The organism is Nocardia sp. NPDC046473 (genome assembly GCF_040645995.1).
Classification (GTDB): Bacteria; Actinomycetota; Actinomycetes; order Mycobacteriales; family Mycobacteriaceae; genus Nocardia.
The window spans coordinates 458139-515809 of record NZ_JBEYZJ010000002.1 but is presented as its reverse complement, the minus strand read 5'-3'; the positions used below and the strand labels follow the sequence as shown (position 1 = coordinate 515809).

53 protein-coding genes, 2 tRNA genes, 1 other RNA gene and 2 pseudogenes (2 of these 58 cut by a window edge) are annotated in these 57671 nt (G+C 65.8%); 34 read left to right on the top strand and 24 right to left on the bottom strand.

What is annotated here, in order from left to right; genetic code table 11:
- From ABZ942_RS07890 to dcm, 3 genes are all read right to left on the bottom strand, one after another.
- On the bottom strand, positions 1-14 hold the 5' end (the start) of the coding sequence (locus ABZ942_RS07890) for a DUF998 domain-containing protein (RefSeq protein ID WP_357379951.1). The gene continues 688 nt to the left of window position 1, outside the view; 14 of the gene's 702 nt are visible here — the first part of the coding sequence; it begins with the start codon at positions 12-14; the stop codon falls past the left edge of the window.
- A gap of 277 nt (positions 15-291) precedes the next feature.
- On the bottom strand, positions 292-789 hold the full coding sequence (locus tag ABZ942_RS07885; protein WP_357379950.1) for a very short patch repair endonuclease: 498 nt from the start codon (positions 787-789) through the stop codon (positions 292-294).
- Complete coding sequence (dcm, locus tag ABZ942_RS07880) at positions 786-1919, bottom strand: DNA (cytosine-5-)-methyltransferase (protein ID WP_357380363.1); 1134 nt, start codon at positions 1917-1919, stop codon at positions 786-788. The genes ABZ942_RS07885 and dcm overlap by 4 nt, the downstream gene beginning before the upstream one ends.
- Positions 1920-2312: 393 nt before the next feature.
- Between dcm and ABZ942_RS07875 the strand changes: the two genes are divergently transcribed.
- The 5 genes from ABZ942_RS07875 (at position 2313) to ABZ942_RS07855 (ending at position 10264) form a co-directional block, all read left to right on the top strand.
- Positions 2313-3560, top strand: a complete 1248-nt coding sequence (locus tag ABZ942_RS07875; protein ID WP_357379949.1) for a KasA/KasB family beta-ketoacyl-ACP synthase — start codon at positions 2313-2315, stop codon at positions 3558-3560.
- A 109-nt stretch (positions 3561-3669) separates the two neighbouring features.
- Entirely contained in the window at positions 3670-5595 is a 1926-nt protein-coding gene (gene fadD32, locus ABZ942_RS07870; protein ID WP_357380362.1) for a long-chain-fatty-acid--AMP ligase FadD32, read from the top strand.
- Between the two features lie 311 nt (positions 5596-5906).
- Entirely contained in the window at positions 5907-7724 is a 1818-nt protein-coding gene (locus ABZ942_RS07865; RefSeq protein WP_357379948.1) for an ABC transporter ATP-binding protein, read from the top strand.
- Positions 7725-7753: 29 nt separating this feature from the next.
- The gene (locus tag ABZ942_RS07860; protein WP_357380361.1) at positions 7754-9595 is read left to right on the top strand and encodes an ABC transporter ATP-binding protein; all 1842 of its coding nucleotides are present in this window, start codon (positions 7754-7756) and stop codon (positions 9593-9595) included.
- 51 nt (positions 9596-9646) lie between these two features.
- Complete coding sequence (locus tag ABZ942_RS07855; protein WP_357379947.1) at positions 9647-10264, top strand: putative glycolipid-binding domain-containing protein; 618 nt, start codon at positions 9647-9649, stop codon at positions 10262-10264.
- 18 nt (positions 10265-10282) lie between these two features.
- Here ABZ942_RS07855 and ABZ942_RS07850 read toward each other — a convergent pair whose 3' ends face one another.
- Positions 10283-11293 (bottom strand): prephenate dehydrogenase, encoded by a 1011-nt coding sequence (locus ABZ942_RS07850; protein WP_357379946.1) that lies wholly within the window; start codon positions 11291-11293, stop codon positions 10283-10285.
- Here ABZ942_RS07850 and ABZ942_RS07845 point away from each other — a divergent pair.
- The 3 genes from ABZ942_RS07845 (at position 11292) to ABZ942_RS07835 (ending at position 12519) form a co-directional block, all read left to right on the top strand.
- On the top strand, positions 11292-11831 hold the full coding sequence (locus ABZ942_RS07845; protein ID WP_357379945.1) for a tRNA adenosine deaminase-associated protein: 540 nt from the start codon (positions 11292-11294) through the stop codon (positions 11829-11831). The two genes, ABZ942_RS07850 and ABZ942_RS07845, sit on opposite strands and share 2 nt — an antisense overlap.
- A gap of 25 nt (positions 11832-11856) precedes the next feature.
- On the top strand, positions 11857-12300 hold the full coding sequence (locus ABZ942_RS07840; protein ID WP_357380360.1) for a nucleoside deaminase: 444 nt from the start codon (positions 11857-11859) through the stop codon (positions 12298-12300).
- A 128-nt stretch (positions 12301-12428) separates the two neighbouring features.
- Positions 12429-12519 (top strand) — tRNA-Ser (locus tag ABZ942_RS07835).
- A gap of 280 nt (positions 12520-12799) precedes the next feature.
- On the opposite strand, the gene ABZ942_RS07830 is transcribed toward ABZ942_RS07835, so the two are convergent.
- The gene (locus ABZ942_RS07830; RefSeq protein ID WP_357379944.1) at positions 12800-13333 is read right to left on the bottom strand and encodes a hypothetical protein; all 534 of its coding nucleotides are present in this window, start codon (positions 13331-13333) and stop codon (positions 12800-12802) included.
- A 171-nt stretch (positions 13334-13504) separates the two neighbouring features.
- On the opposite strand from ABZ942_RS07830, the gene ABZ942_RS07825 reads away from it, so the two are divergent.
- The 3 genes from ABZ942_RS07825 to ABZ942_RS07815 all read left to right on the top strand — a co-directional run bounded on the left by ABZ942_RS07825 (position 13505) and on the right by ABZ942_RS07815 (position 15457).
- Positions 13505-14266, top strand: a complete 762-nt coding sequence (locus ABZ942_RS07825; protein WP_357379943.1) for an XRE family transcriptional regulator — start codon at positions 13505-13507, stop codon at positions 14264-14266.
- Positions 14250-14723 (top strand): NUDIX domain-containing protein, encoded by a 474-nt coding sequence (locus ABZ942_RS07820; RefSeq protein WP_357379942.1) that lies wholly within the window; start codon positions 14250-14252, stop codon positions 14721-14723. Before ABZ942_RS07825 ends, ABZ942_RS07820 begins: the two co-directional genes overlap by 17 nt.
- Positions 14724-15070: 347 nt before the next feature.
- Positions 15071-15457: an NUDIX domain-containing protein gene (locus ABZ942_RS07815; RefSeq protein WP_357380359.1), complete on the top strand. Its 387-nt coding sequence runs from the start codon at positions 15071-15073 to the stop codon at positions 15455-15457.
- Between the two features lie 107 nt (positions 15458-15564).
- On the opposite strand, the gene ABZ942_RS07810 is transcribed toward ABZ942_RS07815, so the two are convergent.
- On the bottom strand, positions 15565-16002 hold the full coding sequence (locus ABZ942_RS07810) for a hypothetical protein (protein ID WP_357379941.1): 438 nt from the start codon (positions 16000-16002) through the stop codon (positions 15565-15567).
- Positions 16003-16005: 3 nt separating this feature from the next.
- A complete protein-coding gene (locus ABZ942_RS07805; protein WP_357379940.1) occupies positions 16006-16389 on the bottom strand; it encodes a helix-turn-helix domain-containing protein in 384 nt (127 codons plus the stop codon).
- 62 nt (positions 16390-16451) lie between these two features.
- On the opposite strand from ABZ942_RS07805, the gene ABZ942_RS07800 reads away from it, so the two are divergent.
- The gene (locus ABZ942_RS07800; RefSeq protein WP_357379939.1) at positions 16452-17306 is read left to right on the top strand and encodes an NAD(P)H-binding protein; all 855 of its coding nucleotides are present in this window, start codon (positions 16452-16454) and stop codon (positions 17304-17306) included.
- A 3-nt stretch (positions 17307-17309) separates the two neighbouring features.
- On the opposite strand, the gene ABZ942_RS07795 is transcribed toward ABZ942_RS07800, so the two are convergent.
- From ABZ942_RS07795 to ABZ942_RS07785, 3 genes are all read right to left on the bottom strand, one after another.
- The gene (locus ABZ942_RS07795; RefSeq protein WP_357379938.1) at positions 17310-17747 is read right to left on the bottom strand and encodes a hypothetical protein; all 438 of its coding nucleotides are present in this window, start codon (positions 17745-17747) and stop codon (positions 17310-17312) included.
- A 109-nt stretch (positions 17748-17856) separates the two neighbouring features.
- Complete coding sequence (locus ABZ942_RS07790; protein ID WP_357379937.1) at positions 17857-18153, bottom strand: DUF6191 domain-containing protein; 297 nt, start codon at positions 18151-18153, stop codon at positions 17857-17859.
- 47 nt (positions 18154-18200) lie between these two features.
- Positions 18201-19466: an acyltransferase family protein gene (locus ABZ942_RS07785; RefSeq protein ID WP_357379936.1), complete on the bottom strand. Its 1266-nt coding sequence runs from the start codon at positions 19464-19466 to the stop codon at positions 18201-18203.
- A gap of 199 nt (positions 19467-19665) precedes the next feature.
- Here ABZ942_RS07785 and ABZ942_RS07780 point away from each other — a divergent pair, with 199 nt between their 5' ends.
- The 3 genes from ABZ942_RS07780 (at position 19666) to ABZ942_RS07770 (ending at position 20564) form a co-directional block, all read left to right on the top strand.
- Positions 19666-19866: a hypothetical protein gene (locus ABZ942_RS07780; RefSeq protein WP_357379935.1), complete on the top strand. Its 201-nt coding sequence runs from the start codon at positions 19666-19668 to the stop codon at positions 19864-19866.
- A 175-nt stretch (positions 19867-20041) separates the two neighbouring features.
- Positions 20042-20242 carry a hypothetical protein gene (locus tag ABZ942_RS07775; protein ID WP_357379934.1) on the top strand — a complete coding sequence of 67 codons (201 nt, stop codon included), beginning with the start codon at positions 20042-20044 and terminating at the stop codon, positions 20240-20242.
- Positions 20243-20303: 61 nt separating this feature from the next.
- Complete coding sequence (locus tag ABZ942_RS07770) at positions 20304-20564, top strand: hypothetical protein (protein WP_357379933.1); 261 nt, start codon at positions 20304-20306, stop codon at positions 20562-20564.
- A gap of 47 nt (positions 20565-20611) precedes the next feature.
- On the opposite strand, the gene ABZ942_RS07765 is transcribed toward ABZ942_RS07770, so the two are convergent.
- Together ABZ942_RS07765 and ABZ942_RS07760 are read right to left on the bottom strand one after the other, a co-directional pair.
- Complete coding sequence (locus ABZ942_RS07765; protein ID WP_357379932.1) at positions 20612-22912, bottom strand: MMPL family transporter; 2301 nt, start codon at positions 22910-22912, stop codon at positions 20612-20614.
- Between the two features lie 205 nt (positions 22913-23117).
- Positions 23118-25412 carry an MMPL family transporter gene (locus tag ABZ942_RS07760; protein WP_357379931.1) on the bottom strand — a complete coding sequence of 765 codons (2295 nt, stop codon included), beginning with the start codon at positions 25410-25412 and terminating at the stop codon, positions 23118-23120.
- A 200-nt stretch (positions 25413-25612) separates the two neighbouring features.
- On the opposite strand from ABZ942_RS07760, the gene ABZ942_RS07755 reads away from it, so the two are divergent.
- The 5 genes from ABZ942_RS07755 (at position 25613) to tgt (ending at position 31920) form a co-directional block, all read left to right on the top strand.
- Complete coding sequence (locus tag ABZ942_RS07755) at positions 25613-26206, top strand: helix-turn-helix domain-containing protein (RefSeq protein ID WP_357379930.1); 594 nt, start codon at positions 25613-25615, stop codon at positions 26204-26206.
- Positions 26207-26252: 46 nt separating this feature from the next.
- Positions 26253-26762: an Rrf2 family transcriptional regulator gene (locus ABZ942_RS07750; protein ID WP_357379929.1), complete on the top strand. Its 510-nt coding sequence runs from the start codon at positions 26253-26255 to the stop codon at positions 26760-26762.
- 154 nt (positions 26763-26916) lie between these two features.
- Entirely contained in the window at positions 26917-28650 is a 1734-nt protein-coding gene (locus ABZ942_RS07745) for an ABC transporter ATP-binding protein (RefSeq protein WP_357379928.1), read from the top strand.
- Positions 28647-30569 (top strand): ABC transporter ATP-binding protein, encoded by a 1923-nt coding sequence (locus ABZ942_RS07740; protein ID WP_357379927.1) that lies wholly within the window; start codon positions 28647-28649, stop codon positions 30567-30569. The genes ABZ942_RS07745 and ABZ942_RS07740 overlap by 4 nt, the downstream gene beginning before the upstream one ends.
- Before the next feature lie 106 nt (positions 30570-30675).
- Positions 30676-31920, top strand: coding sequence for a tRNA guanosine(34) transglycosylase Tgt (tgt, locus tag ABZ942_RS07735; protein WP_357379926.1), 1245 nt, complete (start codon positions 30676-30678; stop codon positions 31918-31920).
- A 51-nt stretch (positions 31921-31971) separates the two neighbouring features.
- On the opposite strand, the gene ABZ942_RS07730 is transcribed toward tgt, so the two are convergent.
- On the bottom strand, positions 31972-32748 hold the full coding sequence (locus ABZ942_RS07730; protein WP_357380358.1) for a queuosine precursor transporter: 777 nt from the start codon (positions 32746-32748) through the stop codon (positions 31972-31974).
- 32 nt (positions 32749-32780) lie between these two features.
- On the opposite strand from ABZ942_RS07730, the gene ABZ942_RS07725 reads away from it, so the two are divergent.
- Positions 32781-33341, top strand: coding sequence for a DUF4190 domain-containing protein (locus tag ABZ942_RS07725; RefSeq protein WP_357379925.1), 561 nt, complete (start codon positions 32781-32783; stop codon positions 33339-33341).
- A gap of 75 nt (positions 33342-33416) precedes the next feature.
- Here ABZ942_RS07725 and ABZ942_RS07720 read toward each other — a convergent pair whose 3' ends face one another.
- From ABZ942_RS07720 to ABZ942_RS07710, 3 genes are read right to left on the bottom strand one after another with little or no spacing between them, the layout of a single operon-like run.
- Entirely contained in the window at positions 33417-34124 is a 708-nt protein-coding gene (locus ABZ942_RS07720) for an RDD family protein (protein ID WP_357379924.1), read from the bottom strand.
- Positions 34125-34168: 44 nt separating this feature from the next.
- Positions 34169-35086, bottom strand: a complete 918-nt coding sequence (gene gluQRS, locus ABZ942_RS07715; RefSeq protein WP_357379923.1) for a tRNA glutamyl-Q(34) synthetase GluQRS — start codon at positions 35084-35086, stop codon at positions 34169-34171.
- Between the two features lie 48 nt (positions 35087-35134).
- Complete coding sequence (locus ABZ942_RS07710; RefSeq protein WP_357379922.1) at positions 35135-35620, bottom strand: DUF309 domain-containing protein; 486 nt, start codon at positions 35618-35620, stop codon at positions 35135-35137.
- A gap of 416 nt (positions 35621-36036) precedes the next feature.
- Here ABZ942_RS07710 and ABZ942_RS07705 point away from each other — a divergent pair, with 416 nt between their 5' ends.
- The gene (locus ABZ942_RS07705; protein WP_357379921.1) at positions 36037-36246 is read left to right on the top strand and encodes a DUF397 domain-containing protein; all 210 of its coding nucleotides are present in this window, start codon (positions 36037-36039) and stop codon (positions 36244-36246) included.
- 142 nt (positions 36247-36388) lie between these two features.
- Here ABZ942_RS07705 and ABZ942_RS07700 read toward each other — a convergent pair whose 3' ends face one another.
- On the bottom strand, positions 36389-38044 hold the full coding sequence (locus ABZ942_RS07700) for a cytochrome bc complex cytochrome b subunit (RefSeq protein ID WP_357379920.1): 1656 nt from the start codon (positions 38042-38044) through the stop codon (positions 36389-36391).
- A 199-nt stretch (positions 38045-38243) separates the two neighbouring features.
- Between ABZ942_RS07700 and ABZ942_RS07695 the strand changes: the two genes are divergently transcribed.
- Positions 38244-39743 carry a wax ester/triacylglycerol synthase domain-containing protein gene (locus ABZ942_RS07695; RefSeq protein ID WP_357380357.1) on the top strand — a complete coding sequence of 500 codons (1500 nt, stop codon included), beginning with the start codon at positions 38244-38246 and terminating at the stop codon, positions 39741-39743.
- A 372-nt stretch (positions 39744-40115) separates the two neighbouring features.
- Here ABZ942_RS07695 and ABZ942_RS07690 read toward each other — a convergent pair.
- Both ABZ942_RS07690 and ABZ942_RS07685 read right to left on the bottom strand, forming a co-directional pair.
- Positions 40116-40418 (bottom strand): annotated as a pseudogene (locus ABZ942_RS07690) (class I SAM-dependent methyltransferase); the annotation flags it as partial.
- Between the two features lie 39 nt (positions 40419-40457).
- Positions 40458-40943, bottom strand: coding sequence for a GNAT family N-acetyltransferase (locus tag ABZ942_RS07685; protein WP_357379919.1), 486 nt, complete (start codon positions 40941-40943; stop codon positions 40458-40460).
- A gap of 348 nt (positions 40944-41291) precedes the next feature.
- Here ABZ942_RS07685 and ABZ942_RS07680 point away from each other — a divergent pair.
- The 6 genes and pseudogenes from ABZ942_RS07680 to ABZ942_RS07655 all read left to right on the top strand — a co-directional run.
- Positions 41292-41387: pseudogene (locus ABZ942_RS07680) on the top strand (hypothetical protein); the annotation flags it as partial.
- 545 nt (positions 41388-41932) lie between these two features.
- Entirely contained in the window at positions 41933-43108 is a 1176-nt protein-coding gene (locus ABZ942_RS07675) for a cytochrome P450 (protein ID WP_357379918.1), read from the top strand.
- A 10-nt stretch (positions 43109-43118) separates the two neighbouring features.
- Positions 43119-44339 carry a cytochrome P450 gene (locus ABZ942_RS07670; protein ID WP_357379917.1) on the top strand — a complete coding sequence of 407 codons (1221 nt, stop codon included), beginning with the start codon at positions 43119-43121 and terminating at the stop codon, positions 44337-44339.
- A 561-nt stretch (positions 44340-44900) separates the two neighbouring features.
- Positions 44901-47060 carry a bifunctional serine/threonine-protein kinase/ABC transporter substrate-binding protein gene (locus tag ABZ942_RS07665; RefSeq protein ID WP_357379916.1) on the top strand — a complete coding sequence of 720 codons (2160 nt, stop codon included), beginning with the start codon at positions 44901-44903 and terminating at the stop codon, positions 47058-47060.
- Positions 47061-47074: 14 nt separating this feature from the next.
- Positions 47075-48058 (top strand): adenosine deaminase, encoded by a 984-nt coding sequence (locus tag ABZ942_RS07660; protein ID WP_357379915.1) that lies wholly within the window; start codon positions 47075-47077, stop codon positions 48056-48058.
- Positions 48059-48277: 219 nt separating this feature from the next.
- Complete coding sequence (locus ABZ942_RS07655; protein ID WP_357379914.1) at positions 48278-48748, top strand: hypothetical protein; 471 nt, start codon at positions 48278-48280, stop codon at positions 48746-48748.
- 93 nt (positions 48749-48841) lie between these two features.
- On the opposite strand, the gene ABZ942_RS07650 is transcribed toward ABZ942_RS07655, so the two are convergent.
- Positions 48842-49867 (bottom strand): hypothetical protein, encoded by a 1026-nt coding sequence (locus ABZ942_RS07650; RefSeq protein ID WP_357379913.1) that lies wholly within the window; start codon positions 49865-49867, stop codon positions 48842-48844.
- 388 nt (positions 49868-50255) lie between these two features.
- Between ABZ942_RS07650 and ABZ942_RS07645 the strand changes: the two genes are divergently transcribed.
- The 3 genes from ABZ942_RS07645 to ABZ942_RS07635 all read left to right on the top strand — a co-directional run bounded on the left by ABZ942_RS07645 (position 50256) and on the right by ABZ942_RS07635 (position 52671).
- Positions 50256-50630 (top strand): hypothetical protein, encoded by a 375-nt coding sequence (locus tag ABZ942_RS07645; RefSeq protein ID WP_357379912.1) that lies wholly within the window; start codon positions 50256-50258, stop codon positions 50628-50630.
- 316 nt (positions 50631-50946) lie between these two features.
- Positions 50947-51987, top strand: a complete 1041-nt coding sequence (locus tag ABZ942_RS07640; RefSeq protein WP_357380356.1) for an MBL fold metallo-hydrolase — start codon at positions 50947-50949, stop codon at positions 51985-51987.
- Between the two features lie 36 nt (positions 51988-52023).
- Entirely contained in the window at positions 52024-52671 is a 648-nt protein-coding gene (locus ABZ942_RS07635; protein ID WP_357379911.1) for a glycoside hydrolase family 25 protein, read from the top strand.
- Between the two features lie 152 nt (positions 52672-52823).
- Here the strand turns inward: ABZ942_RS07635 and ABZ942_RS07630 are convergent, their stop codons facing one another.
- Positions 52824-54197, bottom strand: coding sequence for a hypothetical protein (locus tag ABZ942_RS07630; protein WP_357379910.1), 1374 nt, complete (start codon positions 54195-54197; stop codon positions 52824-52826).
- Between the two features lie 496 nt (positions 54198-54693).
- Positions 54694-54781 (bottom strand) — tRNA-Ser (locus ABZ942_RS07625).
- 139 nt (positions 54782-54920) lie between these two features.
- Between ABZ942_RS07625 and ffs the strand changes: the two genes are divergently transcribed.
- Positions 54921-55015, top strand: an RNA gene (gene ffs, locus ABZ942_RS07620) — signal recognition particle sRNA small type.
- Between the two features lie 185 nt (positions 55016-55200).
- Positions 55201-56490, top strand: a complete 1290-nt coding sequence (locus ABZ942_RS07615) for an aminotransferase class I/II-fold pyridoxal phosphate-dependent enzyme (RefSeq protein ID WP_357379909.1) — start codon at positions 55201-55203, stop codon at positions 56488-56490.
- A 52-nt stretch (positions 56491-56542) separates the two neighbouring features.
- Here the strand turns inward: ABZ942_RS07615 and ABZ942_RS07610 are convergent, their stop codons facing one another.
- Positions 56543-57349 carry a methyltransferase domain-containing protein gene (locus tag ABZ942_RS07610; RefSeq protein ID WP_357379908.1) on the bottom strand — a complete coding sequence of 269 codons (807 nt, stop codon included), beginning with the start codon at positions 57347-57349 and terminating at the stop codon, positions 56543-56545.
- Between the two features lie 142 nt (positions 57350-57491).
- Positions 57492-57671: the 3' portion of a hypothetical protein gene (locus ABZ942_RS07605; RefSeq protein ID WP_357379907.1), read on the bottom strand. The gene runs 147 nt beyond the window's last position; 180 of the gene's 327 nt are visible here — the last part of the coding sequence; the start codon falls outside the window, past its right edge; the stop codon is at positions 57492-57494.

Below are 57671 nucleotides of genomic sequence, written 5' to 3'. Positions count from 1 at the left end.
TGGCTATCTGTCACGGACCCCATTCTCCTACCTGCCACTGGACCGATGATCAAACCGTAGGTCAGCGGGCGCGTGGAGTCATGGGATCACCGACCGGATGGGATCAAACACACGTCATTGCCAACCGACGCACAGGCTCCTGTCAGGTTCGACGGACAGGCTGTCAGAGAAGCGTTCCCAAGGAGGTCCTCATGATCGGCTATGCCACAGCCGCCGCCGGAGTAGCCGTGATGACGGTGATGGTGATGTCGAGCTATCTCGCCACCCACGCACCGCGCACGTTGGTCCGGGTCAAGTCCCGCTAGCTCGAATACCCAGCGCGACCTGCACCCGATCGGCCGCGGCCACGGCGTCTTCGTGCTCCCACACGCGAATCACCTGCCAGCCCGCGTCGATCAGTGCCGCATCGGTCGCGCGGTCGCGCGCCACATTTCCGGCGAGCTTGGCCGCCCACCATTCCGCGTTGTTGCGCGGGTCGGTCGCGTGCTGCGGGCAGCGATGCCAGAAGCAGCCGTCGACGTAGACCGCGATGCGTAGCCGCGGAAACACCAGATCGGCGCGCCGCCGCTGCCCGCGGATCGGCGCGCGATCGACGAAATACCGCAGCCCGCGCCGATGCAGTTCCTTGCGTAGCGCCAGCTCCGGCTTGGTCCCGCTGCGCCGCTGTCGCGACATGCGCGCACTCGTTGCCGCATCGGTGGTGGGCCGTCGAATATCGCGCGGAAATCGTGGTGCGTCGTCGGGCGCGTCGCCGGATGTTCCCGGCCCGGCACCCGCCTGCCGACTCATGCCGCCCAGCCACCCATCCGATGGAGATGACTCTCCACATCGTCAAGAAACCCCGGCGGAAACCGCAGGCTCCCCATGCCGGTCCGCCGCAAGAATCCCGCGGTCGCCCGCGCCGACAGTAGCCGCGAATCGGTCAGGAAGTTCCGCAGATCCTCGTACTGCTCGTGCACCGGCCAGGTCGATACCGGCACCCGGTAGGCCGTCCCGGCATGTCCCCACGCCGCCACCGGCCACGGCGTTCCCGGCGGTAGCGGCTGGTCACCGAGGATCGGAGCCAGCGGCGCGGCCAGCCGGGACCCGACCCAGTCGGCCATCCGCACACTGACCGCATTGCCGACCAGCTTCCACCGATGCCCCTGCCGGATGCCGGGCACCTCACCCGCGGGCGCGGTCCAATCCGCATCGAAGCCCTGCAGCCGTTCCACGTCGACAAGACCGGGCGTGACGATCTCCCCGGACGGCAGCCGCACCGCGGGCGGACTGGCGATACCGAGTGCGGACCCGCCCTTCACCGTCGGCACCGCATTCACCGCCCAGCCGAGCCCGCGCACGCCCTCGGTCCAGTAGAACCCGCACGGGTCGCGTTCGGCATCGCCGACGATCCGTGGCCCGGCGTCGTCACCGAACAGCACCCCGCGTGGGTCCTCGGTCCTGGAAGCCAGCATCAGCACCCGCTGACGGCGCTGTGGCAGGCCGAAAGCCCGCGCATCCACCACCCGATAAGCCCAGGTGTAGCCGAGCTCCTCCAGGGCCGTGGTGATGTGCCGCATCGCGGCACCGCGACCGAGCTGCAGCATGAACGGCACGTTCTCGATCAGCAGCCAGCGCGGCCCGCGCTTGCGCCGCACCAGCCGGAACACCTCGTCGACCAGACCGGACCGCTTTCCGGTGATGCCTGCGGTGCGCCCGGCCTGGGAGAGGTCCTGGCAGGGAAATCCGGCCGCTACCAACTCGGTGCCCGCCGGTAGCGCGCGCAGGCTGGTGATGTCGGAATGCAGTGGTACATCGGGAAAGCGGGCGCCGAGCACCCCCTGTGCGCCCGCATCGATTTCGCACAGCAACTCGGTCTGCCAGCCGTTATGGCCGAGACCGAGTTCGAGCCCGCCGATCCCGGCGAACAGCCCGACCATCCGCGCGCCCGTCACCGACTGTCCCTTCCTCGCGTCTTCGGTCGAGACGCCGCCGACGTCGCCCCGTGCCCGGGGAGAGGTTACTCGAGTTGCCGGGCGTCGTCCGCGAACAACGCCATGACGGCGCGACGCAGCGATCGCAACAGCGGCCTGGTACCGTCCGCGTGTCAGCAACATGATCGGTCTGCTGCTGCCCGATAATGCTCATCGGCCGATCAAGTTTGCGGCCCTGATGACAGGCTCGGCAGGCTGATCTGCCTGCGCTCCAGCGCTATACGCGCGGATGCCGCCCCACGTGTCAGTCGGCGCGTCCGCATGCGAAATGCAAATGCTCCACAAAGGTTTTGAGCTCGACAAATTTCTTAGTCGTCACGCTAGGGAAAGTGAGCGAACATGCAGATACCTTCGAAAAACAGGAGCTTTCCCAACGTCGTCGTGACCAGCCTGGCGGCGACGACCTCGATCGCGGGCGACATCGACTCGACCTGGAAGGGCCTGCTCAACGGCGAGAGCGGCATCGACGTCCTGGAGGACAGCTTCATCGAGCAGTTCGAGCTGCCGGTCCGCATCGGCGGGCACCTGAAGGTCTCGCCCGCCGAGAGCCTGACCCGGGTCGAGGCGCGCACCCTGTCCTACGTGGAGCAGATGGCCACCGTGCTGAGCCGTGAGGTGTGGCGCAACGCGGGCAGCCCGGAGGTCGACAAGGCCCGGCTCGGCGTCGCCATCGGCACCGGTCTAGGCGGCGGCGAGTACATCATCGACGCGCGGGACCGCATCAAAAACGGTGGCTACCGCAAGATTTCGCCGCTCACCGTGCAGCGGATCATGCCGAACGGTTCAGCCGCCTGCGTCGGCATCGAACTCGGCGCGGGCGCGGGTGTGGTCACGCCGGTGTCGGCCTGTTCATCGGGCTCGGAGGCGATCGCGAACGCCTGGCAGATGATCGTGATGGGCGACGCCGACATGGTCGTCACCGGCGGCGTCGAGGGGTCCATCCAGGCGGTGCCGATCGCGGCGTTCACCATGATGCGCGCGATGAGCACCCGCAATCACGATCCGAAGAGCGCGTCGCGCCCGTTCGACAAGGACCGGGACGGCTTCGTGTTCGGCGAGGCGGGCGCGATGATGATCATCGAGACCGAGGAGCACGCCAAGGCGCGCGGCGCGACGATCCACGCGCGCATCATGGGTGCGGGCATCACCTCCGACGCCTTCCACCTGGTCGCGCCCGACCTGGAGGGCAAGGGTGCGGCGCGCGCGATGACCAGGGCGATCGAGAAGGCCGGGTTGACGAAGCAGGATGTCACCCACGTGAACGCGCACGCCACCGCCACGCCGATCGGGGATACCGCTGAGGCGCAAGCTATTTCGTCGGCGATCGGGAGTCACACCTCGGTCTACGCGCCGAAGTCGGCACTCGGTCATTCGATCGGCGCGGTCGGCGCGCTGGAGTCGGTGATCACGGTGCTCTCCATTCGCGACGGCATCGTGCCGCCGACCCTGAATTTGGACAATCAGGACCCGCAAATCGACCTCGACGTCGTCAAGGGCCAGAGCAGGCAGGGTCGGATCGATTACGCCGTGAACAACTCGTTCGGTTTCGGCGGGCACAACGTAGCGATCGCCTTCGGGCGGTACTGAGCGTCGGAAGGCTGCGCACCTGCTAGCCTTCCCGACGCTTCGTTATCGACCTGTGTTCGGTGTAACTGCACGGCCTGTGTGCGTGCTTTGGCAAAAGGATAAGGCGATGATCGACGAGACCTTCGACGACTATTTGGACGACCAGGGCAATATCAAAATCCGCGGTGACAAGACCCTGATCGACTTCGTCGACAAGCACAGCGCGGAGAACGGCGACGACCTCGCCTACCGCTATATCGACTATTCGCGGGAACGCGACGGCGAGTACCACGAGCTGACCTGGCGACAGTTCGGCGTCCGGCTGCGAGCCGTTGCCGCACGACTGCAGCAGGTGACCAAGCCCGGCGACCGCGTCGCGATTCTGGCACCGCAGGGGCTCGACTATGTCGTCTCCATTTTCGCGGCCGTCTACGCGGGCAATATCGCGGTCCCGCTGTTCGACCCGGAGGAGCAGGGGCACACCGACCGGCTCACCGCGGTGCTCAGCGACTGCACGCCCGCGGCGATCCTCACGGTCGGCTCCGCAGCGGGCGGTGTGCGGAACTTCTTCCGGCATCTGCCCGCGGCGCAACGGCCGCGGATTATTGCGGTGGAAGCGATTCCGGACAGCGTCGGCGCGATGTGGGTGCGGCCCGATATCAATATCGACAGCGTGGCTTACCTGCAATACACCTCCGGCTCCACCAGAACACCTGCGGGCGTGGAGATCACGCACCGCGCCGTCGGCACGAATCTGCTGCAGATGATCGATGCCATTGGCGTCAAAGAGAATTCGCGCGGCGTCACCTGGCTGCCGCTGTTCCACGACATGGGTCTGCTCTGCGTGATTCTGCCGACCGTCGGCGGCGGATTCATCACCATCATGTCGCCGAGTGCGTTCGTTCGCCGCCCGTATCGCTGGATCAAAGAACTGGCCGCCGCCTCCGACGGTGCCGGAACTTATGCCGCGGCGCCGAATTTCGCCTTCGAACATGCCGCGGCGCGGGGTAAGCCGAAACCGGGCGAGGAACTCGACCTGTCGAATGTGATCGGCCTGATCAACGGCAGCGAGCCGGTGTCGGTGTCGTCGATGAAGAAGTTCAACGACGCGTTCGCGCCGTACGGGCTGCCGAAGACGACGATCAAGCCCTGCTACGGCATGGCGGAGGCGACGCTGTTCGTCTCGGCGACCAAGGCCGAGGACGAGGCGAGGGTCGTGTATGTCGATCGCGCCCAACTGAATTCGGGCCGGATGGTCGAGGTCGAACAGGGTGCCGACAATTCGATCGCCCAGGTTTCCTGCGGATACGTGGCGTTGTCGCAGTGGGCGACCATCGTCGATCCGGATACCGGCGTCGAGCGCGCGGACGGCGAGGTCGGCGAGATCTGGTTGCACGGCGAGAACATGGGTATCGGTTACTGGGGCAAGCCCGACGAGACCGCGGCCACGTTCCGGGCCAAACTGGCCGCCCGGCAGCCGGAGGGCAGTCACGCGCAGGGCACGCCCGAGGACGCCAACTGGATGCGCACCGGCGATTACGGCGCCTACCTCGACGGCGAGCTCTACATCACCGGCCGGGTGAAGGATCTGGTGATCGTCGACGGCCGCAATCACTACCCGCAGGACCTGGAGTTCTCGGCGCAGGAATCGAGCACGGCGCTGCGCCCCGGCTTCGTCGCGGCATTCTCGGTGCCCGCCAACGAACTTCCGGCGCTGGTGTTCGCCAAGGACAGTCACTCCGGACTGCGGTTCGACGCCGACGACAGTTCCGAGCAGCTGGTGATCGTCGCCGAGCGCAACACCGGTGCCGGCAAGCTCGAAACCGAGCCGATCGCGGATACCGTGCGGGCGGCGGTTTCGCAGCGGCACGGTGTCACCGTGCGCGATGTGCTGCTCGTGCCCGCGGGCTCGATTCCGCGGACCTCCAGCGGCAAGATCGCCCGCCGGGCCTGCCGCACCGCGTATCTCGACGGCACGCTGCGCGGCGGATACCAGCAGCAGGCTTTTCCGGACGCACCCGTCGAGCGGGAGTCCGAGAGCGCGGGCATCCGCTAGAGCCGGACCTGGTCCGAATATTCGAATTCACTGACCTCGGCGCCCACGATGTGGGCGCCGAGGTCGTTTGCTGTCCGCGCCCTTGACCTCGAGGTTGCTCGAGGTTGTTGGCTGTAGTCATGAAGGCGGACGCGACCTGCGAACGAACGGTGATGTCCAGCACGAATACCGGCGACGGGGAATCGGCGAGCCCGGAAAACCGGTTGGCTGAATCGGGTAATACTGCCACCCTGAAGTGTCGGACCTCGGTGCGAACATCATCGAGTGTCCCGGTTCTCGACACCGCCAACCACACACCTGTAGGGGGAGCCATGTCAGTTGCACTGGACGTCGCAACGGCCGATCCGGAGGCCGACAGACCGGAGCGGCCCGCCGCGTCCGCGCCGGGCCGCCTGCACTCGCTGCGCCGCTTCTGGCCGTACGTGCGCCCGTACCGGCGCGCGCTGCTCGCCGCGACCACGCTCGCGGTCCTCTCGTCGCTGACCGCGATCGTCATACCGTTGATCATCGCCAAGATCATCGACGGGCCGATCGCGCGGCGCGATTTCGCGGGAGTGTTCGCGCCGGTCGCGCTGGTGCTGGTGCTCGGCCTGCTGGAAGCCGTCGGTGTGTGGGGGCGCCGCTGGCTGGTGTCCAAGCCGGCGACGCTGGTCGAGATCACCATGCGCGCCAAGATCTTCCGCAAGTTGCAGTCGCTGGCGATCGGGCGGCACGACTCCTGGGAATCGGGCCAGCTGCTGTCTCGTGCGGTCGACGACATGGCCACCCTGCGCCGCTTCGTCGCGTTCGCCGGGCCGTTCCTGATCATCCATCTCGTGCTGATCCCGGTCGGCCTGCTGGTGCTGCTCGCTTTGAACTGGCAGATCGGGCTGATCTTCGTGATCATCGCGATTCCGTTGACCTACATCTGCATTCGGTTCGAGCGCGCGTACTCGGTCGCGTCGCGCCGGTCCCAGGACCAGTCCGGCGACCTGGCCACCACCGCCGAGGAGTCGGCGCAGGGCGTGCGTGTGCTGAAGGCGTTCGGCCGCGGTGTGTTCTTCGGCGGCCGGTTCCTCGCCCAGTCGCGCGAACTGCAGCAGACCGAGATGCTCAAGGTGCGCCTGGACGCGCGGCTGTGGTCGGCCATGACCGGCATGCCGCAGCTGGCCATCGCGTTCGCGCTCGGTTACGGCGGCTACGCCGTGGCGCAGGGCTCGATGACGCTCGGCACCCTGGTCGCGGCGATCACCCTCGCCAACTTCCTGCAGTGGCCGATCATCTGGACCGGCTTCCTGCTCGCCGAACTGAACGACGCGCGCACGGCGGGCGATCGGTACTGGGAGATCATCGACACCCCGGTCGACATCGCCGATCCGGCCGATCCGGTGGAGTTGCCGGAGACGGTCGTCGGCGAATTGCGCTTGGACGGCGTGAAGTTCGCCTTCCCGGACGCGAAAGGGGAGGTGCTGCACGATGTTTCGCTCAAGATTCGACCCGGCGAGACGGTGGCCCTGGTCGGCGCGACCGGTAGCGGAAAGACCGCGCTGCTCAACCTGATTCCGCGGCTCTACGATCTGTCCGGCGGTGTGATCACCATCGACGGCATCGACATCGCGACCATGCGACTGGCCGATCTGCGCTCGCTGGTGTCGGTCGCGTTCGAGGAGCCGGTGCTGTTCTCGGCGAGCGTGCGGGAGAACGTCGCGCTCGGCGACCCGTCCGCCACCGACGCCGATGTGCGGCGCGCGCTGGACGTCGCGCAGGCCACCGAGTTCGTGGACAACCTGCCGTGGGGACTGGACACCAGGATCGGCGAGCAGGGCCTCAGCCTGTCCGGCGGTCAGCGCCAGCGGCTCGCGCTGGCCCGCGCCGTGTTGAGTGGCGCGGGCGCGGGGAGCCGGATCATGGTGCTCGACGACCCGTTGTCCGCGCTCGACGTGGAAACCGAAGAGCGGGTGCAGGAACGACTGCGCACCGTGCTGGCCGGCGCGACGACGCTGCTCGTCGCACACCGGCCCTCGACCGCGGCGTTGGCCGACCGGGTCGCGGTGCTGGCCGATGGCCGGATCGTCGCCGAGGGCACGCACGATCAACTGCTGCGCAGCAGCAGCCGATATCGAGAACTGATGGGAGGTGAGCAGCTGTGAGTACGGAAACGGTGACGTCGAAAGACGCGGTGACGAACGAGGATTCGTCCGGTCGGCGCGACGAGGCCGCCGACTGGCGTGGCATCGCCAGCGAGGACAAGGAGGTCACCCAGGCCGGAAACCTGGTGCTGGCCGGGCGATCCCGGCGACTGCTGCTCGACCTGGTCCGTCCGTACCGCAAGCTGGCGGCGCTCGCGCTGGTGCTCATCGTGGTGGACAACGCCGCCATGGTGTCCGCGCCGCTGTTCATCGCGCACGGGCTCGACAACGGCATCGGCGAAGGGCGCAAAGGGAATTGGGCACCGCTCACCTGGGCGGTCGGCGGGTACTTCACGGCGGTGCTGCTCGGCGGGCTGACCACGTTCCTGTTCCTGCGGGTGTCCGGCAAGCTCAGCCAGAGCGTGCTGTTCGACCTGCGGGTGCGCTCGTTCACGCACATGCAGCGGCTCAGCGTCGCCTTCCACGAGAAGTACACCTCGGGCAAGGTCGTCGCGCGCCTCACCGGCGACATCGAGACGTTGCAGGAGCTGCTGGAGGGCGCGCTGAATCAGGCGCTCAGCGCGATCCTTTCGGTGCTGACCATCGCGGTGCTGCTGATCTACCTGGATCTGACGCTGGCCGCGATCGTGCTGATCGGCTTCGTGCCGCTGGTGTTCGTCACCCGCTGGGCGCAGCGCAGGCAGCGGGCGAGTTACCGGCACACCCGCGGTGCGATCGCGAAGGTGGTCGTGCAGTTCGTCGAGTCGATGGGCGGCATGCGCGCGGTGCAGACCTTCCGCCGCGAGCAGCGCAACGAGTCGGTGCTCGCACACGAGGACAGCGACTACCAGCAGGCGACCACCAAGGCCATGCGCGGCATGGGCGACTACGCGGGACTGAGCAGGCTGCTCGGCAACCTGACCACGGTGGTCATCATCGTGGTCGGCGCGTGGCAGGTGATCGAGGGGCACATCGCGGTCGGCGTGCTCGCGGCATACCTGTTGTACCTCAACGAGTTCTACGGTCCGCTCGACGAACTCGCGCAGGTGTTCAACTCGTATCAGTCCGCGGCCGCGGCGCTGGAGAAGATCTCCGGCGTGCTCGAGGAGGAGCCCTCGGTGGCCGAGCCGACCGACCCGACGCCGGTGGCGAAGGCGAGCGGCGCGGTGCTGATGGATCGGGTGTCGTTCGGTTACGGCGCCGAGCGTCAGGTGCTGCCGGAGTTCACGCTGGACATCCCGGCCGGACAGGTCGTCGCGCTGGTGGGTGCCACCGGCGCGGGCAAGTCGACGCTGGCCAAGCTGCTGACCCGGTTCTACGACCCGTCCGAGGGCGCGGTCACGCTGGACGGGGTCGATCTGCGCCGGATCGCCGACGCCGATCTGCGCCGCAATGTCGTGATGGTCACCCAGGAGTCCTACCTGTTCTCCGGCTCGGTGGCCGACAACATCCGGCTCGGCAGGCCGGACGCGAGCGACGAGGAGGTGTTCGCGGCGGCCCGCGCGGTCGGGCTGTACGACTTCGTGCAGGCGCTACCCGAGGGCTTCGGCACCGACGTGCGCAAGCGCGGCGGCCGATTGTCCGCCGGTCAGCGGCAGCTGGTCGCGTTCGCCCGGGTGTTCCTGGCCGATCCGGCGGTGATCGTGCTGGACGAGGCCACGTCCAGCCTGGACATCCCGGGTGAGCGGCTGGTGCAGCGGGCACTCGAGACGGTGCTGCGCGATCGGACCGCGGTGATCATCGCCCATCGGCTGTCCACCGTGGCCATCGCCGACCGGGTGCTGGTCCTGGAATCCGGCCGCATTGTGGAGGACGGCAGCCCGGCCGAGCTCATCGCGGGCACCGGCCGGTTCGCCAGCCTGCACGCGGCCTGGCGGGAATCCCTGGTGTGATGCGGGCTGGTGTGGTGCGGGGTACGGCTCGGTGTCGCTTACGGTAGATAGGTGACGACTCCAGCCCCCGAGAGCCAAGCCTCTGGCCCCGAGACGCCGCCGGCCTCCCGGTGGCCGGCGATTCTCACCTGGCGCGCGCACAACGCGTCCCGGATGGAGTCGGTCCGCGTGACGCTGAACGGCAATCGCATCCGCGCCGCCGGTCGCATGATCGGCGGCGCGTGCGACGACCACCCGGCGTTCAGCGCGTCCTATGACCTGGTCACCGACGAGAGCGGCGCGACGAAGCGGCTCTCGCTGCGTACCACCACGGCCGCGGGCGAACGGCACGCGTCCATCGCCAGGGACGAGGAGAACTACTGGCTGGTCGACGCGGGCGGCAGCCACGTGCGCTCCACCTTCGCCGGCGCGCTCGATGTCGACGTGGTGCTCAGCCCGTTCTTCAACACGCTGCCGATCCGCCGCTTCGACCTGCAGCACGCGGTGCACGACGTCCAGGTCCCGGTCGTCTACGTACGCCTGCCCGACCTGTTGGTCCAGGAAGCCAGCCTCACCTACAGCGCGGCCGCCGACGGCATCAGCGTGCTTTCCCCGGTCTCCAGCGCGACCGTCACCGTCGACGCCGACGGCTTCCTGCTCGACTACCCGGGTCTGGCCGAACGCATCTGACAATTCGGTTTACCGCGCTCAGTTCAACCGGGTGATAACCCCGCCGCGCTGCCCGGCCTCGCGCAAGTTCGCCAGCCAATTGTGGTCACCGGGGTGGATATCCGTGATTTCCCATCGTCGCGCGGTTTCGTAGCGTTCGCGGGCATCATGTCCGGCTTCGACGAGATCGGCCAGGGAATTGTCCGCGCGCAGGCTGTCGCGGGCGGCGCCGAGCATCGTGAGCGTTTCCTCCAGGACCGCCAACAGTGCCGCGGAATTGGGTTCACAAATGGCGCGCACGAGATCGGGGGCGGTCGCTGCGACGCGGGTGCCGTCGCGGAAGGAACCCGCCGCCAGCCCGAGCGCGAGTTCGCCACCCGCCGCACCGGCCGACGCCAGCGCCTCGGCCAGCACGTGCGGCAGATGCGAGATCCGGGCCACCGCGCGGTCGTGCTCGTCCGCGACCACCGGCACGACCACCGAGCCGCAATCCAGGGCCAGTCGCACCACCCTGGTCCACGCCTCGACATGGGTGCCCTCGTCCACGCCGACCGCCCACACGGCATCGCGGAACAGCTCGGAATCGGTGGCGGCCCACCCGGATTCGGCGGTACCGGCCATCGGATGGCCGCCGACGTAGCGGGCCGACAGACCTTCCTTGCGCACCGCCTCGGCGACCGGCGCCTTGACACTGACCACATCGGTCAGCACGCAGCGCGGCGCGAACGTGGCGATCGCGGAGACCATGTGTGCGACCGCGGGCATCGGCACCGCGATGACGATCAGCGCGTCCGCCTCGGCGGCCCGGGTCAGCGCGGCGGACAGCTCTTCGGTGACGTCGAAGCCGTCGGCCCGGGCGGCCTGCGCACCCGCCGCGGAACGGTTGAATCCCCAGGCGTGATAGCCCGCGCCGACGGCGGCACGCAGCAGAGAACCGCCGATCAAGCCGGTTCCGAGGACACACACGGATGCTTTCCCAGCAGAAGTCACCTGAACAGATTGGCATACGACTTCAACATTTCGGCTCGGGCAGACTACCGTTGCGGCCATGGCAGCACAGCGCTCGGGCACGAATAGGGCGGCGTCGGATGATTACGACGACGTAGAAGGGTTCGCAGTGGCGGTTGTCCGCGAAGAAGGCAAATGGCGGTGCAGCCCGCTGAGCCAGGAAGCCCTTACGGATTTGTCCGCGGCGGAAAACGAACTGAAGGCGTTGCGCAGCTCGGGTGCCGTGTTCGGCCTGCTCGACATCGACGACGAGTTCTTCATCGTGGTCCGGCCCGCGCCTAGCGGCACCCGGATGCTGGTCTCGGACGCGACCGCCGCCATTGATTACGACATCGCCGCGGACGTACTCGACGCCCTGAACGTGGAAATCCCGGATATCGATCCCGACGAGCTCGACGACATCGAGCCGTGGGAAGAGGGCGACCTCGGGGTGCTCGCCGATCTCGGTCTGCCCGAGCCGGTGCTCAGCGTCATCCTCGCCGACACCGACCTCTATCCCGACGAGCAGCTCGGCATGATCGCCCAACGCCTCGGCTTCGCCGACGAACTATCGGCGGTGCTGGACAAGCTGCCCCGCTGACGTGCCCCTCCCTTCGGACGCCGACATGGTGCGCGCCGCGATCGCCGCGGCCGCCGAAGCGGACCCCCGTGACGTTCCCGTCGGTGCCGTCGTATTCGACGCCACCGGAAGGGAACTCGCGCGCGCGGCGAACGCCCGCGAAGCCCTCGGCGACCCCACCGCACACGCCGAAGTCCTAGCCCTGCGCCGCGCCGCCCAACGCCACGGCGACGGCTGGCGCCTGGAAGGCGCCACCCTCGCCGTCACCCTCGAACCCTGCACCATGTGCGCAGGCGCCCTAGTCCTAGCCCGCGTCTCCCGCCTCGTCTTCGGCGCCTGGGAACCCAAAACCGGCGCCGTAGGCTCCCTCTGGGACGTAGTCCGCGACCGCCGCCTCAACCACCGCCCCCAAGTCCGCGGCGGCATCTTAGAACCCGACTGCGCCACCCTCCTGGACACCTTCTTCCGCACCCACCGCGACCCGACTTAACGCACGATCCACTCTCCCGACGCAAGCAGCAGCATGCGTCACGTGCACCTTCCGTACGTCAAGTCACCCCCTGCCCGCCCTACCCAGCCGATTTAACGATCAGCCCCCACTCCGGTATGGTTGTCGGCGGTGGCGTGTCCGAGCGGCCTAAGGAGCACGCCTCGAAAGCGTGTGAGGGGTAACCCCCCTCCGAGGGTTCAAATCCCTCCGCCACCGCCAAAGCCCCTCATCTGCTCACCCAGGTGAGGGGCTTTTTCTTTGCTCAGGCAACACCTGGTCGGGCTTCGTGACAAGGTGTTGACAAGCGCAGCTACCAACGCCTGTTGCGGCAGAGCCCTGGCTGCCCGAATACTTCTTGTCCATCGCAGACGCTACGCGGTCCAAGTCGTCGTCGAAGAGGTCCGCGTAGGTGTTGAGTGTTTCCTTCGCGTCCTTTGTCCGAGCAGCCGCACCAGCGCCAGACAGCATGTTGACCCAGTCCATAGAACGACCTTTCTAGTCAAGCGTCATCCGCATGCGCGGGTGGCAGGTCCCGAAGCGGCGGTATTCCGCGCCGGGCGTACGTCTCCTCGGGGGTAACGGTGATGACATCGAGCTGCTGCACCAACGTCGCGGGAATCTCCCGGGCCGAGAAGTGCTCAGGGCTCGGCACTATGACCGCCTCCGCATCCAGTCGGGTTGCTTGTGCCTTCAGACGGGCCAGAGGTGGCCGTCCGAACTTGGGGTCATAAACCACCATGTCGGCGAAGTCGTAACCGAGACGTGTTGCGAGCTTGCGGATTTGACCCTGGTCCCAAAGCAACGCGGCTCCGGACACATCGGCTCGTTGGTACCCGATACACGTTGGTCTCCAACGCATTACACCCCCTCTCTCCTCATGCCCGTCGAGTGCGATATATCCGTGAATCTCGAGATAGAACCCGGAGTAGTCGTCTGAGTCGTCTCCGGCGCTCTGTAGTTCGAGCACGCCGCCAGGGAACTGGAACAGCCGCGTACGTGGCGTGGCTTGCGCTACTTCTGGTTCGTCGGTCACGACTGCCCCTTGCGTCAGTGGTGAGGCAGCTCGGGGCCGAGTTGACTGCACCGGCCCCAAGCGCCACATCTGAAGTTAGGGATCGCGCAGGGACGCCAGAACTGTGTCAAGGACGCTTCCAAAGACACTTCAAACGTCCTGCGTGTCCCAAAATGTGCGTAGGGTTCTGGCATGACTCAGCGTCTGGAATCCGCGATGGTCCGCGCAGGGTTCGACTCAGCCCGGCTGGCTACTGCGGTCAAGGTGGACGTGAAGACCGTGAACCGTTGGCTTGCGGGACGGGTTCCGCATCGGCGCACCCGCCTGGAGGTTGCCCTGGTGCTCGGCGAGACCGAGGAGTCATTGTGGCCATCTGCTCGGCCGGACATTCAAGCAGGAGCACCAGCGACCGCGGAGGTCTTGGGTGCTTACGCGCATCGGGCAGACATACCGAACGATCTCTGGGTGTCGCTGATGCACAAGGCAACTGAACGAATCGACATCATCGGGTACGCATACCCGTTCGTATTCGAGTTGCTGCCGAACGCTTCCGAATTGATCGCTGCCAAGTGCAGCGCGGGAGCTGTGGTGCGGCTAGGGTTCGCCGACCCTGATTGCCCCCACGTCATCGAAAGGGACGTGCTGGAGCAGATGGGCGGCACCCTGCCCGGTCGGATACGCAACGCGTTGTCCATGCTGGGACCGCTTGCAGAAACCCCCGGCTGCACTGTCGGGCTTCACACCACGCATCTGTACAACTCGGTGTTTCGGTTCGACTCCGAGATGATTGTTACCCCGTACCTGTTCCGAGCTCGGGGCTACCAGCACACTGCTATGCACCTGCGGAAGTTGTCTCCACACGGGATATTCGAGTCGTTCTCAGACCAATTCGAGCAAATATGGGGAACCGTAACCCCGTACGGCACAGAGGAACATCATGGGCTCACGGCGTGACTATTACAAAGATCCGGATGCACCCAAGCCCAACTCGTTGAAGCCAGGCGGGTCGGCATTAGTTGTTGACGACACTGGGCGCGTGCTCATGCAACGGCGCGGGGACTCCGGCAACTGGTCATTGCCAGGCGGGATCATGGAGGTAGGGGAGACCCTCGAAGACTGTGTGATTCGCGAAACCCGAGAAGAAACCGGGTTGGACATCGAGATAACAGGGCTGCTCGGCATCTATACCGATCCAGACCACGTGATCGAATACTCCGACGGCGAGGTCCGGCAAGAGTTCGCGATCGTCTACAACGGCCGAGTGGTTGGTGGCGAAATCCAGGTGTCACACGAGTCCACCGAGGTCCGGTTCATCTCCCTCGACGAACTAGAGGCCATGCCGGTGCATCCGACCGTCCGCCTGCGACTTCGGCATCACCAGGAAGGTTCGGACCTCCCGTGGCTGGGCTAACTCGGCAAACTGCGACCAAAGGGACCTTACCTATTCAGGATCGAATCCCTCCGCCGGATCTACCTCGGTAAGCATCAACATTCGCTTCAGGCGCAAAGGGTCATCGGGATTGTTCCTCTGTCGCTCTTCCAGGGCGCCCATTATCTGGTCCCAGAAATTACTGAGATCGCTTGGGCGAGCCAGATGGAAAGAAACCAGCATATGGAGAGCCGAAACCCTCGTCGCGCAGACGCGAGACCTCGGACACCCTGACGAAAGGCTGATCATGGGCAGGATCGAGTACTACTACGACCCGAAGGCACCCAAGCCCAATTCGCTTGTGGTGGCATGCAATCTGCTCGTTGCCGATGGGGTCCGGGGCTATTCTGCTGCCGCGGCGTCGTGACACGGGCCAGTGGGCACTGCCCGGCGGAGCGATGGACATGGGTGAGACGCCGGCCGAGTGCGCCATCAGAGAATGTCAGGAAGAAACTGGTATCACGGCTGAAATAACTGGATTCCTAGGCGTTTACAGCAATCCGAACCACATCGTTGCCTACACCGACGGCGAAATTCGTCAGCAGTACGAGAACACTTACATCGGCCGACCAGTCGCCGGGGAGCCCACCATCAACGATGAAGCTGACGGCGTAACCTTCGTACTCCCTACAGATTTGGACCAGTACGACATCCACCCGAGCATGCGCCAACAGATCGGCGACTACCTGTCGGGAAACTACCCTTACCTCGGATGAGCCATCAGCGCTTGCTCGATGGCCGGGTGTTCTCAACTGGGCTCCGGAGCCGCAGACGCTGGCCCCGCACGAGCGAGAACCGTTGCGGCGACGCCGCGGGATTGTGGTTATCCCGTTTTGATGCAGGAACTTCCGGTGTCCAGTCCGGTGCCTTCGACGTCGATGGTGGTGAACTTCGTCGAGGTGTATTGCCCTGGCACGCTTTGGATGGCGGTGATGTTTTGGGGCCCGGTGCGGGTGGGAGTCCAGGTGGTGGTGACGGTGTTGTTGGCGGGGTGGTGGATGGGGTCGCCGGGGAGGCGTTCGCCGTTGCCGGGGATGACGCCGCCGGAGAGCCAGAAGAAGACCGAACCGGGGTCGTCGGAGATGTCGGTGACCGTGGCGGTCACTCGGTAGTGGCAGCCGGTCACGATGCCCTCGGAGCCCAGGTCGACGCTGACGCCGGTCACCTCGGCGTTGGCGGGTGGACCGGCCAGTACGGCGGTGACGGCCGCCGCCGCGAAGGTGGCCGCGCCGACCGCGGCTCGAGAGTGGGACCTGCTCACGTGCTACCTCCCTGACTGGAATTTCACGATCGCCTCACCGTTGCGGCTTACCCAGTCCAGCAGACTGTGCAATCGTTCCGCTACTTCCATACCCATCGGGGTGAGTGAGTATGTGACTTTCGGTGGGGTAGTTGGTTCCACGGTGCGGTCGGTGAGGCCGTAGTCGGTGAAGGTGCGCAGGTTCTGCGACAGCATCTTCTCGCTGATGCCGCCGACGTGGTCGCGCAGGACGTGAAACCGCATCGGTCCGTCGCGCAGGGCGGACAGAATCAGCACGCCCCAGCGGCTGGTCAGCTTGTCGAGGACGGTGCGGCCGGGGCAGTCGCTGTCGAATATTGCCTGCCGCGTGGTGCCGGGCGAGCTGTTGACCAGGGAACCTACCTTCACGCCTAGAGCTTACTTCGAGGTGGGGCCTTACCAAAGGTTAGTCGCTTTCGTATGGTGAGCTTATGGCTCAGATAAAGCAGGTTTTGGTGATCGGAGCGACCGGTCATGTTGGCGGACAGGTTGTTTCGCAGCTCGCGGCGACCGGGACGGCGGTGCGCGCGCTCGCACGCAAACCCGAGGCGGCGGCATTTCCGACGGGTGTCGAGGTCGTGCCCGGTGATCTGACCGCGCCGGAAACGCTGCCCCGTGCGCTCGCCGGAGTGGACGCTGTCTACCTGACGTGGCCGAATTTGCCTGCCGATAAGGCGATTCCGGTGATCGAGGTGATCGCCGAGCACGCGCGCCGGATCGTGCTGCTGTCCTCCGGTGCGGTCCGCGACGATCTCGAGGAACAGGACAACCCGATCGGCAAGGCACACGCGGACATCGAAAAGCCGATCCGGAATTCCGGCATGGAGTGGACCTTCTTGCGCCCCTACGGTTTTGCGACCAACACGCTGGAATGGGTACCGCAGATCCGCACCGGCGATGTCGTGCGCGGCGCGTACGGGGCCGCAGCGATGACCCTGCTGCACGAGGCTGATATCGCGGCGGTCGCGGTGCGTGCGCTGACCACCGACGAGCACCTCGGTGCCCGGTATGTGCTGAGCGGTTCCGCGTCGCTGAGCCGGGCCGAGCAGGTAGCGATCATCGGCGCGACGCTCGGTCGTCCACTGGTCTGGGAGGAAATCACTCGGGAGCAGGCCAAGGCGCAGATGGGTTGGGTACCAGCGGAATTCGCCGACTACATCCTCGGCGGCCTGGCCGCGATGGTGGACACGCCAGGACTGCCGACGTCGACGATCCAGGAGGTCACCGGAGCACCCGCCCGCAGCTACGCGCAGTGGGTCGCCGATCACGCCGCCGACTTCGCCTGACGGCTATCCGGTACGCAGACAGGAACTTCCGGTATCGAGCCCACTGCCGACGACCTCGACGGTGATGAACTTCGATGACGTGTACCGACCCGGCTCACTCTGCATACCGATCAGGTTCTGCGAACCGACCCGGGTCGGCGTCCAACTCAAAGTGACGGTGTTGTTCTCCGGGTGATGCACAGCCTCACCCGGGATCCGTTCACCGTTGCCCGGGATCACTCCGCCGGCCAGCAGGAAGAATACCGAGCCGGGCGGAATCTCCGAATCGGTGACCGTCGCCGTCACCGGGTAGCGGCAGCCGGTCAGCAGCCCTTCGGGCCCGGCGGCGACGCTGACGGATTCGACATCGGCATTCGCCGGTGGACCGATCGTCACGGCGGTAACAGCGGCGGCCGCGAAGGCCGCGGCACCCACCACGGTGCGAGAGAAAGACCTGCTCATCGTGCTACCTCCTGGAAGGTCGGCATGCGGGCGAGCTGAAAGTAGCGTAATCGCTGGCCGGACCCGGCAACCGGCAGTCGTGCCGAATCGTGCGCCGACCCGGGCTTTCCTACCGTTCAGCGGGCCCGTTCATGCCGGGCCGCAATACGACGGTCTGCCGATCGAGGTCGACTCCGAACGGCGGCGCACCCTCCGCGTCCTCGTCCCGCAACATCGACACCGACTCACGATGGTCGAGCTCCATCCGCTTGGTCGAGTAGAACAGCGCCGTGAATTCATCGGTGAAGGTGCCCGACACCGGAGTGCGCCGCCGCTTGCGCCGCTTGCCCATCGTCAACTCGTACGCCGCGACCAACATCAGCAAGATGATCCAGCCCGGGATCCACCATTGCAGTACCGACGCCATACCGATCAAACGATCCGGCCGCGGCAAGTGTTCCCGATCACATGGCTTCACGCAGGTGCCGCGGACTTGTCCGCGGTAGCGCCGGTACGTCGCGTCGAGGTGAGTACGGCAGCGCCGAGCGCCACACACAACACGGCAGCACCGGCCCCCACCGGGAACAGCCCGACCTGCCAGATCGAGTACACACCCCAAGCGGCCAGTGCCGTCCCGACCACCGCGGGCACCGTCGCGTCGCGCGCGGCATACCGCGCACAGAACACATCCCAGCGCATGCTGACCCGCACCACGAAGAACAACACCACCCCGCCGACCAGAATCCACAACGGCCTTGTCTCCCACCAGGTTTGCGGATCTCCCGGCAGCAATCGCGACGGCACGAGCGTCGCCGCCCCGGTCAACATCGCGATCACGGGCACATGCCACAGATAGATCGTCATCAACAACGGCACGATCGCGGTGATCACCCGCCGCAACGACCGACGCGGTTCCCACCCACCAACCCGCCGATCCACCAGCGTCAACAGCGCCAGCTGAACGACGGCAAGAATCGAGATGGCGGAAGTGGGCGGCGCCAGATTGGACACGGGCGCATCGGCCACTCCGAGGGTGGTCGGAAAGTACGGGCCCGCCCCGACCATCACCACCAGCAGCCCGACGCCGACCACGCCGAGAAGCAGCACACCGGCATCGGTGACCGTCCGCAGCAATCCGCGCGCGTGCACCACCCCGAGCTGATGACAGAACAACCACACGAAGACCAGATTCCACTCCGCGAACCGCCCCGCACCACCGAATCGCAAGGCGTCCACCGCAAGCGAGCACCCCAGCAAAACCACCGGCAACAGCAGCGGCACCCGATCGTGCAATACCACCGCGCCCGGCGCCACGGCCACCGCCACCAGATACACCGCGAGAAACCACAGCGGACTGGCCACGACGTGTGCGGCCGTCGCCGCCGTCCGCTCGGAGTAGACGCCGAGGACCGCGATCACCGGAGCCAGCACCGCGACCAACGCGAGCACCGGCGTGACCAGCCGCCGCGCCCGCGGACCGAGATACTCCCCGTAACCCAACCCGCTTGCCCGCCAACGATCCACGATCAGCGTGTTCGCGAACCCGCCCGCGAGAAAGAACAGCGGCATCACCTGAATCAGCCAGGACAGCGCCCAGATAGGCCGCCCGTGCAGCGCGGGCTCGCCACGCAGCACCCCGTCGGTGACGGTGACCCGCACCGAAATCCAGTGAATGACAACGACGACCCCGATCGCGAAGACCCGACCGAGATCGATCGTCCAACTACGCGGTCTACTCACATCCATGGGCGTACCCGCCCCGGCTGAACAGCGGATGAAATGCACCGCACGCCTGCGGTATCGAACCGGCGAGCAATAGTTCGGCGGCAACGGATATTTCGGGCGAACGGGGGTATACGCCGGATAGCTAAATGCGGGAAGGACGTGGTGGCCCATGCGCCGTCGTACAGTCCGCTCGAGACCGATGAGCGAGAGAAACATGAGAATCGGAAGCATTATTGTCTTGGTCTGGTTGCTGATCGGCGTTGTCGCCGCAGCTCAGCGGAACTACTTCGACAGCGGACCGGTGAACTGCGCCGGGTTCGGCACCATTGCCGTCACGGTGATCGCGGGCCCGCTCAACTACATGGGCGTGAACCCCAAGGTCGACGATTGCAATGTGCCGCAACCGAGTCCGTAGTCAACGACACCGGTGATCGCGTACCGCACACCGGCCCAACCTGATTCGGCGACCTCGCGCCCGGCAACGGGCGCGAGGTTCGCTGCGGCGCGCAGGCCGTGTCGTCGCGTTCGGCGCGTCGCGTTCGGGGCTCGATAATGAGGGTCGCTCAGAAGACGCCGACGAATGAGGCAATATGCGACTTGGCAGCCTGATTGTCGTGCTCTGGCTCGTGATCGGTGTGATCGCCGCAGGCCAGCGCCACTACTTCGACACTGGCCCGATCAATTGCGCGGGATTCGGCACCACCGCGCTCACCGTCTTGGCCGGTCCGCTCAACTACGTCGGCATCAACCCGAAGATCGCCGACTGCAACGTTCCGCAGCCGAGCCAGTAGGGGATAAACGCTGATCAGGCGGGGTATTCTCAGGTGGGGAGCACGGAAAGGGAGCGACGACATGCGCGACCAAGAGATGCGCGACCGCGGTTTCCGCGGCCGAGCAGTGCGCCATACCGGTACCAGACTGTTCAGCACACTGTTGCTCATCTGGTTGGCCATCGGCCTGATCGCCGCGGGTCAGCGCCACTATTTCGAGGGCAGCCCGACGAACTGCGCGGGTTGGGGCACGATCGCCCTCACGGCACTGGCCGGCCCGCTCAACTACATGGGGATGAACCCGAAGGTCGATGACTGCACGTTGCCGCAGCCGAGCCAGTAAAAACCAGCCCCCACCCGGCGAACCGAGTGGGGGCGAATGCCGGGAGGTCAGCCGACGTCGGCGGGCAGCTTCGCGTCGCCCGGCGTCGGCTGCCCGCGCAACGCGAACAGCTTCGCACCTTCCACATCGATGTCCGGCACGATCTTGTCCAGCCAGCGGGGCATCCACCAGGCCCACTTGCCCATCAGCGCGAGCAGCGACGGAATCAACACCATCCGCACCAGGAAGGCGTCGAACAGCACGCCGGCCGCCAGCGCGAAACCCATCATCTTCGCGGTCACATCGGTCTCCAGCAGGAACGAGCCGAACACCGAGATCATGATGACCGCCGCGGAGGTGACCACCCGGGCCCCGTGGTGATAACCGCTGATCATCGCCTCCTTCGGCGGCTTGCCGTGCACGTACTCCTCGCGCATGCGAGTCACCAGGAACACCTGGTAGTCCATCGCGAGGCCGAACACCAAGCCGACCAACATGATCGGCAGGAAGCTCACGATCGCCCGCGGATCCTGGATCAACCCGAGCTTGCCCTCCTGGAAGATCAGCACGGTCGCACCGAAGGTGGCCGCCATCGACAGCAGGAAGCCGAGCGCGGCGGTCAGCGGCACCAGGATGGAGCGGAACACCAGGATCAGCAGGATGAACGCGGCGCCCGCCACGATCGCCATGTACGGCACGATCTTGCCGAGCAGCACGTGGTCGATATCGGCATAGATGGCGGTGGTGCCGGTGATGCCGTATTTCATCCCGTACTGCGATTCGAGCCGGCCCTCGGCCGCGCGGGCGTCGCGGACCAGGTCCTTGGTCGACTGGTCGTTCGGCCCCGACTTCGGTACACCGTTGATGAGCGCGCCGAGTCCGTCCTGGCTCAGCCGCGGCTCGGTCACGTAGTCCATATCCGGTGAGGCCGCGAGCTCGTCGTGCAGCGAACTCAGTGCCGCCGTGCGTTTTTCCGCCGGAACATTCGCGAGGTCGACCGCGACCTGCAACACGCCGTTGCTGCCCTCGCCGAACCCGGCCGTGCGCAGCTCGTAGGCCTTTCGGACGGTGGAGGTCTTGGGCATGCTGTCCTCGCCGGGCAGCCCGAGGTTCATGTTCGTCGCGGGCAGGGCGAGCAGCCCGAGCACGACGATACTGAGCACCAGTGCGACGGCGGGCGCCTTGCCGATGGCCTGGGCGAAGCGCATGCCGTTGGTGATCGAGTCGTCGTCTTCCGGATCGTGCTGCGCGATGAGCGGCAGCTTCGGCTTGAACAGGTGCCGCCCGAACGCGCCGAGCAGCGCTGGCATCAGCGTGATCGCGGTGAGCACCGCGAACCCGGCCGCGATCGCGCCGCCCAGACCCATGAAGGTAAGGAATCGAACGCCGACGATGCTGAGCCCGACCAGCGCGATGATGACGGTGAGACCGGCGAACACCACCGCCGAGCCCGCGGTCCCGAGCGCGGTCCCGGCCGCCTCGTCCGGCGAATCCTGTACTGCCAGTTCATGTTTGTAGCGCGAGACGATGAACAACGCGTAGTCGATGGACAACGCGATACCGATCATCGACGCGAGGAACGTGGTGAAGCTGGGGATAGAAAGGAACGAGGTGCCGAGGAAGATCAGCGCGGTAGCCGCACTGAGCCCCACCACCGCGGTGATGATCGGCACGAACGCGGCGACGATCGCGCCGAACGCCACGATCATCACGATCAACGCGACCGCCATGCCGATCATCTCGGACTGACCGCTCGGCGCCGCCTGCTCCGTCGCGATGGTGCCGCTCAGCTCGACCGTCAAACCCGCGCCGCGCGCCTGGTCGGCCACGTCGTAGGCGGCCTTGCGGCTCTCGGCGGTGACGTCGGTGAAGTTCTTGATGCCGAACGGCACGCTGAAGAACGCGACCGTGTCCCGGTCGGTCTTGTTGAGCACGTTCAGCGGTGCGCCGCTGCACTTCGAGGCGTCCGGCTCGGCGACGAGACAGCCCATCTCCTCGGTCGCGGTGATCGGGTTCGGGATCGGCTTGCTGTGGTCGACGATGCCGAGCTGGTTCAGCTTGTCGATCAGCGCGTCGATCGCCTGCCGGTTGACCGGGTCGGTCAGCCGCTGACCCGCGGGCGCGCCGAGCACGTAGGTCCCGGTGACGGCGTCGAATTTGAACCCCTCGGACATACCGGGGAAGTGCTGGTCGAGGATCTGCGTCGCGCGCTCCGACGGCAGGTTCGGCATGCTGAAGTCGTCGCTCATCGGCTCCTTCAGCTGGGTGCCGAGCACGCCGAGGACCAGGAAACCGACGATCCAGATCGGCAGCACAATCCACTTGTGGCGGAAGGCGAACTTGCCCCATCGGTATAGATACACGGACACAGGGTTCTCCTCGCGGTGATCGGGTCGGGCCGGATCGAGCGACTGAACGCCCGCGGGCCGACTGCGCCCGCCGGGGAACTACCGAGCTGGAGAGGTCGAACTTCTTCTGAGTCTGCTGTGGACGGCGCACAAGATCAAGAACCGACCGCGGAAACAACTCGGCCCCGCACTCGAAGAATCGAGTGCGGGGCCGAGTGCGGACCGATCAGCTGACGCCGACCGGCACCTGCACCGTTTCCGCCGAGCGCTGCTGCAGTTCACGCAGCTTGGCGCCTTCGACGTCGATATCGGGCACGATCCGGTCCAGCCACTTCGGCATCCACCAGGCCCACTTGCCCATCAGCACGAGCAGCGACGGGATCAGCACCATCCGGACGATGAACGCGTCGAACAGCACGCCGGCCGCCAGCGCGAAGCCGAACGACTTGGCCGTCACGTCGGTCTCGAGCAGGAACGAGCCGAACACCGAGATCATGATGATCGCCGCCGAGGTCACCACGCGGGCACCGTGGTGATAACCGGCGACAACCGCTTCCTTCGGTGATTTGCCGTTGACGAACTCCTCGCGCATCCGGGTCACCAGGAACACCTGGTAGTCCATCGCGAGGCCGAACACCAAGCCGATCAACATGATCGGCAGGAAGCTGATCAGCGGATGCGGATCCGCGATCAGCCCGAACTTGCCCTGCTGGAAGATCAGCACCGTCGCGCCGAACGTGGCGCCCATGGAGAGCAGGAAGCCGAGCGCCGCGGTCAACGGCACCAGGATCGAGCGGAACACCAGGATCAGCAGGATGAACGCGGCACCGGCGACGATCGCCAGATACGGCACGATCTTGCCGAGCAGCACGTTATCGACGTCGGCATAGATGGCAGTGGTGCCGGTGATGCCGTATTCCATGCCGAACTCGGCCTGCAGCTGTCCTTCCGCGTCGCGGGCGTCCTTGACCAGGTCCTTGGTGGCCTGGTTGTTCGGACCCGACTTCGGCACGCCGTCGAGCAGCACGCCCTGCTTGTCCTCGCTCCACTTCGGCTCGGTCACGTAGTCCATGCCGGGGTAGGCGGAGAGCTTGTCGCGCAACGCCTTGACCGCGTTCTCCCGGTTCTCCACCGGCACCTTGGACAGGTCAGCCGCCACGTTCAGCACGCCGTTGCTGCCCTCGCCGAAGCCCTCGGTGCGCAGCTCGTAGGCCTTGCGGATGGTGGAGGTCTTGGGCTGGCTGTCGTCGCCGGGCAGGCCGAGGTTCAGTCCGGCGGCGGGCGCGGCGAGCGCACCGAGCACCAGGACGCTCAGTCCGAGGGCGAGCCAGGGCGCCTTGCCGATCAACCGGCCGAAGCGCATGCCGTTGGTGACCGAGTGGTCGTCCTCCGGATCGTGCTTGGCGACCAACGGCAGCTTCGGCTTGAACAGGAACCGGCCGAACGCGCCGAGCAGCGCTGGCATCAGCGTGATCGCGGTGAGCACCGCGAAGGCCGCGGCGATCGCGCCGCCGAGACCCATGAAGGTCATGAACTGCACGCCGACGATGCTGAGCCCGCCGAGCGCGATGATCACCGTCAGGCCGGCGAACACCACCGCGGATCCGGCCGTGCCGAGCGCGGTACCGGCCGCCTCCTCCGGCGAATCCTGTACTGCCAGTTCATGTTTGTAGCGCGAGACGATGAACAACGCGTAGTCGATGGACAACGCGATACCGATCATCGAGGCGAGGAAGGTGGTGAAGCTCGGTACCTCGATCACCGAGGTGCCCAGGAAGATCAGTGAGGTGGCCGCGCCGAGACCGATGATCGCGGTGAGGATCGGCACGAAGGCGGCGACGATCGCGCCGAACGCCACGACCATCACGATCAGCGCGACGCCCATGCCGATCATCTCGGACTGACCACTCGGCGCCTGCTGCTTCATCGCGATCGAGCCGCTCATCTCGACCGTGAGCCCGGCATTGCGCGCGTCGGCGGCGACCGCGTAGGCCGCGTCGCGCTGCTGGTCGGTGACGTCGGTGAACTTCTTGATGGTGAACGGCACGTTCATCACCGCCACCGAGTCGGGCACGGTCTTGCTGAGCACGTTCAGCGGTGCGCCACTGCACTTACCGGGATCCGGGTCGGCCAGACAGCCCATCTTCTCGGCGGCGGTGACCGGGTTCATGATCGGCTTGCTGTGGTCGACGATGTCGAGTTCGCCCAGCTTGGCGATGAAGGCGTCGACGGCCGTGCGGTTCGCCGGGTCGGTGAGCTTTTGGCCCGCCGGTGCGGCGATCACGTAGGTGCCGGTGACGGCGTCGAACTTGAATGCGGCGGACGCGCCCGGAAAGTGTTTGTCGAGAATGTCGTTCGCGCGCGCGGACGGCAGGTCCGGCATGCTGAAGTCGTTCGTCATCGGCTTCTTGAGCTGCGCACCCAAGCCGCCGAGGATCAAGAAGAGAAGCAGCCAGACGGGGAGCACTATCCATTTTCTTCGGAAAGCGAACTTTCCCCATCTATAGAGGTACACGGACACGACGGATCTCCTAGCGGTGCTGGGGGGGTGCTGATTCAGGCCGGTGACAGCACTCGCGGGGTGCCCTGCTTGTCCCCGCCTCCACGTGACGCTTTCTGCCTACCGTGCGGTAGGTAGACTATTCGAGGACTAAGCGGAGGTGCAACCTCTATTTCGCCGACACCGTTAGCTCGGCGCACGAATGGTGAGAGGATCATCCGATGACCGCGCGATCTACCCACGGCAGCGTTGCCGCTGGTCGAGGCACGAAATCCGCGATTCGCGACGCCGCGGTGAAGCTATTCGGCGACAAAGGATTCGAGCAGACGAGCCTGCGCGAGGTCGCGGATGCGGTGGGAATCACAAAGGCCTCGCTCTACTATCACTACGCCTCGAAACTCGATCTGCTGCACGCGATCATCGATCCGATCATCGATCACATGCACTCGGTGGTGCTCGATCTCGACCGGGCCGCGCGCGATGCGGACGGCGTCAGGGAAGTGCTGCGCAACTATCTGCGCGGCCTGGTGCACCATCGCGCCGCGGGTGCGCTGGTGCTGCGCGACACCGTGACGATCCTCAACGCGATGGCCGACCGGCATCCCGATCTCATCGACGATGACCGGACTTTGCGCGAATGGCTGGCCGGACCGGACGCCACCGAGGAGGCCAAGCTGCGCGCCGGCGCGGTGCTCGCGATGCTCGGCGTCGCGCTGATGTCCAGGGAGTTCGCGCCAGGCGCGGACAACGCGCTGGTGGAAACCACGCTGCTCGATGCGGCGACCTGCGTGCTCAACGCGCGCAACAGCGCGTAGATTGCAGCTACTCGACGGACCAAACCGGAAAACGCCAGGAGATGCTGTGCACATCACCGCGAAGGTCGACTACGCGGTGCGGACGTTGCTCGAGATCGCCCGCGCACCGCAGCTGAACCCGGCCGTGCTCGGCCCCGTCGTGCAGGCCGCGCCGGTGGTGAAGGCCGAGGCGATCGCAACGGCCCAGCGAATTCCGCCGAAGGTGCTGGAGACGGTGCTCGGCGACCTTCGCCGGGCCGATCTGGTGATCAGCAGGCGCGGTCCTGATGGCGGCTACTGGCTGGCCCGCCCGGCCACCGAGATCTCCGTCGCCGACGTGATCAGGGCGATCGAGGGTCCGCTCGCCTCGGTGCGCGGCGAGCGTCCCGAGGACGTGACCTATCAGGGCGCGGCCGAATCACTGCAGCGTGTCTGGATCGCCTTGCGCGTGAATATTCGTGCGGTACTGGAGAATGTGTCGATCGACGACGTCGCCAACAATCGGCTACCCGAGTTCGTCGACGCGCTCACGAATGATCCGGGCGCATGGGCGCGTAGAGAGCGCCCGCTGAATTAGGTCCGCTGAATCAGACATATCACCCGCTGAATCAGATGCCAGGGCCACCGAATTGGACGCCAGGCGCGGATAAGCGCCTCGACGGGAGGGCATTTATGCAGGTCAGAAATGTTTGCGACGCACGTCACTGTTCGCCGGTATTCTGCGATTCATCATGCTGATTCGACTTCTGCGCACCTATCTGTACCCCTACCGCGCCCAGCTGGCGGGGGTCGTTGTGCTGCAGTTGATCTCGGTGATCGCGATGCTGTATCTGCCGAGTCTCAACGCCGATCTGATCAACAACGGCGTCACCAAGGGCGATATCGGATATATCTGGAGCACCGGCCTTCGGATGCTCGGGGTCACCTTTGTCCAGATCGTCAGCTCGGGCTGCTCGGTCTACCTCGGCGCGCAGGCGGCGATGAGCGCGGGCCGCGATATGCGTGGCGCGTTGCTGCACCGAGTCGGCACCTTCTCCGCGCGCGAGGTCGGCATGTTCGGCGCGCCGTCGCTGATCACCCGCAATACCAACGACATTCAGCAGGTACAGCTGCTCATCGCGATGTCGGCGACCATCCTGGTGATGGCGCCGATCATGTGCATCGGCGGCATCATCATGGCGTTGCGTGAAGACCTCGGCCTGTCCTGGCTGCTGCTCATCGCGGTGCCGGTGCTCGGGCTGTCGATGGGGTGGATCATCAGCAGGATGGTGCCCGGGTTCCGGGACATGCAGACCAGGATCGACGAGGTGAACCGGGTACTGCGCGAGCAGATCACCGGTATCCGCGTCGTCCGTGCCTTCGTCCGGGAACGCCAGGAAACCTGGCGCTTCGGCGTCGCCAACTCGGAGCTGACCGATACCGCGTTGCGCGTCGGCAGGCTGATGGCGCTGATGTTCCCGCTGGTCATGCTGATCAGCAATGTCACAGCGGTGGCGGTGATCTGGTTCGGCGGGCACGCCGTCGACCGGGGCACCATGCAGATCGGCTCGCTCACCGCGATGCTGTCCTACATCATGCAGATCCTGATGGCCGTGATGATGGCCTCGTTCCTGGCCATGATGGCACCGCGCGCCGCGGTCTCCGCCGAACGGATCGGGGAGGTGCTGGAGACCGAGTCCTCGGTCGTGCCGCCGCCGCTGCCGCAGCCGTTCAAGGGCGACCCGGCCGAGGTCGACTTCCAATTCGCCGAGTTCGCGTACCCCGGCGCGGAGAAGCCGGTGCTGAAAGCCATTCGGTTCCAGGTGCAGCCGGGCACGACCACCGCGATCGTCGGCGCCACCGGTTCGGGCAAGACCACGCTGCTCAATCTCATTCCGCGGCTGATGGACGTCACCGACGGCGCGGTATACCTGGGCGGCACCGACGTCCGGCACATCGACCTCGAGGTGCTGCGCGCACAGATCGGCCTGATCCCGCAGAAGGCATACCTGTTCTCCGGGACGGTGGCCAGCAACCTGCGCTACGGCAACCCGGACGCCACCGACGAGGAACTCTGGCGTGCGCTGGAGATCGCGCAGGCGGACGACTTCGTCCGAGAGATGGCGCAGGGCTTGGAAACTCCGGTCGCCCAGGGCGGCACCACCGTCTCCGGTGGCCAGCGCCAGCGGCTCGCCATCGCGCGGGCACTGGTGAAGCGGCCGAGGGTCTACCTGTTCGACGACTCGTTCTCCGCGCTCGACCAGGCGACCGACGCCAGGCTGCGGGACGCGCTGCGGCCGGTGACCAGTGACGCCTCGGTAATCATTGTGGCGCAACGGATCACGACGATCCGCGACGCTGACCAGATCGTAGTGCTCGAGGACGGCGAGATGGCCGGAATCGGCACGCACGAACAACTGATGCGTGACTGTAAGGAATACCAGGAAATCGTGTCATCCCAGCTGAGCGCGGAGGAGGTGCGATGAGGCCAGGAATGCCTGCCCCCGGTGCGCCGGATGCCAAGGCGAAGTCGTTCGGCCCGTCGCTGAAGCGGCTGCTGCACCGGCTCGCACCGGAGAAGAAGCTCGTCTGGCTCGTCATGCTGCTCGCCATTACCTCGGTGGTGCTGAACACGCTCGGTCCGTACATGCTCGGCAAGGCGACCAACCTGGTCTTCAACGGCTTCGTCGGCAAACACCAGCTGAAGTTCCCGCCGGGGACCACCAAGGATCAGGCGGTCGACTTCCTGCGGACGCACGGCAACAACACCTTTGCCGACATGGTCAGCGCCATGGACGTCACCCCCGGCGTCGGCATCGACTTCACCGCCGTCGGCCAGGTGCTCATGCTGGTGCTCGCGCTCTACATCGGCGCCTCGGTGTTCGGCTGGCTGCAGGCCTTCCTGCTCAACCTGGTGATCAACCGGACGGTCAAGCGGCTGCGCGGCGAAATCGAGGACAAGATCCATCGACTTCCGTTGCGCTACTTCGATTCCCAGCCGCGCGGTGACGTGCTGAGCCGGGTCACCAACGATGTCGACAACGTGTCGCAGAGCCTGCAGCAGACGATGAGTCAGCTGATCGTCTCGGTGTTCACGGTGCTCGGCATCCTGGTGATGATGTTCTGGATCTCGCCGCTGCTCGCGCTGATCGCCCTGCTCACCGTGCCCGCCGCGATCGTGGTCACCGCGCTGATCGCGAAACGCTCCAAGCCGCACTTCGTGGACCAGTGGAAGCACACCGGTCTGGTGAACGCGCAGGTCGAGGAGGCCTACACCGGGCACGAGATCGTCACCGCGTTCGGCCGTAACCAGGAGGTCGGCGCCGAGTTCGACAAGCGCAACGAGGAGCTCTACCAGTCGAGCTTCAAGGCGCAGTTCATCTCCGGGCTGATCATGCCCGCCATCATGTTCCTCGGGAACGTGAACTTCGTGCTGGTGGCGCTGGTCGGCGGCCTGCGGGTCGCGACGGGGCAGCTCTCGCTCGGCGAGGTGCAGGCATTCATCCAGTACTCGCGTCAGTTCAGCCAGCCGCTCACCCAGATCGGCGCGATGGCCAACCTGCTGCAGTCCGGCGTCGCCTCGGCCGAGCGGATCTTCGAGATCCTCGACGCCGAGGAGCAGAGCCCGGATCCGATCGCGGCCGATACCCGCCCGCTCGACCGCGGCGAGGTCGAGTTCGAGGGCATCTCCTTCCGCTACGAGGAGGAGAAGCCGGTGATCGAGCGGCTGTCCTTGATTGCCGAGCCCGGTCATGTGGTCGCCATCGTCGGTCCCACCGGCGCGGGCAAGACCACGCTGGTGAATCTGCTGATGCGGTTCTACGAGCTGGACTCCGGCGCCATCACCATCGACGGTGTCGATATCACCCGGATCAGCCGCGACAACCTGCGTTCCCGCATCGGCATGGTGCTGCAGGACACCTGGTTGTTCAAGGGCACCATCCGGGAGAACATCGCCTACGGCAACCCGAACGCCGGCGAGGAAGACATCCTCGCCGCCGCGCGGGCCGCCTATGTGGACCGTTTCGTGCACGCGCTGCCCGACGGCTACGACACGATCATCGATGAGGAAGGCTCCGGCGTCAGCGCCGGGGAGAAGCAGCTGATCACCATCGCCAGGGCGTTCCTGGCGAAGCCGTCCATCCTGATCCTGGACGAGGCGACCAGCTCGGTGGACACCCGCACCGAACTGCTGGTGCAGCACGCGACCGCAGCCTTGCGCCGCGACCGCACCAGCTTCGTTATCGCGCACCGCCTGTCCACCATCCGCGACGCCGACCTGATCGTCGTCATGGAGGCGGGTCGCATCGTCGAGCACGGCACGCACGAACGCCTGCTCGAGGAACGCGGCGCCTACTACCGCCTGTACAACGCACAGTTCGCGGCGGCCTCGGCCGACGTGTAGCGCCCGAGCAAGGGCCGCTTCGCCGTTCGCCACGGCGGGGCGGCCCTTGTCGTGCCTGCGGCGGGGGCCGACATCGCGGCCGATTCCTTGCTGGGAGGATGTTCGGGTGTCAGACCCTGGTTCCTTCTCGTTCACCGTCGGTAACCGCCTCGACGGGCGGCACGGCCGATCGGGTGTGATCAACACTCCGCACGGCTCGATCGCCACGCCCGCGTTCATCCCGGTGGGCACCAAGGCGACGGTGAAGGCGGTGCTGCCGGAGACGATGCAAGAGATCGGCGCGCAGGCGCTGCTGGCCAACGCCTACCACCTCTACCTGCAGCCGGGTTCCGACATCGTGGACGAGGCGGGCGGGCTGAGCAAGTTCATGAACTGGCCGGGGCCGACCTTCACCGACAGCGGCGGCTTCCAGGTGATGTCGCTCGGCGTCGGCTTCAAGAAGGTGCTCGCCATGGAGGCGGTCGACGTGCGCAGCGACGACGTGATCGCGAAGGGCAAGGAGCGCCTGGCCACCGTCGACGACGACGGCGTCACCTTCCGCTCGCACCTGGACGGCTCGAAGCACCGGTTCACCCCCGAGGTGTCGATGGGCATCCAGCACCAGCTCGGCGCCGACATCATGTTTGCCTTCGACGAGCTCACCACCCTGCTCAATACCCGCGGCTACCAAGAGAAGTCACTGCAGCGCACGCACGAGTGGGCGCAACGCTGCCTCGACGAACACGAGCGCCTGACCGCCGCCCGCACGCACCGTCCGTACCAGGCGCTTTTCGGCGTGATCCAGGGCGCGCAGTACGAAGACCTGCGACGCCAGGCCTGTCGCGGCCTGGAATCGCTGCGCGGCAGCGAGGGAACGAGTTTCGACGGTTACGGCATCGGCGGTGCGCTGGAAAAGAGCAACCTCGGCACCATCGTCGGCTGGTGCTGCGACGAACTGCCCGAGGACAAGCCACGGCACATGCTCGGCATCAGCGAGCCCGAGGACATCTTCACCGCGGTAGAGCACGGTGCGGATACCTTCGACTGCGTGAACCCGTCCCGGGTCGCCCGCAATGCCGCCATCTATGTCGCCGAGGGCCGATTCAACATCAACACCAGTCGTTTCCGGCGCGACTTCACCCCGATCGACGACACCTGCGACTGCTACACCTGCGCCAACTACACCCGCGCCTACCTGCACCATCTGTTCAAGGCCAAGGAAATCCTCGCGGCAACCCTGTGCACAATCCACAACGAGCGCTACACCATTCGGCTGGTCGACCGTATTCGCGCGAGCATCGAGGGCGGCTATTTCGACGAGCACAAGGCCGAGACGCTCGGCCGCTGGAAGGGGCGAATTCCGACCCCGTGAACCGGTGGCCCCGAACTCCACCGGGTGAAGTTCGGTGGCCGCCAACATCTTTCAGCTCAGTAGCGCGGGTTCTTTGCTCGGTGCGTAGCTCGGCTCGTTCTTCTTGAGCCAGGCGATCACCCGATAGGTGATCGGCAGCACGATGACCTCCGCGAGCGTCTTCCAGATGAAGCCGACGATCACGTAGTTCACGAACTGGCCCCACGAGTCGATGCCGATGGCGGTGGCCGCGATCGAGCAGAAGATCAGCGTGTCACCGAACTCGCCGACCACGGTGGAACCGATCAGTCGCGCCCACAGGTGCTTTTCCTTGGTTCGTTCCTTGATCAGCACCAGCGTCGCGGAGTTCAGCATCTCACCGACGAAATAGCCGGCCAGCCCGGCCGCGACCAGCTGCGGCGTGGTGCCGATGACGGTGCGGAACGCGTCCTGGTTCTCGTAGAACGTGGCCGCGGGCAACTCGATCGCGATCTTGAAGCACACCACCACCAGCAGCAGGATGGCGAAGCCGTAGTAGATGGCCCGGCGAGCGGCCTTGAAGCCGTAGATCTCGCTCAGCACGTCGCCGATGATGTAGGCCAGGGGGAAAAGGAACCAGGCGCCGTCGGTGCTGATCGGCAGCACCTCCAGCGGCCCGATCTGCACCGAGTGGTCGGTGAAGAACTGCACGCCCTTGGTCGCGCAGATGTTGGAGATGATCAGCGTTGCCGTGAACAACGCCACGATCGGTGTGTAGTACCCCCGCGCCACCTGGGCGAACGCCGCATGGTCGGGCGCGGGGTGCCCAGATTCGGGCGCATCTATTTTATTCGGCTCACTCACCCGCATCATCCAACCAGGTTGTGGAATACCCTGTAGCAATGACGAATCCCGGCGATTCCGACGAATGGTGGAAACAGTACGGCGGCCAAGGCGTATCGCCGGAATCCGGTGCGCCGAGCTCGGTTCCGCAATACCCGAACGCTGAACAGCCATCGGGGTACCCGTCGGCGCCGCAATACCCGCAGCAACCCGCCCAGCCCATGACGCCGCCGCCGCAACAGCAGTACCCGGGCTACCAGCAGCCGCAGCAGGCATATGGGCAGCAACAGCCGCAGCAGGCCTACGGCCAGCCGCAGCAACCGTATGGTCAGCAGCCGAACTACGGTTACCAGCCCGCCTACCAGCCGTACGGGATGCCGCAGCAGCAGGGCACCAACGGCATGGCGATCGGCGCGCTGATCTCCTCGCTGGCCGGATTCGTCACCTGCGGCCTCGGCTCGATCGTCGGCATCATCCTCGGCGTCATCGCCTTGAACCAGGTCAAGCAGAGCGGCCAAGAGGGCAAGGGCATGGCGCTGGCCGGCATCTGGATCGGCGTCGGCGCCATCGTGCTCGCCGTCCTGTGGTTCGTCGTCGTCCTCATCGCTGGAACGACTTAGTCTCGACCGCACCAAAACGTCAGGGGCGCACCCGATAACGGGTGCGCCCCTGCTCGTGTCTTCAGCCGATCGGCGTCAGGACTTGACGACCTGCGTGCCACCGGCGAACTTGTCGTGCCAACCTTGCTTGTTCGGGTCCTGCGAGATGGTGACCATGATGTAGATCGCGAGAACCAGCGAGACCAGGCCACCGACGCACGGAATGATGTTCGCCGCGACGAAGATGTTGCGCTTCAGCGAGGTGACCGGCTCGATCTTGGCCGCGCCGCCGGGCGCGAGCACCTTCAGGCCGAGCACCTTCTTGCCGATGGTGGTCCCCTGCGAGGTCTCCATGCCGACGAAGTAGCCGAGCTGCACCAGGGTCCAGACCAGGCCGAGGCCGATGGTCAGCCCCAGGCTGTTCTTCACCAGGAAGTAGATGATCAGGTAGGGGATGTAGAGGATGAGTGCGTCGATGACGCGCGCACCGATGCGGGTGCCGAGGTCACCCGGCTGCCCACCGTACTGGTTGAAGCCGCCCGGCTGCTGCGGGTACTGGCCGTACTGATCCTGCTGGCCGTACTGCGGCGCCTGGCCGTACTGCGGCTGCTGGCCGTACTGCGGGGGCTGCTGCCCGTACTGCGGCGGCTGCTGGCCGTACTGTCCGCCCTGCGGGAACTGTTGGCCGCCCTGCGGGAATTGCTGACCGCCTTGCGGATGTTGCTGGCCGCCTTGCGGGTACGGCTGCCCATACGGCTGCCCGCCCTGCGGATATTGGTTGGGGTCGTACCCACCGCTTGTCATAGTTTGTCCTCGTCGAGTGATCAGTAGTTGGACGAATGCGTACGTTACGGACATCGACTGCGTTGCAACAACCCATTCCCGTCGAGTATCCACGGTTCGCGTGGCAGATGTGCCGGGTCGAAGCTGTCGAGCAGTTCCGCCGCCGAGGTCGCCGGGTAGCCGAGCGAGTGGGCCATTGCGGCCACTACCTGGTCGGGCGTGTTGCCGAGCGCGCGTTGATCGGCCAGCGTCACCGCGCCGTCGCGTTTAGCCAGACGTTGTCCTTCGGCATTGAGAACCAGCGGAACATGGGCGTAGTGCGGCGCCGGAAGATCCAGCAGCGTCGCGAGATAGGCCTGACGCGGGGTGGACGGTAGCAGGTCGTCGCCGCGCACCACCTGATCGATGCCCTGCGCCGCGTCGTCGACCACGACCGCGAGGTTATAGGCCGGGACGCCGTCGGCGCGCCGCAGCACCACGTCGTCCACCGGTGCCCGGTAGCGGCCGTGCAGGTCGTCGACGATCTCGAATTCGGTTGCCGCCGCACGTAAGCGCAGTGCCGCCGGACGTCCCGCCTCGCGAAACCTGGTGCGCGCCTGGTCGGTCAGGGTGCGACAGGTACCCGGATAGGCGCCGAGCGGACCGTGTGGCGCCGTCGCCGCCTGCTGGATTTCCTTTCGCGTGCAGAAGCATTCGTAGGTGAGTCCGGCGGCGGTGAGTCGATCGATGGCGTCTTGGTAGTACGGAAGCCGCTCGGACTGCCGGACCACCGGGCCATCCCAGTCGAGTCCGATCGCGGCCAGATCATCGAGCTGCCGTTGCTCGGCGCCCGGTCGCACCCGGTCCAGGTCCTCGACCCGGAGCAGGAAGCGCCGGCCGGTCGAGCGGGCGAACGCCCAGGCGAGCAGTGCCGTGCGCAGGTTGCCCACGTGCAGATCACCGGACGGGCTCGGCGCGTACCGGCCCGCACCCGGCTCAGGCACGGGCCCGGCTCGGGCGCGATGACGTGAACACGGTGCCCATCGTAGATATCAGCCGCGCAGCTGCGGCATCAGCTCCGTCGGCGCGATCGGTGTCTGCGCGTCCAGCGCGTCGAGCAGTGCCCGCGAGTGGGCGATCAGGCCCGCACGGTCTATCCCGTAGGGCGTGTCCGCGCCGTCTGCGGGCTGGTACTCGGTCAGCCGGGTGATCGCGCGGGTGAGCAGGGTGCGCGCGCCCTTGGGATTACCGCGTTGGATGTGTGTGACACCGACAGCAAGTTGGGCAAGTGCCTGCCACAGCATCCGCTCGGCGAACGGTCCGTTCTTCCACGCGGCCTCTAATACCTCGTGCGCGTTGAATGCCAAACCGTCGTCCAGCAGTTGCTGAGCGAAGGTGAGCGTTTGCTGCGGCGGCAGGTCCAGATCGTCGGGAATTCGGGCAACTCCGACACTGCCCAGCGGCAGCGGACGGCCCAATCGGTCACGCGGACGAGAGTTAAGGGCGCGACCTGCGTCGTCGCGATCGCGTTCCACCATGGCTTCCATCATGCCCGCCGCTGGCGGTGGCGTCGATGAGCCAGTGTCCACAGAAAGAAACTTTGGCGGATCACGGAGCAATTACATCGGCCGAAAAGTTTGCGGCAGTCCGATCAGAGGAATGGTCAATAGCTGCTGGCAATGTTTCCGCAACATTTTACCTTCGCAAACTTGGCAGTTGCGATGATTCAATAAGCAAGAGACGGGCAAACTTTCGATAGACCTGCTAGGGTTTATCGCGCGGGGGCAACCTCGCGGGGGTGTATTCACCCCGACGTACAGTGCGATAACGACGCACCGTTGAGTTGCGCGCTTCCAGCAGGCGCGCAGGGGATTCGGCGTTGGCCGGGTGCCGGTGCTAGTTAGAACGATGTCAGAAGAAATCTCGTTCTCGACGCAGCAAAGGAGCTAGTGCCGTGGAGGTTGATTTGACGGATGCTGTGTGGCGCAAGAGCACATACAGCGGCCCTGATGGGAACTGTGTAGAAGTCGCCTTTCTAGTCGACGGCAAAATCGCGGTCCGTGACACCAAGGACAACGGATATGGCCCGGTGCTCGCGTTTGCCCCGGGGCAGTGGGACGCATTCCTAACTGGAGTGGCGCAGGGGGAGTTCGGCCGCGCCTGATAACAACAGGTCGTCTGAACAGGCACTATGGGCCCCGGGTCGGTACGGACTCGGGGCCGCGCAATATTCGGGCATCGGATTTCCGGCGTCCGAATACTTGCCTGTCGCCGATAAAGCGCGCCGGCCAGCTATTGGTTGTCGACTAACGCGGACGGCCGTTGCCGCCCGCGCCGTTCCCGTTCCGGCTATCGCGTTCCTGGTAATCGCGCAGCACCGCGAGCTGGCGCCGCTCCTCGTTGTGGTCGGCCTCGTGATTGCGCTCGGACTCCTCCGACGGATCGGCGCGGAAGAAGCTGCCGGTCCCCGGCTTGCCGGCCAAGCCGAGCTTGCTCATCTTCTTCGGCACCGGCGCGCCCTGGTACTCCAGCGGGATCGGATGGCCGTGTTCGTCCACCGGGCCGAGCGGCTGGTGCAGCTCGATGTACTCACCATCCGGCAGCCGTCTGATCACGCCGGTCTCGACGCCGTGCTCGAGCACCTCGCGGTCACCGCGCTGCAGGCCTAGGCAGATTCGATACGCCACGAAGTAGGCCAGCGGCGGAAGCAGCAGGATGCCGATCCGGCCGGTCCAGGTCGTCGCGTTCAACGAGATGTTGAACTTGTAGGCGACGATGTCGTTCACGCACGACAGCGTGAGCACCACGTAGAACGCGATCGACATCGCGCCGATCGCGGTGCGCACCGGCACGTCACGTGGACGTTGCAGCAGGTTGTGATTCACGGCGGAGTCGCCGGTCAGTCGTTTCTCGATCCACGGGTAGGTGATCAACGCCGTGAACACCAAGCCCATGATCAGCGCGCCCCACACCGGGGCGGGCACCGTGTAGCGGCCCAGATACAGCTCCCACGGTGGGATGAGGCGCATCATGCCGTCGGTCCACATCATGTAGAAGTCCGGCTGCGAACCCGCGGAGATCTGAGAGGGGTTGTACGGACCCATGTTCCAGATCGGGTTGATCTCCAGCAGGCCACCCATGATGGCGACGATGCCGAGGGTGAACGCGAAGAACGAGCCCTGATCCAGCGAGAACACCGGCACGATGCGCGCGCCGACCACGTTGTTCTCGGTGCGGCCCGGACCGGGGAACTGGGTGTGCTTCTGATACCAGACCAGCGCGACGTGTGCCGCGATCAGCGCGAGCATGATGCCGGGGAATAGCAGCACATGCGCGATGAACAGGCGCGGAATGATGATGGTGCCCGGATAGTCGCCGCCGAACATCAGCCAGTGCATCCAGGTGCCCACGATCGGTATGCCGAGCGTGATGGACGAGAACGCCGCCCGCAGGCCGGTACCCGAGAGCAGATCGTCGGGCAGTGAGTAGCCGAAGTAGCCCTCGAACATCGCCAGGATCAGCAGCAGCGAGCCGATCACCCAGTTCGCCTCGCGTGGCTTGCGGAACGCGCCGGTGAAGAACACCCGGAACAGGTGCACGATGATCGATGCCGCGAAAAGCAAGGCGGCCCAATGGTGTACCTGCCGCACGAACAACCCGCCACGCACCTCGAACGAGATGTTCAGCGCCGTCTCGTAGGCTCGCGACATGGTGACGCCGCGTAACGGCTGGTAGGCGCCGTCGTAGACCACCTCGGTCATGGACGGGTCGAAGTACAAGGTCAGGTACACGCCCGACAGCAACAGGATGATGAAGCTGTACAGCGCGATCTCGCCGAGCAGAAACGACCAGTGCGTCGGAAAGACCTTGTTGATCGACCGCTTGAGAAAGCTGGCGGCCTGATATCGCTCGTCGGCGGAATTCGCCTGCGCGCTGACCTTGCGACCGAGTTGAGTAGCCATGGTCGACACCCCGCCCCTGGAGAGTGGTATGCGTTCTACTACAGACGGTAGCAGGTAGCCTGCGCGGAATCGATAGGTTTTGCCCGATCTGCTTGCAGAACAAGATCATTCAGCCGCAGTCGGCCATGCCGCAGGCGGTGTTTCCTGGCGCTCGAGTCGCGCGGGCGGACAGGTTCGATACTGTCGGGCGGTGGGTTCGATGGCGGCGCAGGACGCGACGATGTACTGGCTCTCGGCCCGTACACGCAACGACCTGTTTCTGCTGTACTGCTTCACCGATACCGGGCGTCGCACTGAGGACCTGCGCACTTTCGTCGCCGAACGCAGCGCGCGGATCGCCGACCTGCGGGTCCGAGCGCGTGTCGTGCCGGGCGATCTCGATTACCCGTCGTGGGTGCAGTGCGATTTCGCCGCCGACCAGTTTGTTGAGCATGTGCTGGCAGAGCCGGATTGGGCGCATCTGCAGGCCGCACTCGGCGAGGTACTCGGCACCGGAGTGGACGCGGCGGTGCGGCCGTGGCGACTGCATGTGTTCCGCGGCATCGTCGATGCGCCTGGGCCGAACCGGGCGGGACCGGTGCTCGTCGCGGTGCTGCAGATGTCGCACGCACTCGCGGACGGACGGCGCGCCGCCGACGTCGCGCGAGCGTTGTTTGCCGAGGCGGATCCCGGAGTCGAGACCGGCCCGAAGTCTGTCGGGGGCGCTACTCGCACGGATCGGCTGCTCGGCGCCCGCACTCTGGCCACGGTGGTGACGCGCGCGGCCGCTGCCAAGGTTGCCGGATTCGGACCGTGTGCCACCCTGCGGGATTCGGCTGTCGGCGTGCTTCGCGGGCCGATCGGATCGGCGACCTCCGCGCCGGTGGATGCGGTGCTGGCGTTACCGCAGCTGCCGATTCGTTTGGCCCGGACCGCTTTCCGTGGTTACCAGGCATTTCGAGCTCAACAGAAGCTTGCGGAGCTCACCGAGGCGGGCAGGCTGCCGTCGCCTGGGCCGGACTTCCCGCCAAGTCTGGTTAATCAGGCTGCAACAGAAGCTGATTGGGCACATCAAGTACGAATGATTGTGTGCGACTCGGCGGCTTTGCGAGTTCCCGGGCGCACGGTGACCGTTGTCGTGCTGACCGCCGTGTCGCTCGCACTTACACGCTACCTCGATGGGCGGGGTGGGGCAGTGGAGCGGCTCGGCGCTCAGGTGCCCATGGCGCTGTCCGATACCTCAATAGCAAACGCGCGCAACAACTATCGCAGCCTCAGTGTCGATCTCTGTATCGATGAACCCGATCTCCGGCTTCGTGCCGATAAGATCGCGACGACCATGGCCGACCGCCGGGTGCGGGCACAGCATCCGCTGCTGTCGGCGCAAGATCGCGTCACCGCCGTCGTGCCCGCCCCGCTGCTCCGTCGCGATGTCGACCGGTACCCCCTGGCCACGGTTCCTGACTCCATCGCAGGTCACACGGTTGTTTCCAGCGTGCATCGCGGTCCAGCGAACCTTATGTTCGGCGGCGGCCGGGTCCGCTTCACCGGCGGCTTCCCGGCGATCGGCTCGGTCATGCGGTTGACCCACGGAGTCCACGGACTCGGGGAGACGGTCACGATCTCGCTGCATGCCGATACCGCGACAATTCCCGATCTCGACAGCTATGCCGAGCTGTTGCGTGTCGCACTGGACGAGACGGTGCAACGATTGAAATGATTGCGCTACAGCCGAATTCGGGGTTCTAATGGATCTGGCCGTCGGCGGGTTTGTGCCAGACCAGTGAGTATCGCCAGTAGGTGAGCCGCCGCACCCGTGCCCCGGGAAGTAATGCGACCGCTTGTGCCGCACTTGACGAGTCGTCAGCGGCGGATCGAGAACCACCGGCATGGCATCGTGGCTCGGCTCCATGGCATGCCAAGCTCCGCGACCGAAGCTACGAAGACCAGCGAACGCGACCCCGAGTACCCGGTGCCCGATCGCCGCCAAGACTTCTACCGGCAGTTCCCGAGGCAGGTCCGCGCGCGGCAGCGCCACAACAGCCAGCACCCCGCCCGGCCGCAGCGCGTCGGCCAGCACCGGCAACGCCTTGTCGAGCGGCAGATGATGCAGCGTGCTGATCGACACGATCGCGTCGTAGCCCGCTGCGGGCAGCGGTTGTTCCAGCACATCTCCCAAAACGCAGGTGACATTGTCGGGCGCCGCCTGCTTCGCGGCATCGATCATGACCGGCGACCGATCGATGGCATCCACCTGTTGGGCATGCTGCGCCAGTTCGACCGCGAACGCGCCGGCCCCACACCCGACGTCCAGCACCCGCGCACACGGTTTCGGCAGTTGTCGCACCAGAAACCGGTGGTAGAAGCTGTTGTGATTCCACTCCAGTCCAGCCATCAATCCCACTTTGCCACAGTATTTCCGGGCATCGATGCGTCAGTCGAGCGCCAACGTCGCCGTCACCGTGTCACCGCTGACCGTCGACGTGGCCGTCTCGAGCAGCCTGCGCGCCGCAGAATTACCAACCGTGGTGACCGCTACCACCCGCCGCGCACCGATCTCCGCGGCAACAGTCCGCAGCTGCTCGGCAACGGCCCGGCCCACACCGCGCCCCCGATCCGAGCGACCGATCCACACCCCCGCCTCGACCCCGTCCTCGCCCGGCTGCAACCGCGCGGCCCCCACCACCCGACCGCCCGCCACTATCAAATAGGTGTACTCGACCGGCGCATCCGCCAACAGCGCCCGCCCGCGATGGAAATCCAGAAACGCCTGCTTGCGTTCCGCATTCCACCCTGGCGCACCATCCACCGGCGGCATCACCTCCAGTGGATCCGCGTCGGCGACCGCCGCCTCGAGCAGCGACGCGAGATTGTCCGCCGTCAGCGGCTCGAGCCCGACCGGCTCCGTATTCCTGTGCACAGCCCAGAGCCTCCTGGAACGGTCATGCCTGGTCAACGGAATTCCTGACGGCTGCTCCAACTCGAGCCGGGCCGCTACCACTTCGGCGGATACCGCGGTGCCGCGGCAACCGCGCCGGGACAAGCAAGGGCGCCTGAGTGGAAGTCACCGTGCCCGGCGACAAGCCGGCCAGCCAGGATTCAGCGGGTCCAGCTAGTGCGTTCGGGTCGACCCGCAGGGTAAAAGCGCAGGCTTTCGATGACCGAAAGGCGGCATCGGTGACGGACGAGCCTGCGCGGGTGATCAATTCGGCTCCGCGTCGCCGGCGAGCCGAATGCGGTCGGGCGACTCGACGTCTGAGAGGACGGGATGCTGCGCGCTGGTGAGGTTTTCGCCGGGTATGTGATCGAGCGCAGGCTGGGTCGCGGCCGGATGGGATCGGTGTATCTCGCGCGGCACCCTCGCAACTCCCCAAACCTGGCTCTACAAGGTCAACTAACCCGCAGCGGCTCTGCCCGCCGAACGCTGTGCCGATCGATCAACTCCGCCGCGCGACCGGCGAACATCAGCGGTCTATTCGCTGGTAGCACACCATATTTGCGACTCACCGCCGCCCAGTAACCTGTTGCCGCATCGAGAGAGACTTTCTCGCAATGCTGCTACCGTGGGTGCACCGTCAGCTTCTGGGCGGTTGCCAGGACTAGGGGGATTCGCCGGTGCCGCACCCGTCGAAAACACGTGTCCTGCAGGGACTGTGCGGTAGGCGCGGTGAACCTGCGGTTGCCACACTGTGTTCCGGTCCTCGACGTGCACTCGTTAGCAATGGTCACCTATGGTCGGTTGACACCTGATACACCTCCGACCTTTCCCGAGGCGCTTGGTCGAGCCAGGCGCCCGCGCACCGACCGTCTGGAGCCACGTCCTTGACCACGTCACCATTCATCGAGACCGCAGCGCCCGGAGTCTGCCCTGTTCAGCACGGGTCGCCCATCGACACCGATGGTCCCCGAGTGCAGCTGCACACTCCGGAGTTCGCCGCCGATCCGCATCGGGCGTACGCCGAGATGCGTCGGCAGTACGGCTCGCTGGTGCCGATCGAGCTGGCCCCGGATGTGCCGGCCACCCTGGTGGTCGGCTATCAGGCCGCATTGCGAATCCTCAACGACCCCGAGCACTTTCCGGCCGACCCGCGGACCTGGCAGCAGCACATCCCCGACGACTCGCCCGTCAAGCCGATGATGGAGTGGTACCCGAACGCGTTGCGTAACAGCGGCGCCGCGCACGCGCGCTACCGGCAGGCCTACACCGTCGCCATCGACGGAATCGACCTGCACGCGCTGCATGCCACCGTGGAGCGGATCGCCATCCCGCTGATCAACACCTTCTGCGCGACCGGCTCGGCCGACCTGGTGACCCAGTACGCGTTCCCGCTGGTCTTCGAGGTGCTCAACCAAATGGTCGGCTGCTCAGCGGAACTGGGCCAGCGGGTGGCGACCGGCATGGCCGCGCTCTTCGACACCGTCAACGCCGCCCAGGGCATGCAGATGCTCAGCGAGGCGCTGCTGGAGCTGATCGGCCTGCGGCGCGCGGAGCCCGGCGACGACGTCACCTCCCGACTAGCGCACCACCCGGCCGAACTCGACGACACCGAAATGCTGTGCCAGCTCATCAGTTTCTACGGCGCGGGCATCGAACCGCAGCAGAACCTGATCATCAACACCCTGATGCTGATGGTCACCGACGACCGGTTCGGCGGCGATGTCCTCGGCGGCAGCATGTCGACCCGCGACGCCCTCGACGAGGTGCTGTTCAACGACCCGCCGATGGCGAACTTCTGCACCTCGTACCCGAGGCAGCCGATCCTGATCGACGACAACTGGTTGCCCGCGCACCAGCCGGTGCTGATCAGCCTCGCGGGCTGCAACAACGATCCCGAGATCCGCGGCGGCGACCGCACCGGCAACCGCTCGCACCTGGCTTGGGCCGCCGGACCACATGCCTGCCCGGCCAAGTCGGTCGCTTACCTGATCGTGCAGGACGCCATCGATCAGCTGCTCGACGCGCTCCCCGAAATGGAACTCGCCGTGCCCGTCGACGAATTGGTGTGGCGGCCAGGGCCGTTCCATCGCGCGGTCGCGGCACTGCCGGTCGTCTTCCCCAAGTCCCCTCCGTTGAACATGATGTAAGGAGCGTCCGATGGAGCATGAACCGATAGTTCTGGACACGACCGGTTCCGACATTCAAGGCGAGTCCGCGCGGATCCGGGCGCGCGGACCCGTCGCGGTAGTGGAATTACCGGGCGGCGTGCCCGCGTGGTCGGCCACCGACGCGGCGGTGCTCAAGAGCCTGCTCGCCGATCCGCGCGTCTCCAAAGATCCTCGGCAGCACTGGTCTTCGTTCATCAACGGCGAGATCACCGAGGCGTGGCCGTTGCTGCCCTGGGTCGCGGTGGACAACATGTTCACCGCCTACGGCACCGACCATCGGCGGCTGCGGAAATTGGTCTCGCCCGCGTTCACCCATCGCCGCACGACGGCGCTGCGGCCGCGGATCGAGGCGATCACCGAGAACCTGCTGAACGCGCTGGCCGCCACCCTGCCCGGCGAATCAGTGGACCTGCGTGCCGGATTCGCGTATCCGGTGCCGATCCAGGTGATCACCGAAATGATGGGCGTGCCGCAACATCTGGGCGGCGGCCTGCACAAGTGCGTCGACGGATTCTTCGACACCTCGTTCACGCCCGAGCAGGCGCAGGCCAACTACCTCGAAATGTACCGGCTCATCAGCGAACTCGTCGCCTACCGTAGCGAGACCCCCGGTGACGACGTCACCAGCGTCTTGATCGCCACCCGCGACGAGGACGGCTCCCAGCTGATCGAGAAGGAACTCGTCGACACCCTGATGCTTGTCATCAACGCGGGTCACGAGACCACTGTCAACCTGCTCGACCAGGCGATCTTCGCGCTGCTGACCCATCCGGAACAGCGCGCCGAGGTGGTCCAGGGCCGGGTGCCCTGGTCGGATGTGGTGGAGGAAACGCTGCGCTACGAGGCACCGGTCGCGCACCTGCCGTTGCGCTACGCGGTCGACGACATCGACATCGGCGACATCCGAATCCCCAAGGGGGAGGCCATTCTCGCCTCCTACGCGGGTGCTGGACGCGACCCGAACCTGCACGGCGCGACGGCCGACCAGTTCGACATCTATCGCACCAACAAGGACCACCTGTCCTTCGGTCACGGCGCCCATCACTGCATCGGCGCCCCGCTGGCCCGGCTCGAAGCGGCGGTCGCGCTCCCCGCCTTGTTCGAGCGCTTCCCGAACCTCCGGCTCGCGGTGGATCCGGCCGAATTGCAGCCGGTCGGTAGTTTTGTCTCCAATGGTCACCGTCAACTGCCGGTGTACCTGGGGGAGTAGGTCGAGCTGCGTGGGGTGTCGTGCGGAGGACACCCCCACGCGTATTCACTCGATGAAGGCCAGCCCAGCGATACCTTCCGCGCCAGGTGCGGACTCACACCCAGCGCGCTGCTGGCCGGCGGCGCCCGAATCGTCGTGCCCAACTCGCGGGCAGTAGGCACGCGGTAAGTGTTGTTGCCGAGAGGGTTTCGATGTTGCGCTGATCATCGACCCAGGAACGAGTGGTTGCCGTCATGGTGCGCGGTGCCGGTGCGCCGGGACAGTACGGTGCGAGCGCGGTGAAGAATTCGTCGCCGGCGCCTTGCGCTCGCAAAGGTCGGTCACCACAACATGTTCGACCGCGTCATCCTCGGCCAGGACGCGCGGTAACCTGCCCCCCGCGCGTTGCCGGATGGGTCGATGAGCGCCTGATTCTACAGTGCGGCAGGATATCTCGAAGCTAGTATTGGCTTGCCGAGCGACGTCACATTCGGGCCGGTCGACCGCTTGTCACACGCGGTCGGCAGCGAACTCGGTTCGAGTGGCGCCCCGTCCGGCGGACTCGAGGTCTGAGGGGGCTGAATGCTGCGCATCGGTGAGGTTTTCGCCGGATACGTGATCAAGCGTCAGCTGGGCCGCGGCGGTATGGGATCGGTCTACCTCGCGCGGCATCCGCGCCTGCCGCGACTGACCGCATTGAAGCTGCTCTATCCGGATCTGTATGCCGACAACGAGATTCGGGCCCGATTCGAACGCGAGGCGGATCTGGTTGCCCGGCTGGACCACCCGAACATCGTGACGGTGTACGACCGCGGTTTCGACGACGGACAACTGTGGATCTCGATGCAATACGTCGACGGCATCGACGCCGCCGATCTCGACCCGCGGACGCTGCCGCCGGAGCGGGCGGCACGGATCATCGTCGAGACCGCGAAAGCGCTCGACTACGCGCACGCCGCCGGCGTGCTGCACCGTGACGTGAAACCGGCCAATATTCTGTTGGCCCGCGCGACCGCCGGACAGGGCGAGCGGGTGTTGTTGACCGACTTCGGTGTTGCCCGACTGCGGGACGAGTCCCGGCAGTTGACGGAGACCGGCGGGCTCGCGGCGACGCTGGCGTACGCGTCACCGGAGCAATTGTCGTTCATCCCGGTCGATCACCGATCCGACCAATACTCGTTGGCGTGCAGCCTGTTCTGGCTGCTGTCGGGCACATCGCCGTTCGCGGCAAGCAGCCCCGCCGCCATCATCGCCGGTCACCTGCAGCATGCGCCGCCGCTGCTGCACAACCTGCGGCCGAGCGTGCCACCCGGCGTGGATACGGTACTGGCGAAGGCGCTCGCCAAGCAGCCCGACGAACGTTTCGCGTCCTGCACGGAATTCGCGATCGCGGCGCAGCAGGCTTTGGCGGCGCAAAGTCCCGCCGCGCAACCGACGCCACAAGACGGCCAGCAGGCACCCCGCCCCGCCCGTCGGTCGCTGCGCCGAGCCGGTATCGGCGGGTTGGTGCTCGGCGTCGTCCTCGCGCTGGTGGCCGGGATCCTTTGGGCGACAGGCGACCACTCCACCACGAAGACCAGCACCGCGACCGGACCCGTTGCGCTGCAACCGATCGACTGGTCCGCAGCCGTCGCGCCGGGCACGACCGGAGGTCCCGCACCGTTCCAGGCGCTGATGCAGATCGACGCCGACGGCAAGCCGGTGCCTAGACCCAGTGCCGCGGCCAGTCCGGCCGGTGACGGTAAAGCCACATGCGAGCCGGTGACCATCGCGTCGACCGCGCCGCGTACCGGGAGCGACGCCGGGACCGATCGTGGTCTGCTCGGCGGCGTGCAGCTGGCCGTCGATGAATTCGCCAAGGCGAACCCCGGCTGCCGGGTCACCGTGCGCGAATTCGACTCCGGCGGGTTCCCGCAGACCGCGGCCGATGTCGCGCGGCAGATCGTGAACGACCCGTCGATCGTCGCGCTGGTCGGACCGTTGTCGGCCGGGATTCAAGCCGCCGGTGGGATTCTCGGTGATGCCGGGCTGCCGGTCCTCTTTCCGGGCACCACACCCGTCGATCGGGTCAACGGGTGGCGCAGCTTCTTCCGCGGCGTGGCCGGCACCGATGTCTACCGCCGGGCTGTTGGCAAATACCTCACCGAGACAGCACATTTCAGCAAGATCTGCATCGTTCGTGACGACACCGGATTCGGCAAGGGCATGGCGCACGACGTCGTCGCGATGCTCGGTAGTGCGGCCGACCCCGGCTGCCGGTCGGACGTCAAGCAGGGCGATCGCGACTTCAGTACAGCGGTGAGCAAGGTCGCCGCCGCCAAGCCGGACGCGGTCTTCTACTCCGGCTACAGCGCCGAAGCGGCCGCATTCGCCCAGCAGCTGAAACAGGGCGGCGTGCCAGCGGCTTTCGTCGCCACCGAGGGTGCGCTCAGCACGGATTTCGTTGCCCAGCAGCAAAATTGGGTTCGTGGCGCGATCCTGTCGTGCACCTGCGGTCCGGTCTCCGGAAAGTTCTACTTCGACTTCCGCGCGGTGAACGGCCAGGGGGCGGGCTGGAACGCTGTGGAAGCCTACGACCTGGCCACGATCGCGCTGAACGGCATCGCGACCGGCCGCCGCACCCGCGGCGACCTGCTGGACTATCTGCGCCGATACGAAGGTACCGGCCTGGCCCGCACCTATCGCTGGACGGCCACCGGCGAACTGCTGACCCCGGGAATCTGGATCTACCAGGTCACCTAGCTAGGATCCCCGGGGTGTCTGTACCGAAAGCCGAATTGCATCTGCACATCGAGGGAACGCTGGAACCGGAGCTGGCCTTCGCGCTGGCCGAGCGCAACGGCGCCGAGTTGCCGTTCGCCTCGGTGGCGGAGCTGCACCACGCCTACCGGTTCGAGGACCTGCAGTCGTTCCTCGACCTGTATTACCGGCTGACGGACGTGCTCCGGGTCGAGCGGGACTTCACCGACCTGGCCGAGGCGTATCTGGTTCGCGCCCGCGCGGCAGGCGTCCGGCACGCCGAAATCTTCTTCGACCCGCAGGCCCACACGGCCCGCGGGGTGCCGTTCGCGACCGTCGTCGACGGCCTGTGGGCGGCGCTGCGCGACAGCGAGCAGCGGTACGGCATCACCACCAAGCTCATTCTGTGTTTCTTGCGCGACCTGTCGGTCGAATCCGCCCTCGAAACCCTCGAAGCCGCCGAGCCGTACCTCGATCGGATCGTCGCGGTCGGACTCGATTCGGCGGAGGTCGGTTATCCGCCGGCCAAGTTCGCCGCGGTCTACGAGCGCGCCCGCGAGCTGGGCCTGCGGGCGGTGGCGCATGCCGGTGAGGAGGGCCCGGCAGCCTACGTGGCCGAGGCACTGGATGTGCTCCGCGTCGAGCGCATCGACCACGGGATTCGGGTGCTGGACGATCCAGAGTTGGTCCAGCGGCTCGTTCGGGAGCGGATCCCGCTGACGGTCTGCCCGTTCTCCAACGTGCGGCTACGCGTGATCGACAAGCTCGCCGACCACCCGCTGCGGCAGATGCTCGAACTCGGCCTGGTCGCCACGGTGAACTCCGACGACCCCGCCTATTTCGGTGGCTACGTACAGGACAACTTCGACGGCATCCGAGATGCCTTGGACCTGACCGTCGATCAGCTGCGCACCCTGGCCCGCAACTCCTTCGAGGCCTCGTTCATCGACGAGCCGACTCGCGCTCGATACCTGAACGAGGTCGACGCCTACCGCTTCTGATCCGCGGCGGAACCGCCGAGCACCCACGCGGCGGGCCCGCCGCCGCTGCGTCGGTGGACGGTGCGCCGACACCGTCGGCGGCCCGAGTGGGCGATCGAACGTGTCGGCAGACGCGCCGGGGATCGACCGAGAACGCCTCCGCCGAGCTCGTGGAGGGAGGAACCTCGGTACTGCTCCGCGTTGTCCTGCTCCTGCCGCTGCCGAAGATCGGACTTCACAATGCGTCATCGTCTGTCGATCATTGCTCTCGCCACCCTGGGTTCCGCCCTGGCATGGTTCCCAGGAGCCGCCGCTACCGCCGCACCGCTCGACTCGACCGCCACACACATGGTGGATCGGGCCCTGATGAGCAAGCAGACCGTCTCGGTCAAGGGCCGACTGCTCTGCAACGGTCAGCCGTCGACCAGTGCTCAGTCCCAGGTGCAACTTCTCAACAAAAGGGTCGGTAGTGACGACATTCGGCGAGGCTACCCGGCGAACGACGGCACCTTCATGCTGAGTTTGACCGTCGACGACTTCTACGCGATAGACCCGGAATTACACGTTTATACCGGCTGCGCCGCGGCCCCGCACTGCACCAGGCTGATCAAGTCGACGGTGCCCGACAAGTACATCAACAACCCGGCGCCCTACGACGAGGGCACCATCAATCTCGAAGGAAAACAGGCCAACGAGGAAACCACCTGCTGAACCGATCCGCAGCGCGGTCAACGTCTTTCGTTCAGTCTGAGCCCCGTTGCGGCAACGACGCCGGGCTGCCACCCGTGTCACCCCTCGTCCGTATTACCTGCGGCCGAGGCAGATCGTCAGTCCGTTGGTGACGCCTGGATCGAAGGTGATCCAGGCGGGCGACGTCGCCGGGCAGTTGCCGTCGTTGGACTGGTGCCGGTCGATCACCTCGTGGGTGGCCGCCGGGTCCGCGCAGTCGACCTGTCGCGATCGGTCGGCGGGGCCGGTGCCGCCGGAGGCGACGCAGTCGCCGACCTTCGAGTAGATGACGGCGTTGTCGGCGGCCGGGCCGAGGCAGATCGTCAGCACCAGATCCGCCTTGTCGTTGTGTGTCATCGAGAAGGCGCTGGCGCCCAACACATCTGGACACTGTGGCTTGGTCGGCCGTTGATGCAGTGCGCGGACCGTCAGCACCCGAAGGTTGGCCTCCGGGGAATCGCACCGCACTATCTGGCGCAGCTCCCTGTTGGTGCAATCGCCGACCTGTGCCGAATCGAGGTTCTGCGGATCGTTGATGAGCACGCACAGCACGATGGCTCGTCCGCCGAGTGAAGCCTGCGCGAACGCCTGCCTGGCTTGCGGTTGATCACGGCACGCCTGATCGGTGACCGGAACCTGTCGATGCAACTCGGTGCTGAGCACCCGGGTCGACTTGTTGGCCGCGCACGGAATGCGATGCACGCTGTCACCAGCGCCGGTGACCTCGACACAGTCGTTCGGCTGCAACGCGCCAGGATCGTTGGTGTTGAACCGAGTAGGGGTCAGGCACAGCGCGACCTCAGCGTTCGCCCCCGGGACATCGCCGACGGCCTTGGTGACGTCGGAATACTTCATGCACGCCGACTCCATCGGCCACACCACTGCCTCGCGGGCCGTGATCCGGTACGTCGCTTTGCTGTCGGCACAGCCGTATTCGATCGGCGTCGCCGTGTCGATCGAGACACAGTCGCCGACAGCCAGCGCTATCGGTTCCGGCCGGAGTAAAAAGTAGCCGCCGATCGACACCGACCCGACCAGCACAAGCACCGCGGCCAGCCCGATCCACACCCACTTCCGGCGCCCACTGGATCGCACGGGCATCGAACCCGGTTGCGCGTCAGGCGATGTCCACGAATCACCCACCCACGGCTCACCGACAACGTGCCCACCGTCGGGAACCCCATACGGCGTCTGACCATCGCCAGGCCCGCCACCCACACCCGAATCGACATGGTTGTACCACTGGTCTTGCACGATCTTCCCCCACCGGCCGAACACTCAGCCCTCGAGCACCCGCGCACCCGCGCGGAACCGATGATCATACCGCGCGAAGAATCCACCGCAACCGATCGAAAGCCGTTCAGGCATAACCACATCGACGGATCGTTGGGAGTCTCGACGGACCCGTTGCGGGCATTTCGTCAACAGCTGGTTGGATACGTTCACCCGCACAAGCTGCTCCATCACATGATCAAGGTGAACCATCCCGGTGACTGAAGCACCTACTCGCACAAGGAGATGGCTTTCGGCTGCGGTTGTGGTGGTCGTCGTTGTTCTCGGCGCGTTCGTCGTGGACTGGCTGTTCTTCATGTCCCGCTACGATTCGCTCACCTGGATGTTGACACCGCCCCCGCACATCGACGACGTCACCTACAGTCGCGTGGATTCCGCACCCGAGGGCAGCGAGCAGTATCAGCGCTTGGTCGAGCGGTATGGCGGTCCGCAGTCGTCGGATCGCCGCTGGCCGTTGCCGTTCGCGGTCGACCGGTCGGTGCGCGCATGCCAAGATTCGCCTTGGCTGCTGTTCGTCCACGACTACTCCGGCACGATCCACCTGTACAAACTCAACTCAGGTTGTGCATAACCCGGACAGCAAGTGCGGCATCCGCAGCTGGGTGGTCCGCGAATCCTCAGTTTGTTTTCGGCGCGATGCGAACTTCGGGCTCGACTGTTGATCGGTAATCGACTGTGCAACAACATATTTGGCTGCTCTGCTGCGTCTGACCAGTGCGATGAAGTCGGCGTCGGTTCGTAGCAGATTTGTCCAAGGCATCTCATCCCCCTGTCCGGATCATGAGTATGTCGGCGCGATCCCGTCGACGAACTATCCGAATGAGAAGGCGTGGGGCGGCGCAATTGCTTTCGGCCGCTGCATCCCTTGGGGGTAAGGAGCAGTCGTGATGAATCTCTTCCCGTTGGCGTGCCGTGGCAGACGGCTGCGTCGCGCGCCGCGCATGCGATCGGTGCAGGTGGGCGACATGCGCGTCACCTATGTGCCTGATGGCGTGGTCGGTCTGCGTCCACGCGGATGGCTACCCGAGACCACCGCCGCCGACTGGCGCGTGCACGCCCGCTACCTCGGTTCCGACGGCTGCCTGGTCGCCGGAATCGGTGGGCTGCTTGTCGAAACCGGCGGCCGCCGCATGCTGATCGATGCGGGCGTCGGCGCTGTCTCGGTGCCCGCGGACCCCGCCAACCCGTTGACCGGAGCTCTGCGCGGCGGTGCGCTGCTCGACAACCTCGCCCGCCTCGGCGTCCGCCCAGATCAGCTGGACGCGATCGCCATCACGCACATGCACATCGACCACATCGGCTGGGCGCTACATCCGGCCTTCGCACGGACCCGGCTGCGCATCCCCGCTCCGGAGTGGGCGTGGTGGAACGCACTGACGCCGGCGCAGTTCGACGAACTGCTCGACCGCATGGCGCCCTGGGCGAAGGGAAAGATCGACCTCGCGCAGATACTCGGTGTGCTGGCACCACGCGTCGAAACCGTCAGCGACGGAGCGCAACTCGCGCCGGGCGTCACCGCCGTCCTGACCCCTGGGCATACCGCAGGCCATACCGGGTACACGCTCACTTCGCGCGGGCGAACGATGCGGGTCTTCGGTGACGTGCTGCATTCGCCCCTCCAGATCCGTCACCCGGAGTGGGCGTGCGCCGCCGACCTGGACCCGGATCGCGGGGTCCTCCAGCGCTGCCGGCTTGTCGACGAGCTCGCCGAGACCGGCGACCTCGCGGCCGGAATCCACTTCGCCGACGTGGTTTTCGGCACGGTCCGCCGCGATCTCGACGGCGCCACCTCCTGGGTACCCGCATGGACACGACCGCGTGTGACCGAGGAGGCCACGTCGATCGCATCGCCGAGCTCGCCCTGGCCTGGGGCAGCACTACCTGCGAAAGAGCCGTCGGGGCAGCAGCGTCCGACGGCCCGTGGATGAAACGGCGAGACGACCGAAAGGCCAAGCATGTCAACGATGTTCGGCATTGACATCTCAAACCATCAACAGGATTTCGACTTCGGCGCGGCCTGGCGCGAAGGCTTCAGGTTCGCGACCCACAAGATCTCCGAGGGCACCTGGTCCGATCCCTGCTGGCCGCGTGCCCGCGCCGAGATGCAGACCCACTTTCCGGACGCCTGGGGCGGCTACGTGTTCTGCAGGGTCGGCACCGATCCCGAGCGGGAGGCCGACGCCGCGCTGGCACACTCCGGCGGTAAGTGCCGTCTGCAGATCGATTACGAGGACCTCGAGGCCGACGGCAGCATCGAAGACCTGTCGGCCCGGATCACCGCATTGACCGACCGCGGCTTCGAGCTGCTGCCGATCTACCTACCGCGCTGGTACTGGTCGGGGCACATGGGCTCCCCGTCCCTCGCCGAGCTGCCGGTCGGTATCTGGAACAGCCACTACGTGCCCGGCGAGGGCTTCGCCAGCGACCTGTACCCCGGCGACGAGCACCCCGGCTGGGCGCCGATGGGCGGCAAGAACATCGACATCCTCCAGTTCTCCTCCACCGCCGACGTCGCAGGCCAACTCGTCGACGTCGACGCCGTGCGCGGCGGCGAACCCGCCCTCGACAGTCTCTTCGGAAAGGACACCGAAATGACCCAGGCCCCGCGCTGAACCGAGGACCGTTTTATCCGCTGCGCGGCAAAAGAAAAGCCCTGACCAAGTGGTCAGGGCTTTTCGTAGCGGAAGGAACGGTATGGCTTTCGAACCCGCCTGCCGAGGCCAGGAGACTTCTGGAAACGCTCGATGACCTGTGCTGACGCTAGCTAGTTGCCGGTGTCGTAGTTGGTTGCGAAGGCAAGTACACGCGATGCAAGAGGCATGTAGGGAGGAACCCGCATCCGACGCGTGAAGCCCAGACCGGTCTGCAGCGCATACAAACCGTGCCTGCCATTGAATCGGTCGATCAGTTCCTTCACCGTGACGGCATCATCGGCCGTGTTCGGATATAGGATCGCGTCGAGCTTCTCTTGCAGCTTGCCCACTAGCGGCTTGATGGCATTGATCATATCCAGCACGCTGGGATCGGAAGTCATCTGTTCCAGCTCGCGACGCTTCAGCCAAGTCTCCCTAGCCTCCCTAGTGAAATGGAGCATGTAGCCCCGGTCCATATACACGTTCACCGCTGGTTCTCCGTGCAGACGTGCCGTGAAGTCGTACTTGAACGCGTTGATATCGCCGTGCAACAGCGCATCGCGTATTTTCACCAACCAGCGATACTCGAACGACGTGCTCAGCAGGTCGTCGAACAGATCCAACACTGCTTTCTCTTGCGGGGTCCGTCGACCGAACGCGTCACGTACGGCACGGATTGACTGATCCTTGTGGCTGTGTAGTGCACTGGTGAACGAGATCAATGCCGAACGCAACCTACGCCGTCGCTCATCGATGGCATCCTCATCGGCCAACGAGATTCGATTGTCTCGTAGATCGGCAAGCACCCCGATCAGCACATCGCAGAATCTGTCGCTTTCATCCGAGATGTGCCGCAATAGCTCACTGTCCAACATCCGCCGAAGCCGGTCGTACGCATCGCCGTAACGCTTGTTTTCGTCTTCGGTGAACGAACACACCTTCGTGAAGATGATTGCCGCATCGACATTGGGATCGTGGTAGCCCAGTATCGCACCGTATGGGTCAGCAGCGGCAGCTGCGTCGTCGGCCGCGTCTTGATCCATTTGCTGTTGAGCAGTCTCTTGAGCTGCTCGGAAGCTGGCGCCCACAGACTCGATGCGCTGCCGAATCTCGTCCTCCGAGGGCACTCCCTCGGACAACCAGCGGTGACCGTCACGCACGATGCCGTCCAGAACGTTTTGAAGAGAACCCTGTGCAGCGGCGCGTGTCATCCGGTCCCGGGCATCGGGGGTGCTCGCGTAATCCGTCATCGCTGCGCTCATCGCCTGGGCCAGGGCACGAAATGTCTCGATGATGATGACCATCGCCGGACTGGTCGGCGGCGGTGCGGTGTCCGGCGAAACACCGTCCTTCCACACGTCCGCAGCGTTCTCGCAGAAACCGAACGGGTCATCACTCTCGATGCCTTCCAGGCTGGCGACAAACTCCTCCAGTCGACCGACCCATTCCCCTACTTGCGCTGTATCTTCCTGTTCCTCTTGCACGTTCTTGTCATTCTCGGACATACCGCTAAACCCTTCGAGGAGGTCGGATCGGCACCGGGAGGAACAGTGTCGCCGCCACCGTCGTTTGCCAAGATGATAGTGAAGCTCTCGCCGGCTTCGACTGCGGCGAGGACCTTGCCGCAGTCGTTGCGGAGGTCGCGTTGGTGAATCGCCTTCATATCCGGCAGGCTATCCAAACTGCTACGCCGTGCACAGAGTTCTACAGAACGTGCTGCCACGGCTGAACGGGGCTCCAGCCCGAACGATTCGGTCCAGCAACTGCCGAAACCGGCGTCTGCGGACGAGGCCAATGTCCCGCTCCGCCCGACCCGGAGGAGCCTGTCTTGGGCGTGTTGGTGCGGTCAACAAGACCTCGACCTGCGGAAACAACGGAGATTGCTCCAAAATGGTTCACCAGCAAGCCTTTTGGTCAACAGAGCTGAGCGATCGCCGGTAGGGAGGTGTAACGAAAAACGCCCCTGACCAGACAGTAAGATCCGGTCAGGGGCGTTTGCCGTGGCGGAGGATAGGGGATTTGAACCCCTGAGGGCGTTAACCCAACCCGCGTTCCAGGCGAGCGCCATAGGCCACTAGGCGAATCCTCCGTGGAGCAGCATACCGGGTGGGGGACGCTTGACGCCAAACGGGTCCGTTCGGACCAGGAAAGTCCCAGTTCGGCCCGGTTTTGACCCCGTTTCGGGTACCCGGCGCAGGGGGCTGGGCGCGGGAGCGGCTACACTGGCCGACGGATCCCGCGCGGCGCGCATCCTGTGAACTCCCCCAGGGCCGGAAGGCAGCAAGGGTCAATGGGCTCTGCCGGGTGCGCGGGGTCCCCTTATTTTTGAGGGGCCTCGCCCGGGCCGCAGCCCGGCTGCCGAATAACGCCTCCAAATCCGAGCAACGCACGGGTAACGTGAACTACGGTCCGGCGACGCACGATGCGCTCGGCGGGCTGGAACGTCCGGCCGCCGCACATCGGTCCGGCCACAACCCACGTCCCCGCTGCTTCGAAAGGCTGCCCAGGATGCCCCGGCAAACGCAGATCGGTTTGATGAGCCACGAGGAACTCGTGTCCGAACACGAGACTCAGGACGCGAACTATGCGACGCTCAAGACCGAGAAGCTCACGCTGGACCTGACGCGAGGAAAACCCTCGCCGGAACAACTCGACCTGTCGCTGGAACTGCTTTCGCTGCCCGGTGACGGCGACTATCGCGACGGCACCGGCACCGATTGCCGCAATTACGGCGGCCAGCACGGACTTCCGGAGTTGCGCGCCATCTTCGGTGAGCTGCTCGGCATCCCGGTGGACAACCTGCTGGCCGGCAACAACGCCAGCCTCGAGCTGATGCACGACGTGCTCGCCTTCGCGATGCTGTACGGCACCAACGACTCCGAACGTCGCTGGGCCAGCGAGGACAAGCTGAAGTTCCTGTGTCCGACCCCCGGCTACGACCGGCACTTCTCGATCACCGAGGTGCTCGGCTTCGAGATGATCCCGGTCCCGATGCACCACGACGGCCCGGACGCGCACGCCATCGCCGAATTGGTCGCGAACGACCCGCAGATCAAGGGCATGTGGGTGGTGCCGAACTACTCCAACCCGTCCGGCGTCACCTTCTCCGAAGAGGTTGTCCGGGAACTGGTTTCGATGCCCGCCGCGGCCCCGGACTTCCGGCTGATCTGGGACAACGCCTACGCCGTGCACCCGCTGACCGACACCGCGGCCCCCGTGTACGACGTGCTCGGTATGGCCGCCGCGGCCGGAAACCCCAACCGCCCCTTGGTATTCGCCTCCACCTCGAAGATCACCTTCGCCGGTTCCGGCGTCAGCTTCCTCGGCGGCTCCACCGCGAACCTGAACTGGTACCTCGGGCATGCGGGAAAGCGGAGCATCGGCCCGGACAAGATCAACCAGCTGCGTCATCTGCGTTTCTTCAAGGACGCCGACGGCGTGCGCGCGCACATGCAGAAGCATCGCGCCATCTTGGAGCCGAAATTCGCTGCGGTGCTGCGGATTCTGGAGGACCGGCTGGGCGCGTCCAAGGTTGCGTCCTGGACGGAGCCGAAGGGCGGCTACTTCGTCAGCCTGGATGTCATGGAGGGCACCGCGGGGCGGGTGATCGCGCTCGCCAAGGACGCGGGCATCGCGCTCACCGCCGCCGGTTCGGCGTTCCCGTTGCGAAATGACCCGGAGGACAAGAACATTCGGATCGCGCCCAGCTTCCCGAAGCTGCCCGAGCTGGAGAAGGCGATGGACGGCCTGTCCACCTGCGTGCTGCTCGCCGCCACCGAGAAGTTGCTCGGCAAGTAAACGAAAACAGCGGGCGCGTACCGAGGTACGCGCCCGCTGCGGGAGTCCCTGGTCAGTTCGGTTTGTGCGCGAGCACGGCGAACATCGTCACCGAGAGGTGGATGTCGCCGCTGGCCGCGCCCGCCTCGAGGTCCTCGACCAGCCGGTCGCGCTGCTCCTCGGTGATCACGCCGCGCGCCACCGCCATCGCGGAGATGCGGGTGACCAGCGAGCCGACGCCGACGGTGCGATCCTGCACCAGGGCGTGCGAGCCGATGTCGTCGATCACCAAGCCCGCCTTGGTCAATTGCCCGGGCAGCCTGCGGCCGGAGAACGGGTTGGTGGTCGCGGAGATCAACGTGTCGACCACCTCGCGGACCACCTGACGCTCGCCGGGATGCACGATCGCGGTGCCCCAGTCGCTGTCCACCACCACGACGCGGCCGCCGGGACGCAGCACGCGCGCGATCTCGTTGGCGGCCCGGTTAGGCGCGGTCAGATGCTGAAACACCCGCTCGCACAACGCGGCATCGAAACTGCCCGCGCCGAACGGCAGGCCGTAGGCGTCGCCGGAATGGAACTTGGCCGGCGAACCGGTTTGCGCGGCACGGCGTTCCGCAGAGGCGAGCAGGTTCGGATCCGGCTCGACGCCGACCGCCGCGCCGCCGGGGCCGACCGCGTCGGCGAAGGCCATCACCTCCGTGCCGGTGCCCGAGCCGATGTCGAGTGCGTGTTCGCCGGGACGCAGCGCGAGCGCGTCGTGTGCCCAGTCCCGCAACCTGCGGATACCGGGCAGCGCGGCTTGTAAGTCGCGCACGTCGACGAGTTGATCCTGGCCTGCTCGATCGAAGCGATCGGGGCGCAAAGTGTAGGTGTCCATGGGCCCGTTTCCATCCCTAGCCGTGGCCACCTCGTGGGGTGCCGATGTAGGTACTGCCGTCTGCTGAGGCATGCGGTGGAGCCTACGCGGGGGCCTATAGCGACGCACGGCAGGGATGTGAGGCCCGTCACGGCGCCGTGGGTCAGCGGGCCCACAGGTACGCGGTCGCGGCCAGCGCGGCCACGGTCCAGGCGATCAACTCGCGCGGTGCGCCCTGGGCGATCTCGATCATGAGGCCCGCGTACACGATCGCCAGGATCACCGGTATCACCCAGTGCCGGTCGTCGATCTCGGTTATGTGGTGATCGCTCGCGATGCCGCG

Coding starts and splice junctions, on each gene's coding strand:
- ABZ942_RS07885 (WP_357379950.1), bottom strand. CDS start 789: ATGAGTCGGCAGGCGGGTGCCGGGCCGGGAACATCCGGCGACGCGCCC.
- dcm (WP_357380363.1), bottom strand. CDS start 1,919: ATGGTCGGGCTGTTCGCCGGGATCGGCGGGCTCGAACTCGGTCTCGGC.
- ABZ942_RS07875 (WP_357379949.1), top strand. CDS start 2,313: ATGCAGATACCTTCGAAAAACAGGAGCTTTCCCAACGTCGTCGTGACC.
- ABZ942_RS07865 (WP_357379948.1), top strand. CDS start 5,907: ATGTCAGTTGCACTGGACGTCGCAACGGCCGATCCGGAGGCCGACAGA.
- ABZ942_RS07845 (WP_357379945.1), top strand. CDS start 11,292: ATGGCAGCACAGCGCTCGGGCACGAATAGGGCGGCGTCGGATGATTAC.
- ABZ942_RS07850 (WP_357379946.1), bottom strand. CDS start 11,293: ATGGCCGCAACGGTAGTCTGCCCGAGCCGAAATGTTGAAGTCGTATGC.
- ABZ942_RS07840 (WP_357380360.1), top strand. CDS start 11,857: ATGGTGCGCGCCGCGATCGCCGCGGCCGCCGAAGCGGACCCCCGTGAC.
- ABZ942_RS07825 (WP_357379943.1), top strand. CDS start 13,505: ATGACTCAGCGTCTGGAATCCGCGATGGTCCGCGCAGGGTTCGACTCA.
- ABZ942_RS07820 (WP_357379942.1), top strand. CDS start 14,250: ATGGGCTCACGGCGTGACTATTACAAAGATCCGGATGCACCCAAGCCC.
- ABZ942_RS07815 (WP_357380359.1), top strand. CDS start 15,071: ATGGGGTCCGGGGCTATTCTGCTGCCGCGGCGTCGTGACACGGGCCAG.
- ABZ942_RS07800 (WP_357379939.1), top strand. CDS start 16,452: ATGGCTCAGATAAAGCAGGTTTTGGTGATCGGAGCGACCGGTCATGTT.
- ABZ942_RS07795 (WP_357379938.1), bottom strand. CDS start 17,747: ATGAGCAGGTCTTTCTCTCGCACCGTGGTGGGTGCCGCGGCCTTCGCG.
- ABZ942_RS07790 (WP_357379937.1), bottom strand. CDS start 18,153: ATGGCGTCGGTACTGCAATGGTGGATCCCGGGCTGGATCATCTTGCTG.
- ABZ942_RS07780 (WP_357379935.1), top strand. CDS start 19,666: ATGAGAATCGGAAGCATTATTGTCTTGGTCTGGTTGCTGATCGGCGTT.
- ABZ942_RS07775 (WP_357379934.1), top strand. CDS start 20,042: ATGCGACTTGGCAGCCTGATTGTCGTGCTCTGGCTCGTGATCGGTGTG.
- ABZ942_RS07770 (WP_357379933.1), top strand. CDS start 20,304: ATGCGCGACCAAGAGATGCGCGACCGCGGTTTCCGCGGCCGAGCAGTG.
- ABZ942_RS07755 (WP_357379930.1), top strand. CDS start 25,613: ATGACCGCGCGATCTACCCACGGCAGCGTTGCCGCTGGTCGAGGCACG.
- ABZ942_RS07745 (WP_357379928.1), top strand. CDS start 26,917: ATGCTGATTCGACTTCTGCGCACCTATCTGTACCCCTACCGCGCCCAG.
- ABZ942_RS07740 (WP_357379927.1), top strand. CDS start 28,647: ATGAGGCCAGGAATGCCTGCCCCCGGTGCGCCGGATGCCAAGGCGAAG.
- ABZ942_RS07730 (WP_357380358.1), bottom strand. CDS start 32,748: ATGCGGGTGAGTGAGCCGAATAAAATAGATGCGCCCGAATCTGGGCAC.
- ABZ942_RS07725 (WP_357379925.1), top strand. CDS start 32,781: ATGACGAATCCCGGCGATTCCGACGAATGGTGGAAACAGTACGGCGGC.
- ABZ942_RS07720 (WP_357379924.1), bottom strand. CDS start 34,124: ATGACAAGCGGTGGGTACGACCCCAACCAATATCCGCAGGGCGGGCAG.
- ABZ942_RS07710 (WP_357379922.1), bottom strand. CDS start 35,620: ATGGTGGAACGCGATCGCGACGACGCAGGTCGCGCCCTTAACTCTCGT.
- ABZ942_RS07700 (WP_357379920.1), bottom strand. CDS start 38,044: ATGGCTACTCAACTCGGTCGCAAGGTCAGCGCGCAGGCGAATTCCGCC.
- ABZ942_RS07695 (WP_357380357.1), top strand. CDS start 38,244: ATGGCGGCGCAGGACGCGACGATGTACTGGCTCTCGGCCCGTACACGC.
- ABZ942_RS07670 (WP_357379917.1), top strand. CDS start 43,119: ATGGAGCATGAACCGATAGTTCTGGACACGACCGGTTCCGACATTCAA.
- ABZ942_RS07665 (WP_357379916.1), top strand. CDS start 44,901: ATGCTGCGCATCGGTGAGGTTTTCGCCGGATACGTGATCAAGCGTCAG.
- ABZ942_RS07655 (WP_357379914.1), top strand. CDS start 48,278: ATGCGTCATCGTCTGTCGATCATTGCTCTCGCCACCCTGGGTTCCGCC.
- ABZ942_RS07650 (WP_357379913.1), bottom strand. CDS start 49,867: ATGCCCGTGCGATCCAGTGGGCGCCGGAAGTGGGTGTGGATCGGGCTG.
- ABZ942_RS07640 (WP_357380356.1), top strand. CDS start 50,947: ATGAATCTCTTCCCGTTGGCGTGCCGTGGCAGACGGCTGCGTCGCGCG.
- ABZ942_RS07635 (WP_357379911.1), top strand. CDS start 52,024: ATGTTCGGCATTGACATCTCAAACCATCAACAGGATTTCGACTTCGGC.
- ABZ942_RS07630 (WP_357379910.1), bottom strand. CDS start 54,197: ATGTCCGAGAATGACAAGAACGTGCAAGAGGAACAGGAAGATACAGCG.
- ABZ942_RS07615 (WP_357379909.1), top strand. CDS start 55,201: ATGCCCCGGCAAACGCAGATCGGTTTGATGAGCCACGAGGAACTCGTG.
- ABZ942_RS07610 (WP_357379908.1), bottom strand. CDS start 57,349: ATGGACACCTACACTTTGCGCCCCGATCGCTTCGATCGAGCAGGCCAG.